Origin of the sequence: Paraburkholderia tagetis (assembly GCF_022213065.1) — a bacterium.
Taxonomy (GTDB): Bacteria; Pseudomonadota; Gammaproteobacteria; order Burkholderiales; family Burkholderiaceae; genus Paraburkholderia; species Paraburkholderia tagetis.
Genome location: NZ_JAKLJA010000001.1, coordinates 1 through 57,671 on the forward strand (window position 1 = coordinate 1; position 57,671 = coordinate 57,671).

Consider the following 57,671-nt stretch of genomic DNA (forward strand, 5'->3'; position numbering starts at 1 on the left):
TCGCTACTCCCGATAACTCCGAAGAATCATCAGGTCACGAAACCCGTCAAGCGCCCACACTTATCGGCTGTAAATTTTTAAAGATCGATTCGCGGAAGACACCGGCAAACTGCGCTACGGCCTAGCGTTTTCTGCGTTGCTGCGTCAGCAGCAGAGAAACGAAATTATGCAGACTCTTTCGCGTTTCGTCAACATCTTTTTTAACGTCACCGCTTAAAAACTGTCGACTCACGCAACCGCCGTTTCTCGCGGCGGCCTTCGCGTCAGGCAATGCATGAAGCGAAGGGGGCGAATCTTAGCGCGCCTGTCTCGCTTACGCAAGCGAGAAATGCCTACCGGCCAAAAACCTGTTTCCTCAAATCAAAGCCATCATGGCAGCCAGTTCTCGCGACGCTCGGCCCGGCAACACCGCTTCCGGCACGTTGCTTGCGGCAACCGACCATCGATCGTCCTATGAGGCGCTGCGACAACCGCAGCGATTCAACCGTGAGACAAGCGATTTCCCGGGTCGCGATTCATGCATCGGTTTCTTTGACCGCCGCGCTCTCGCTCATTGCGCCGTCTGCCGCTCATGCGGACGACAGCGCAAGCCCCTGTGCCGCACTCAAGCGCATTGTCGCGGCGGCGCCGCAGCACTTCGCGTCGCTGAGTCCCGAAGACGGTCGTGCCGTCGCTCAGCCCTATGGAGACGATGCTCAGTGCGCGACGACTCGATCCACCTACCAATGCACGTGGAGCACGCGTGACGCCCAGGCCGGCTCGAACACGGACGCCCTGGAAGGCGTAGGCGCCGATATCGCCTCCTGCTTGCCCAACGCCACCCACGACGGAAACTCGCCGGGCCGTCAGCATTTCTATCTGGGCGAGCGCGGCAGCCGCACCGAGATCACCGCGCAGACCGCCGGCGCGAACCGCGTGAAGCTGACCGTCTCCCGGCAATAAACGCTCACACAGGCAATCCCGCGCGCAAGCCAACGCATGAAGACCGCCGCGCGAGCGCTGTCGCGCATCCTCTCTCGATAATGTCCCCGATATCCGTCGCGGCCGGCGTCGTGCTCTCGGCGCGCTACGCGGTCGGTTCCGTGATGTTGTGGGTCGCCTATTTCATGGGCCTCGTGATCTTCTACGCGTCGATCAACTGGATGCCGCTGCTACTCAAGGACGCCGGCCTGCCGCCCGCACACGCGACACTGATCTCGGCGCTGTTCCCGCTCGGCGGCATTGGCGCGTTGCTGTGCGGCGTGCTGATGGATCGCTTCAACGCCAACCGCATCATTGCCGCATGCTACGCGCTGACTGCGCTTTCCGTATGGTTCATCGGCTAGGCCGTGGGCAATGTGGGCGCGCTCGTGCTGGCCGTGTTCGCGGCAGGAGTGCTCATGAACACTGCGCAATCGTCGTTGCCCGCGCTCGCCGCGGCTTTCTACCCGACGCAAGGCCGCGGCACCGGCGTCGCGTGGATGCTCGGGACAGGCCGCTTCGGCGGGATCGCCGGGTCGTTTCTCGTGGCCGAGCTTGCGCGCCCGCACTTCTCGTTCGCGGGGATCTTCGCGACGATTGCCGTAGCCGGCCTCGTGGCCTGCGTGGCATTGCTCGTGAAGCAGATCGCGCGGCCGCACGTCATGCATGCCGCGACGGGTGCCGAGAAGGAGTCGTTCGGCCACTGAACGAAGCACTAGCGCTGCCGCGTGACGGCGCGTCGAGGTGTTTCAGATACAAACGGGCCGCAAATCGCGGCCCGTCCACGTTTTGGCGGGGATTCAGACCGGCGATGCGCCGGCCATTCGTCCGACGACTGGTCCCGGGATGCGTGCGAGCAGTCCGCGCGCTCAGCCGCCGAGCGCGACGAGATTGAGCGTGTGTGAATGTCCGATCCACACAGCGGCATCGCGATGATCACGCAATGCATCGTCGGTATTGGGATGCACGAACACATCGAGTGCGCCGTGATTGAGCACGAGCCATGCAAACACCGCGGCAAATCGTTCGCTCGGGATCGCAAGCTGATACGACCACATCGGATGCGGCCCGACCGGACGCTCGTGGAAACGCCCGATCTGCACGGCGTGGCTCAATTGCTCGGCGATGGTTTCGCGCAAAGCCCACGCCGCATCGCGCGTGGCGGCATCGAAATAGATATGGGCATGCCAGCCGGAAATATCAGCGGGATTGGAATGACTCATGGTAGTGCGGCTGAAACGCGAAAAGACGGTTGAGGCTCGAATCGACATTGTGCCGCGAAATCCGCCTCGCGATGCGCTTGCCGCATCGCATGTGCCTGCCGGCGTCGCGCGTGGCGAGACGGGAAGCACGTCGGGATGCTTGGCGATCAGTGCCTTGAGAATCCGCACCTGCCCGGTCGTGTTCCAGGCCTTCTGGAGCTGGAACAACAACTGCACCTTCGCTTCCTTCGCCGCGCGCTCGGCGCCGCATCTTCCTGATGCGACGACGCCCGGCAGCAGTGGCTCAGTATCCTGACGCGCACTCTGGCCGGGCCTGGTATTTTCCAGCAGTTTTATCGCGCCTGGTTCGGTGCGAACCTCCAAGCGAACCGCGCTGATGATTGCATCTGCATCATTGCAGGAACAACCGGTAAGCGGGATTCTGCGTCTCTTCCCATTGCGGGTAGCCGAGCGTGGCAAGAAAGCGCCGGAACTCCGCGTCCTCGGCCGCCGGCACCTGGATGCCCACGAGAATCGAGCTGTAATCGGCGCCCTGGTTGCGGTAGTGGAACAGGCTGATGTTCCAGTTCGGCGCCATCGACGAAAGGAAGCGCATCAACGCGCCCGGACGCTCCGGGAACTCGAAGCGGAACAGGCGCTCGTCGTGCGCGAGCGGCGAGCGTCCGCCCACCATGTAGCGGATGTGCTGCTTCGAGAGTTCATCGCCGGTGAGATCGACGCACGGAAAACCGTGATCGACGAAAGTCTGCGCGATGGTCTGCGACTCGCCGCGGTTGCGGATCTGCACGCCCACGAAGATGTGTGCGCGCTCGGCATCGTCGATGCGGTAGTTGAACTCGGTCACGCTGCGTGTGCCCACGAGTTCGCAGAAGCGCTTGAAGCTGCCGCGCTCCTCGGGGATCGTCACCGCGAACACCGCCTCGCGCGCCTCACCCACCTCCGCGCGCTCGGCCACGAAGCGCATGCGATCGAAGTTCATGTTCGCGCCCGAAGTGACCGCCACCAGCGTCTTGCCTTCGATGCCCTCGCGCTCCGCGTACTGCTTCGCGCCCGCGACGGCCAGCGCGCCCGCCGGCTCCAGCACGCTGCGCGTGTCCTGGAAGACGTCCTTGATCGCGGCGCACAGCGCGTCGGTATCGACCGTGAGCACTTCATCCAGATACTGCTGGCACAAGCGGAAAGTTTCCTCGCCCACGAGCTTGACTGCGGTGCCGTCCGAGAACAGACCGACTTCGCTCAGCTCGACGCGCTTGCCCGCCTTCACCGACTGCGCCATCGCGCACGAGTCGTCGGTCTGCACGCCGATCACGCGGATTTCGGGACGCACCGCCTTCACATAGGCGGCCACGCCAGCGGCGAGCCCGCCGCCGCCGATCGGCACGAAGATCGCATGAATCGGGGCCTGATGCTTGCTGAGGACTTCCATCGCCACGGTGCCCTGACCGGCGATCACATGCGGATCGTCGAACGGATGCACGAAGGTCAGGCCACGTTCGTTCTGCAGGCGCACGGCGTGCGCGTAGGCGTCGCTGTAGGATTCGCCGGCCTGCACGACTTCGACGGTGGGGCCGCCGTGGGCGCGCACCGCATCGACCTTGACCTGGGGCGTGGTGATGGGCACGCAAATCACGGCCTTCACGCCGAGCCGGGCCGCGGAAAGCGCCACGCCCTGGGCGTGATTGCCGGCCGAGGCGGTGATCACGCCGCGCTCGAGCTGCTCAGGCGTCAGATGCGCCATCTTGTTGTAGGCGCCGCGCAGCTTGAAGGAGAACACGGGCTGGTTGTCCTCACGCTTGAGCAGGACCATGTTGCGCAGGCGCGCCGAGAGATTCGGGGCGCGCTCCAGCTCGGTCTCGCGGGCCACGTCGTAGACGCGGGCGGTGAGGATCAGCCGAAGGTAATCGGTTTGCTGCGAGTTGCCGGCTTTGCTTTTGAGCGTAGCGGCCTGGGTTGTGTCGGCTTCGACTACGGTGTGGCTCGATTCGACCTGCATGACGGCTCCTGTGCTGTCTCTTGATATCTCTTGCTAGCCAGGAGGCGGAAATAAAAAACCCGCCTCCAGGGGCGGGTTTTTGTCGCTTTTACCAAGACGTACACTAACCCACCATTCGATGAATGGTGCGAATAATCAGCGTAATCAGGCAGTGGCGGGAATTCATACGCACAAGCATGAGGGAGGTGGCGGTAATTGTCAATCTACCACGCGCTTTGCCAAAATGTTCTGATAACTACGAATTACATTTCACTCGATACATTTTGAAACTGGAAGCGATCAAGAATCTTCCAGGAGCGTAGCAACTGCATTTTGGCCGTCAACTAAACGTGCCTAGCCGTGAAACATTCCAAGAATTATCGCATACCTCATTGATTCAAAAGCAAATTTCTTCTGTGGCGGTTTTTCAGGTCGTGTTTCACGGTTTCGACCCTAGCGATGCTTCAGCTTGCCTCAACCGTATCCATCTCGGCCGCCCATTCGTCGATCACAGTCTTCATCCGTTCGGCCAGGCGCTGCTGATCTGCGGCGGCGATACCCTTCAGGTTCAATTCGGCACGACCATCGCCGAAAAGCTTCAGCTCGCCGAGCGCCACGCCATCCGGACGATTGAACTGCACACGCGACTGATAATGCGTGCGGCGCGGTCCAATACGTCGCGCCCCCGCCTCCGCCGACGCCGCCGCTTCGAGCTTACGCACGCTGGCTTTGCCTTCGATGACCTGCCCGAGCCAATGCTCGGCAACGCTCGCACCGGCACGGTCGAAGATCAGCTTAATGTTGTAGGCATGACCGAGGCCGACATCCTTGCGGTGCTGCGCCATGCGTTGCAGCAGATATGGCGGCAAGGACGTAAGCGAAATCACCTTGCTGATGTGCTTCGGGTCCTCGCTGACGGCAACGCCCAGCTCGACCTGATCGACATAAACGCCATCGTCCAGCAACTTCTTCCAGGCAAGTGCGTCATCAAAGACCGTCTGCTCTTCTCGCTCCTTGTTTGCGTGATACGCGCGCAGGTAGAGATTCTGGTTATCGAGACCGTCGCGCACATCGGCGTCGATATGCTTGTCGCCGCGCGAGCGCGCCGCACGGATACGGCGCTCGCCGTCAACGATCACATATTTGCCGGGAAAATCGGGCAGCCGCGTGACGAGAATCGGCGTGATCTGACCTTGCGTGGCAAAGCTCTCTGCGAGTTCGTCGATCGTCTCCGCGCTGTAGAACGCACGCGGATTGTATGGGTTCGAGACGACATCCTCGACCGGAATTCTCGTGACCGCGTGAACGGCGAGGGCCGCCGATTCCTGCGGTGCAACTTCTACCAGAGAGACCACCGACGCGTCGCGCTGTGCAATGCCCACGACGTCGCCGTCGGCCAGACGCTCACCCGCGGACGCGCGCTCAACGGCCATTCCCGCGCGAACCTTGCTGGTGAAGTTGAGCTTAGTTGCCATCGACGACCTCCTCTTCTTCCTGAACGAGCGCAATGATTTCGTTGTAAACCGCAGCGATTTCGTCCTTGGCAATCTTCGCCCCGCGCACGCCCTTTACGTCGAAAACCGTTCGGCCAAGCGCCGCTGCCTGGCGGTACAGCTCGCGTTGCTTGATGGTGGCTGCGAGCACATGGACATTGCTCTCGGCAAGAATCGCACTCATCTGCGTGTGCAGGAGCGTCTTCGAATTAGCCTTATTCAGCAAAATTGCGAATTTCCCGGCCGGATTGGCGACTCGCGTACGCTCGACCAACTCCATCATCCCTTCGCTACTCCAGATGTCGATTGGGGATGCGTCGGTCGGGATGATGGTCGCATCGGCAACAGCAAGCACACGCGCGGTAGTCAAGTCGTTGATGTTCGGCGGACAGTCGACGATAACGACGTCGTAATCGTTCGCGAGCGCGGCGATCTCCGGACCAATCATCTTGTCGAGCTTGTTGATGCTACCGACGCGAAATGGGAGGGGTGTTTCCGGGCCAGAGGCCGCGCACCAACTCATGCACGATTGCTGACCGTCGGCATCGGCGACATAAACCTTATAGCCTTCGGACTGAAACGCACCCGCCAGATTCATGCTGGTTGTGGTTTTGCCCACTCCGCCCTTTTGGTTCGCTACCGCTATGACCAGTCCCATTCAGTTCTCCATGCAATGTTCAACGCCGGCACACACTTCACGCACACTCTCCACGTGGAGATTCTCTAGCGAGTCAGTTGGCAGTCTAGCGGCAAGTTAAAGTAAATTCTAGCTTCAGCGTTGAAATCGTTGTCCGCTCACAACCAAACTAGCCATTCGGACAAGAAATTCGTTGAGCTGATGTCGTCTCAAAGCAGTGGACGCGAGAAATCTGGGATCAGGTGATCGCAGCAGCGATGTGCGATCTCCACGTGGAGATATCGGCGGACCGTTGCGACAACACACGTCGAATATTCGTCGCTTTAAATAGGTGTGGCGGCGCTTTTCAATTCAGTGTTTAGCGTCGACAGCGTTTCGGTTCGACTCGAAGGGCGATCGCACGGAGAGCGATGCAGTTGAGGCAGAGCATCCACATTCGTGATTACTTTGGTGTAGCGATCTCCACGTGGAGATCATGACAAGCGGCCTTCGGCCCATATCTGCTGCCAAATTGAAGCACGCGTCCGGGACATACTCTTGTGACCGCAGTTTATCTCCACGTGGAGAGTCAATTGCGCAAGAACCGCGAGCATCGTGTTGCGAATTGAATAGTTCAGTTCCAAGCGTCGAATTCTGCGTTGTGAATCTCCCCCTGTGCGAGACAGACCTCCAACGTCATTCATCGTGAGCAGCCCTCCAGATTGCGCGTATTGGCTCAATCTCCACGTGGAGATCCGTGAGGTCTTCACGAGGCAAGAAGCCTATCCCACGTCTATAAGCACTTGGGACCGCCCCTCGGGCAAACAGCAATTGCCACTGTTAAATGCCGTCTGATGTATGGGTGTTGCATAGGTGTTGCTCGCGGGGGCCAACAACGAATGTGCTAATGTTTGCTCTCACGACCTGTTCAGTCGTGGCATAGATCAAAATCGCCCAAGTGGCATGCAACGGACACCCGGGTCGGACACGCAGAGTTGTGTCACAGCGCTATGGCTACCAGTCAGGCAAAATCCGATCGCGCAATTCGCTCGAACGGCTACCTAATCTCCACGTGGAGACCGGGCAGCAGCGAAGAGATAGAGGAATCAGGCCCGCCCGATATTCACAGGCAGCGAGAAGAACACATCGACACGCGGCACCAAACATTCTGTTCGACGCCACATCAATGCATGGGGAGAATAGGGAAAGCGAAATTTACCTATATCTAATAGTGGGTAAATTTCGCTAAATTTCCGACTAGGCGGTGCTTAATCCGTTAGCAGAGGAGGCAGTTAATCAGAACGTGTCTTCAACGCAAGCTCAACGTCGCCCATGGCCTGGAGATCCGCGGCCGCCGGCGCCTGTTGTCCGCTCAGCAGGAATTCGAGCAGATCGGCGGCAGTCGGTTGACCCCAGGTATCGAGAACCACCCAGCGGAAGAAGTTCGTCGATGCCATCTTGCTCGGCACTTTGGTCATCGAAACCTTGAGCTTGTCCATGCCGACCGTTTCGTTGTAGCGCTGGATAAGCGCTGTCTGATCGTCGTGCTCGAGCTCGTTGAAGTAGGCCCGTGCCTCGGCAATCTTCGCCGCAATATAGCGGTCCTTCACCTGGTCCTGGCTCTCACGCGCCTTGGGCGAATCGGCGCTCGTGCCGCTCGCCGCATTAGCTCCCGGCAGTTGATAACCCTGCATCAGCGCCTTGCGGAAATAGGCAGCCACATTGGCAAGCGGCGCCGCATTTTTCTGTGCAACGCGTACAGCCGTGTAGGCCACGGCCGTACGGATTTTCTCCTCGCCGTATTGCTTCAAGAGACGCCGAGCCTCCGAGACCGGAACGCTGAATTTTGACATCTCGCCGATGAGCACAGTCTCATTCGCACGAAGCTCCTGGGACGGGTCCGTCTCTGGTTTGCGGGTCACGCGAAACTGCAGGGCGACGACCGAGCGGCCCACCTTGTGCTCGATAAGCTCGAAGTTGTGGTCCGAAATCTCGTTGACTTCCTTGATGCAGGGCACCAGCACGCGGCTCTTGAACTGCTTGTACAGCTTGTACGATTGCGCCGAGGTGTCCTGACCGAGAATGAGATCGCGCAGCGTCGCAAGCGGAAAGCGGGCCGTCATCCCGACTGCTTCGTAGCGCACGACGTTTTCCCAGAGCGCAAGTGAATGCGCCTTCCTGAATTGACGCGTGATCCGCATGTCGATCATCGCGTAAATCTCAGGGTTCAGAAGTTCGCCGCGAATCTGCTCGGAGAACGTATAACGCAGCACCGAGCGTTCCAGTTCGGCGCCTGCGAGGAGACCCGAAGCCTTCCAGATGCTGCGTTTGTCCTGCGTGAGATAGTCCCAGTTGACGACCGTGCTGATCAGCGAATTGATCGTCTCCTTGACGTACTCCGTGTTGTTGCTGTTCAGATCGACGTCCTGCGAGAGGGCGGAGATCGTGATCTCGAACGAGGAGCGACCGGATTCGAGGGAATCCTGGCGGATCGCGTTCTTGATCAACGAGCTGAACATCTTGCGCTGCTGAAGGCTGATCGATCCGGATTTCGGTGCGATGTGAATCGCGGGGACCGCCTTGCGGAAGAGATCAGGCGGCTGGCCTTGGAATACGAGTGCACCTTGCTTGTCGGCATCGCCAACATCGGCCTTTTTTCTTGCCATATGACCCACGTGAAAAGGGAACCTGGTCGGCTGGTAACTGTATACCAACCGACCAGGTGACTCAAGACTACGGCCAGGCCTGTGCGGCAGCACGACACTCTGTGTCAGAAAAGTTGACAGCCGGTGCATTGACCGCGGTACCGTGCGGCCAGACGAGCATGGAAAGCACGCGCCAGCTGGCTTCGAGGGGATCCCATATTCGGTAACCATTTGAGCCTGGCGCCCCGAATTCTCTCCCATAACACGTGACTTTGATGCCCCTGGTAAGTACTCACTTCTGATCAGGTTACTCACAGGTATCTGTTTATGGGAGCTTTGGCCAGGCAGGCGTTGTACGGAATTCAGGCAAGCAGCACATAGAAGATTTCCCATTGGTGGTGACCTACTGGCTATCCCATAAATAGATACCTTTAGTAACCTGGTTCCTGAGCCTCCGGGATCGATCGTCAGGAAGGGTTCACCATAAACGGGTACCCCGAATTCGCCCCATAGAGCGTTACCTGTTCATATCCATTCATAGGCTCAACCAGACTTCATGCGGCCCCGGTCTCAATTGGTAGCGGTTACCTTCTCGAAGACCTTTAACAAGCGCCCATACCCGGTTACCTCAAGATATCCCCATAACTGGATACCTTTGCCACGGCCTGAATCCCCTCCAGACTCGCCGGATACAGTTACCGCACCCAGAAATGGCTACCTTTGAGCGTTCCCATAAACCGTGACCTCAGCCGCTTTCGGCAATTATTCCCATACGGAGCGACCTTTCACCCATATCCACAGACCGGAATCCCCATGCGAGGCTACCGAACCCCCATATCCACAACCTCGAGTCCCCATAGTCGGTACCCAGCACCCCATAAATTGCAACCAAATCGCCCGCAAACCCATGCCAGGTAAGGCTTTGCGCCGCCTAAAGGTTTACTAAAGGTTCTAAAGCGTAAAAGTAAACACTGAAAACAGGTGTCCGACGATAGATACGTTTCCCAAAACCGGGACCCTATAGAGATGTAAGTGGTCACCAACTCGAGTTGTCCCAAACCCGGTGACCTTCAAGCCAAAGTGCCGAATTCAGCTCCCAAAACCGGAGACCTACTCGCAGATTCTTGAGAGATAACATTGAATATGTTGCTCAACTATATGATTTATAAGTGTTTACATTCCGTTGGTGCCTTGCTATGGGATGGACTACTTCCAAAAGGTAGCCGGCTATGGGGATCGACACAGAAACTCATCGCCCGGTTAGATGCCTGGTGTTCGGAAAAACAGAATCCGTCTGTTCTGCCACTTCTCATGACAGTCTCCCTTTCTCGCAAATCGCTGGGTAAAGGTCACCGGTTCCCATAGGGGGTTACCTGCACCAGGTCACCAAATATGGGAACGCTGCGCTTGGGGCAGTGGCACCGCTGTAGCAAGGTACCCGCAGCATTCCGCACAGGGAACCTCGCGCGCATGTTTCTCAGCTCCTGCACCTTGCTGCTCCGAGCCCCATCGCGCTTCTCTGAATTGCCAAACTGACTGGCGGGCGCGCCATGATTTTCCGGCACGTGCGTATCGATCCTCGACGGGCGTTGCCGTGCGCATCGTCCGTCGTTGCCAGGATGGCCATCGGGAGAGTCACGTCGGTCAGCGAAATCATGACCCGCCTGCATCAACCTTCACCGCAGCGCGCGTGCGGCTTGGAACCTGCTGCCCTGCCGCCTCAGGTACGAGATAAGCGCTGAACCTTCCGGGCTGGGGATGGACCCGCATCGGCACGTCGTGCCCACTGCGCCGCGTGCCAGGTTCCAGTGGCCGATATTGACCACTGGAACCTGGCAGACCATGACTTTCCGCCGGTTCGCGCCTATGTGGCGATCATCTTTGATGGCGTGCACCGAGTGCTCGGCTTCATCGGGTGTTCGGTGGCGATAGATTGATCCGCGAGATCGACGGCAGCCAAAACTGTTAGTTGCGCTGCTTCGACTTCGCCCGGCGACGCGTCGCTCGCACCATCATCGACGTATGGCTGCGTCGCGAAAACCGGCGCTAGACCTTCCACGATCTGTGTTCCGTTGGCAGTCACTGGATTTCCGGTGACGCCATGCTGTGCCTCCCGAACCCGTGATCGATTTAAGGCCGCTTGCACGAGCACTCGTGCGGGCAAATCATGATGGTCGATATCTGCGCTGCACGGCCCCGCAGCGCGCGGTGGGTGAAGTCGCGCGGACAACTCGCGTCTCGTCGTCGCGTGCTCGCTGTTCGATGTACGCCACGTGCATGGCGAGTACCTGCTCACTCTGCTCACCCGGCTACACTTCCAGCCGAAGCGATACGGCGCCGCGGCGAGTCCGCCGTGGCCGATATACTCGCGAGCCCGAGGAGGCAGGCACAGTCCCAGCAAATTTATCTGCATTCCTATGTATATCGGAGGCTGATGAGATCAATCGACGCAGCGCATTCGCACCCGTGGTGCTGCCCGATCTCGTGGCCTCGCTGTGCGAACTGCACACGACGACGCCATCAAGTTCGTACCGAGCATACTCGCAACACGAAGGTAACCGTTTGTGGGATTTCAGGTCACGTGCGCGACAACGTGCGTGTACCTGCCGCACGAAAAACGGAAACGGCACGCACGTGGCGAGCCGTTTCCGTGCGACAGGTACACAGGCTGCGGGCCAGGCGCAGCAAGGCTTCAGCGTGCGTAAAGGACGGAATTCAGGCGCACTAGCGGGTTGTCGTGCTCAGCCTGCATGAGTTCGTGACGGACCGGCCCGAGCGTCTTCCGGGTGGCTTGCCAACCACTGGGCGCTACCTGACCCGTTTCGCTGGAAAGCCGTTGCCATCTGACAGGTGTTGTGCGCTGGAGCGGTGGTCCGAGCGAAGGCGAGCGTGGCGACAACGGCGCCGGAGAAAAATAGTTAGGTTAACGAATAAAACCGCATCGGGCGTTACCCGCCCCCCAAGCGCGGCCGCGGCTAGCGGCAGGGGAACGTGCCCATCAGTGCCTTGTAAATAACCGCGCCGGTGGGTTCGAGAATGTATTGAAGGTGACCTTTCATCCAGACCATGATCGCGCCGAGCTGGTCCTTGCGTCCGAGATTCGGCGGGACGCAGTAGCGCGGCGGCTGCTTGTCGATCAGGGTCTGAACCAGCGCACCGTTCGTGTAGCCCGCGAGGTACATGACGCATGCGTCGAGATTCTCCGGCTTTTGGCAAGTGTTCAGGAAGACATCGGCCTGATCGATCGAGGGCGCCTTCTGCGTGGCTTGAGCGGCGGCATTTCCGGCACAAAGCGCGGCAACGAGTGCCAGCCCGGCAAGGAGAGGTTTTTTCATGTGGGGGTGGATGGAACGGTTCGTCAGAGGAACTCGGGGCCGGACATGCACATTGCAGTACACGCGCGCGCCGGCCGCAAGCTTAGCGGCGGGGCCGGTCTCATAAATTGCTTTGCATCAAGCTGGCGGTGAGCGCAGCGCCCTTAGTCCTGTAACTGATTTAAATCGGAAAACTCCATCGTTCTGATTTGCCGGGGCGCTTCGTAGAATCGGTCGAACTTTCCATCACGACCGTCGATACGAATCCATGAGCGAATCCATGAGCACACGCCGCGCATTTCTCAAACTTTCGCTTGGTGCGGCTGCTGCCGCGCTGCCCGCCCTGAGCACGTCCCGGGCTTTTGCGGCGAACGCCGCGCGTACCCTGCGCATCGGCAACCAGAAGGGCGCGCTGAGCCTGCTGAAGGGCCGTGGCACGCTCGAGCAGCGGCTCGCGCCGCTGGGCGTCAAGGTGACGTGGACGGAGTTCAATGCGGGCCCCGTGCAACTGGAGGCGCTCAACGTGGGCTCGATCGATTTCGGCGATGTGGGCGAGGCGCCGCCCATCTTCGCGCAGGCCGCGGGCGCGCCGCTCGCCTATGTGGCGGCCACGCTGCCGCGGCCTCAATCCGAGGCGGTGCTCGTGCCGCACAACTCGCCGCTGCGCGAGGTCGCGGACCTCAAAGGCAAGCGCGTCGCGTTCAACCGGGGCAGCAATGTCCACTATTTCCTCGTGCAACTGCTGCGCAAGCATGGGCTCGATTATCGCGACGTGCGGCCCGTCTTCCTCGCGCCGGCGGATGCGCGCGCGGCCTTCGAAAATGGCTCCATCGACGCGTGGGTCATCTGGGACCCGTTCTTCGCGGCGGCGCAGGCGAGCTTCGGCGCACGCGTGCTCGCCGATGCGAGCGGCGTGGTGGTCAATCGCGGCTTTTATTTTTCTTCGCGCAACTACGCGAGCGAGAACCCGGACGTGATCCGCGTGCTGATCGATGAGGTCGCGAAAACGGACGAATGGGGCAAGAACAATCGCGCGGCATATGCCGCCGAGCTTGCGAAGCTCTGGGGGCTGCCCGCGCCCGTGGTCGCGCGGGCGGTCGATCGCACGGAGTTCGGCACGGTGCCGATCACGAAGACCATCCTCGGCGAACAGCAGAAGATCGCCGACACCTTTCTCGATCTCGGCCTCGTGCCAAAGCGCGTGGATGTGCTGCAAGCGGCCGTGCCGGGGCTCGCCTGAACACCGCCGCCATTCGCCGTGGCGAGGCGCTTGTAGCCGCGCCTTGCCACGCGCGAATTTACGCGCTCACTCGCGTGCACATTCCCGCGCTCATTTCCGGGATTTCGCGAGCGTGACCGTCTCGAAGAGTTCGTAGTTCGGCGTGGGCGTCTGGTCGGCGCCCGGCGCGTGATAGTAGTTCATCGTGATGGTGGTCTTGTCGCCGTGCTCGCCCGGATCCACGTCGAACACGGCTATCCCATAACCGGTACCCGTATCGCGCTGTGCGGACCAGATGGCGTCTTCGAGCGCGTCGGCGCCTGCCCGTACCCAGGTGCCCGGCGTCGTGCCCGGCACGGGCCGGTTGGGTTTCGTGAACACCTTCGCCTGCGGATTGCCGTTGCCGGTGTCCACGCCGTAGACGTCGAGCGGCGCGCTCGTGCCGCCGCCGCCCAGGATCAGGTGGATCGTGCCGTGGCTCGTATCGAACGTGTTGCTGCCCGCTTGCGCGTTCGCCACGGGCTTTGGCTGCAACGTATCGACGGGCGTGCCCGTCGCGGCATCCACGCCCGCATGATGATTGCAGCCGCGCACCGGATAGCTGCGCTCGTAGTCGTGATCGTGGCCGCATACCACGAGGTCCACGCCGTAGCGGTCGAAGAGCGGCAGCCAGGCCTCGCGGATGCCCTTGTCCGACCCGTTGCCCGTCTTCGAGGAACTGAGCGCGTCCTGATGCATCTGTACGACGATCCAGTCGATGTCATCGTCGTGCGAGGCGTGGCGCAGCGTCTTTTCGAGCCAGCGCGTCTGCTCGCCGTTGCTGTAGCCCCGCACATAGAACGACGAGCCCGCAGCGATGGGCGCATTGCCCGTGCTGGCCGCAGGCACGAGCGGCGCGGGACCGGCCACGAACGCGGCGGCGTCCTGATACACGACATCGTCGGCGTCGAGCGAGACGAACAGCACGTTGCTCACGCGGAAGCTGTACCAGCGGCCCGGAAAGCGCGTGCCGTTCGCAGGCAGCGTGTAGCGCGCAAGATACGATTCGAGCCCCTGTGGGCCGTTGTAGAACTCGATTTCGTGGTTGCCGGGGCAGGGCATCCACGGCCGGTTCGACGACGAGCTTTGGTTATTGTTCGCGAAGTCGCGCCACACCTCGGTCTGATGCGCAGGGTTCAGGTTCGCGTAGCAGAGGTCGCCGTTGAGCAGGTGAAAGAGCGGCTGAAAGCGCTCGACAGCCTCCACGGCGAAACGGCTTTGCGGCGACGAAAGCACCCAGCCCGTGTTGGGCGTGGCGAGGTCGCCGTAGCTCGTGAAGCGAAACGGCTTGCGGCCGTGCGGCGCGGTGGTGAAGCTCGCGGAAAACGGGTTGCCGGCGTGGCTGTCGTTGTCGGCGGTCACTTCGTAGCGGTAGGTCGTACCGGCGTGCAGACCCTGCAGGCGCGCGTGATACGTGAACACGACGACGCCCGTGAGGCCGTCCGTGTAGGTGCGCTGGACTGCGTTTGCGACTTCGCGGCGGCCACGGTCCGTGGCGTACGTGACGCGCGGATGCGTAGCGGCCGCGAGCGAGGCCCACGAAACCACGACTTCGCTTGCCGGGTCCGTGCCCCAGGTGAGGTGGATCTGCTCGGGCGTGCCGTCGGGCGTGGCCGCGTTGGCATTCGTGACGCCCGCGAGCGTGGCCGCAGCGCCTGCGGCGCTTGCAAAACCGGATGCGCCGGCAAGCTTGAGAAAGCCGCGGCGCGAGACGCCGATGGCGGTATCGGTTGTGGTGGTGGATGCGTCGGGAGTGTTCTTCTTCGTCATGTCGAATCGCCTCGTGATTGCGGAGCCCGGACATGCATGGCTCGTCGCACGTTTTGCAAAATGGATGTGGTCGAAACGATGGCTTGCTTGCATGACCCCGCGATGACACCGCTTGTGAATATTCGAGCGGCGGGTGGCCGAAAAGGCTAACCAATCAGGAATGCGAATAAAAATTCAGGGCCGATACATGGGTCGCGACGAAAAAGCGCGATAAAAGATGCATACAGAATGCATTATATATTGGCGAAGAATTATCAATTGTTGTTATTGGAAGCGCTTGAGTAACCTCAACGGACGCAAATCGCCCGAGGCGCCGCGCGGGCCTTGCAGCAAGGGTCCGGCGGCGTAGAGCAACCCCAGACGCGCTGACGCCCATGCCCCGCTTCGCACTTCACGACTGGTTGACGAATTTCATCCCGCATCCCGGCGCGCCCGAGTGGCGCGAGCGGGTGCGCCGTGCCGGAGGCGCTTTACTCGGCATCGCGTTCACGGGAATCGCGACGCATTTGCTGTTCGGCCGCGCGGGTGACATTCCGATGCTCGTTGCGCCCATGGGGGCCTCGGCCGTTCTGTTGTTCGGCGCATCCGAAAGCCCGCTCGCGCAGCCGTGGTCCATCGTGGGAGGCAACCTCGTTTCCGCGCTGGTTGGCGTGGCCTGTGCGCAGTGGATCGCCGATCCGGTCCTCTCCGCCGCCGTGGCCGTGGCGCTTGCCATCAGCGCGATGTTCCTGTGCCGCTGCGTGCATCCGCCTTCAGGCGCCGTTGCGCTGACTGCCGTGCTCGGCGGCCCGGCCGTGCATGCGCTCGGCTTTCGCTTCGTGGCCGCGCCCATCTTGTTCCAGTCGTTTGCCTTGCTGAGCGCCGCGCTGGTCTTTCACGCGCTCACAGGACACCGGTATCCGCGCGCCGCCTGGCGCGTAACGGCGCCGGCGAGCGGTCAGGCGAGCGGTCAGGCAAGCACATCGAGTGCTCAGCTTGCACCCGCGCAACAGGCCGGCGCGGTTACCGACCCGCAGCGCCTGTCGTTCGATGAACTCACCTGCGAAGAATTCATGACGAGCGCAGATCATGCCGTACCGCTCACGATGGGCCGGCATGCCGCATGGGAGATGTTGCGCCGTCACGGTGTTCATGCGCTGCCGGTGGTGGACGACGCGCATCGGTTCGTGGGTACGGTAACGCATCACGAACTGGCGAACGGGCAGCCTGTGGGGTTGGTGCGCAGGTTATGGCGCGCGCTGCGGCGCAAGACCGTGCAGATGGAGGAGACGGTCGAAGCCGTCATGGCATCGGGCGTCCAGGCGGTGCACCGCGCTACGCCGCTGGCGCATCTCGCGGCCATCTTCGCCGATAATTCGTGCTACGAAATACCGGTTCTCGACGATGCGCGGCGCCTGATCGGCGTGGTGAAGCACACGGACATGATCCGCTGGCTTCACCAGCACGCTGGCGCCGCATACGCGGATGCAGCACGGCCGCTCGCCGACGCGAGCTGAGTGCGGCGCGGCCCGATTCGAATTCAGCCCGGCGCGAACTGCACGACCGCCATCGTCCCGTGCCCGTTCGCGCCGTTTCCGAGCCTCACCTCGGCGCGATGCGCGCGCGCGATCTCGCGCACGATCGCGAGTCCAAGGCCGCTGCCGGGTTGCGTCGAGGCCCGGAAAAAAGGCTCGAAAACCTTGTCGCGCAACTCATGTGCGATACCCGCGCCTTCATCGGCCACGCTCAACGTGACGAATCCCGCCGCCACCGCGAGCGTCACCATGACCGTGCCGCCCTCGGGCGAGTAGCGAATGGCGTTATCGACGAGATTGAACACCAGCACTGAGAGCAACGGCTCGTTGCCCATGACTTCGGCCTGCTGCGCAAGCGTGGTCACGATCTCCACACGCCTGCGCTGCGCGAGCAGCGCGAGCTGCTCGATCACGCTGGTCGCGACCGCGCGCATATCTACGTTCACGCCTTCGAATTGCGTATAGTCCGCCGCCTCGGCTTGCGCAAGTGTCAGCAACTGATTGGTGAGCCCCACGAGCGAGCGGTTGCTCTGGTGCATCGCCTTGAGCGTCTCGTGAAGCAGTACGGGATCCTGCTGGCGGCGCGCGTATTGCAGCTGCGTGCCGAGCAGCGTGAGCGGGGTGCGCAACTGATGCGCGGCGTCGGCCACGAAGCGCCGTTGCATCGCGGTCTGGCGCTCGATGATGTCGAGGCACTCGTTGAAGGCGCTCACGATGGGGCGCAATTCGCTCCTCAGCGGCTCGACGTCGATGCGCACCGACGACGTGCGTACCCGCTGCGGCAGCCCGCGCGCGAGCCGCGTGAGCGGGCGCAGTTCGAGCGTGAGCGCGACGCACACGAGCACGACAGCCACCGTGACGATGGCCGCGAAGTAGAACATCTGAGGCCGCCAGAGCGCGGCGACCATGGCGTCGCGCTCGTGCAGCGTGCGGCCCACGGAGACGATCACGCGGCGCGTCGCGCCCGCATCGTACATTTCGCGGATCAGCGAGACCGCGCGAATGGGCGCGCCGTTCACGCGGGCGTCGTACCACTGCGGCGAGATTTCGGGAATGTGCTGCGGGAAGTCGGAGGTGCCCGCGATGATGGGGCCACCGATTTCCTGCACGCGAAAGAACACCTGGTCGCGATGCGGCGTGCGCAGGATTTCGATGGCGCTGGGCGAGATCGATGCGATCAGATCGTTGCCTTCCCAGCCGATGTCGCCGGCCATCACGCGCGCCGCCGAGAGCAGCGCCTCGTCTTGCAGCAGGTTCGCCGTGCGCCACGCGTTGCCCCGCGTGATCAGCCCGGCCGCTGCGATGAACACCGTCATCGGCAGCACGAGCCAGAGCAGCAGGCGCACGCGCAGGCTGTTTATCGGCCGGCGTTTCGGCTTCGTTGGCGCTGCTGTTGACGTTGGCGTTGTGATCGCCGGCCCGGCCGTCGCGCTATTCTTCGGCTTCGGCATCTTCGAGCAGGTAGCCCAGCCCTCGCAGCGTGATGATGGTTGCCGTGCTCTTTTCGAGCTTCTTGCGCAGCCGCGAGACGTAAATCTCGATGGCGTCTTCGCTGGTGGGCGCGTCGGCATCGCTCACGGATTCCGCGAGCACCGCCTTGGACACGGTTTTTTTCGCGCGCAGGATCAGCGTCTCCAGCACGGTGTGCTCGCGCGGCGTGAGCGTGAGCGGCTCCTCGTCCACGTAAAAGCGCAGGGTGTCCATGTCGTAGAGCAGATTGCCGCAACGCACGCGGTTCGTGCGCGAGGGCGCCTGGCGGCGCGCGAGCACCTTCACACGCGCCACGAGCTCGCGCGCGTCGAAGGGCTTGACGATGTAGTCGTCCGCGCCGGCACCCAGGCACACGACCTTTTCGTCGATGGCGCCCGTGGCCGTGAGAATCAGCACGGGCGTGGCGTCGCCGCGCGAGCGCATGCGGCGCAAGAGCGCCTTGCCCGACATGCGCGGCAGGTTGAGGTCCAGCAGCACGACGTCGTAGGGCGAGGCGCGCAGCGCGTCTTCGGCTGCCTCGCCGTCGCCTACGTGGTCGAGCATGAAACCGTCATCGGTCAACGTGCGGATGAGCCAATGCGCGAGTTGTTCGTTGTCTTCGACGAGCAGCAGTCTCATGCCCTTTTCCAGTCCAGTCGGCCGGCCTTGCACGATGCGGTATCAGGCGGCCTTGTACTGTTCGCGTGCGATGCGCGTGCGGTACAGGAACAGGGTCGCCACCAGGCCGCACGCGGCGGCAATGCTCAGCCATGCGCCCGGCGCGGCCTTGTCGCCGGTGAAATGAATGAGCCACGTGGAGATCGCCGGCGTGAAGCCGCCCACCAGCGTCGCGAGGCTATAGGCCATCGAGAAACCGGTGGTGCGCACGTGCACCGGCATCAGCTCGGTCAGCGCGACGACCATCGCACCGTTGTACCACGCATAGAGCGTCGAAAGCCACAGTTCCACGATCAGGAGCGTCGTGAACGAGGGCGCGCCCACGAGCCAGCGCATGGCCGGATACGCGCTGAGCACGGCGAGCGCGGTGCAGGCGACCAGCACGGGGGCGCGGCCGATGCGGTCCGACACGGCGCCGGAGATCGGCAGCCAGATGAAGTTCGAGATGCCCACGCACACCGTCACGAGCAGCGCGTCGAGCGACGTGAGGTGCAGCTCGACCTTGCCGAAGGTGGGCGTGTAGGCGGTGATCAGGTAGAACGAGGTCGTCGTCATGATCACGAGGCCCATGCCGGCGAGCACGATGCCCCAGTTGCTCGCGATGGCGCGCGTGATTTCGCCGAGGCTCGGATGATGGCGGCGCGCGGTGAACTCATCGGTTTCGCGCAGCGTGCGGCGGATATAGAACAGGAACGGCACGATCATGCAGCCGATCACGAACGGCACACGCCAGCCCCAGTCCTTCATTTCGGGCGCGGGCAGGACGCTGTGCAGCACCACGCCGAGCGCTGCGGCGAACACCACGGCCACCTGCTGGCTGCCCGACTGCCATGAGCAGTAGAAGCCGCGGTTGCCCTTGGTGGAGATTTCCGCGAGATAGACGGACACGCCGCCCAGTTCCGCGCCGGCCGAGAAGCCTTGCAAGAGACGCCCGATCAGAATGATGACCGGGGCGGCCAGGCCGATGGTGGCGTAGCCTGGCACGAAGGCCACGCACATCGTGCCCACGGCCATCAGCCAGAGCGAGAGAATCAAGCCCTTGCGGCGGCCATGACGGTCCATGTACGCGCCGAGCACGATGGCGCCGAGCGGGCGCATCAGGAAGCCCGCGCCGAACACGGAGAGCGCGAGCATCAGCGAGGCGAATTCGTCGCCGGCGGGAAAGAACGTGCTGGCGATGGCGGCGGCGTAATAGCCGTACACCATGAAGTCGTACATTTCCAGAAAGTTGCCGCTGACCGCGCGAAACACGGTGCGGGCTTTCGATTCCCCCGGCGCGGCGTTGATGGCTGTAGACATGTTGGACATCCTTGCATGTTGGACGAGCGTGTTCCTGCGGTCGTATGGGCCGCCGTGTCGCCCGCCGTGTGGCGTGATTCGGTGTTGAAAACGCGGTTGAAAACGCGGTTGATAAAAACGCGACTGTTAGCGATCGGGGCTGCTCAACTACCTGCTCAACTACTGCGAGCCCTTCACGAATTCATTTGTGTAGGTCTTCGAAAGATCGACATGCCGGGCCGTCAATCCCGAGCCTGCCGTCATCAATACCTTCAGCACGGTTTGCGGCGCGCCATCGGGCATCAGGCCGTCCTTCGAGAACGCGCTCCGCGCCGAAGCGAGCGCACGCACATAGCCCGCGCGGTCGTTGCCGATCACCTCGGGCGGCAGCACGGCGGCGATCTGTTGCGCCGAATGCGTGCCGATGAAGCGCAGCGCGCGCGTGAGTGCCTGCACCATCCGCCCGGTCTCCTGCCGGTGCGCGAGCATCCAGCTGCGTCGCAGATAGAGGCACGCACCCGCATAGGGGCCGCCCAGCCAGCGCTGCGTGTCCTCGACGGTGCGCATGTCGACCACCACGTGGGCGGCGCCGCTCGTCAAGAGACGCGTGGCCGTGGGTTCCTCGACCATGCCCGCGTCGATGGTGCCTTGCTCGAAGGCCTCGACAAAGCGCGTGTCGGAGGCGAGCGGCACGACCGTGTAGTCGCCGGACGCCACACCCGCACGGGCGAGCAGAAAGCGCGTGAGGACCCACGTGGAGGCGCCGAATCCCGTCACGCCAAGGCGTTTGCCCCGCGCTGCTTTCATCGTCGCCGTGTTCGTGGTCACCGCTTTCGTTGCGGCGTCGCTTGCCAGTTCGCGGCCGCCTTCCGTATGCGCCGATGCGAGTTCGGCCAGGCCTGCCGCGCGTTGCAGCACCACCACCGAAAGCACGTCCTGGCCGCGGCTTTGCAGGTCGAGCGTGTGGTCGTAGAAGCCCACCGCGCCTTCGATCGCGCCGGCGATCAGCTCCGTGGAGGTGTCGATGCCCGCGGGCCCCGAGACCACCTGCACGTCGAGGCCTTCGTCCTTGAAGTAGCCCAGTTGCGAGGCGAGCACGGCAGGCAGATAGACGATCTTCGACATGCCCCCCATCATCAGCCGGATCGGCTCGGCGCGCGCCACCGGGGCAGCGCCAAGCGCGATGCACAGCAACAGAGCGCGGCCGAGATGCTGGGCGCCGGAAAGCATGACTGCGTGACTCCTCGTGACCGGCGCCTTGCCGGAATGGGTGGAAGTATAAGAAAGCGTGGCCTTCTGATTGCTTTCCGTCCGAAAGAGATTTTCTCGGTATTTACCCCGCATTTACCCGGGGCGCGCCCAGACGCATACCTGGATGCGGTCGTCCGGGAGCGCACGATGGGCCGCCGTAGGGCGCTACAGGGCACCGTAGGCCGCTATAGGGCGCGATGCCCGGCTCCCCTTACAATAGGGCCAGCCCTCATCCGCATCCACCACGAGACCATGACACGAGACCCCCGCCTCACCCTCAACGCGCGTCAGCAGGAGTTGCTCGAATGGGTGCAGCGCGATGGTTTCGTGACCGTCGACGATTTCGCCGCGCACTTCGGCGTTACGCCGCAGACCATCCGCCGCGACGTCAACTGGCTCGCCGACATGAATCTCCTGCGCCGCTACCATGGCGGCGCGAGCCTGCCCACTAGCGCGGAGAACGTCTCCTATAGCGCGCGGCAGCAGATGTTCCATGAGGAGAAGCGTCGTATCGGCGCGCTCGCGGCCTCGCATATTCCCGATCAGGCCTCGCTCTTCATCAACCTCGGCACCACGACCGAGGAGGTCGCTCGCGCGCTCAACCGCCATCGCGGCCTGCGCGTAATCACGAACAATCTGAACGTGGCGAGCATGATGAGCGGCTACCCGGAGTGCGAGGTGCTCATTACGGGCGGCATCGTGCGGCCTTGGGACAAGGGCATCGTGGGCGAGTTGACCATCGACTTCATTCGCCAGTTCAAGGTGGATTACGCGATCGTCGGGACCTCGGCAATCGAGACCGACGGCACGCTGCGCGACTTCGACACGCGCGAGGTACGCGTGGCCGAAGCAATCATCGAGCACGCGCGCACCGTTTATCTGGTGACCGATCATTCGAAATTCGGCCGGCCCGCGCTCGTGCGCCAGGGGCACCTGAGCCAGATTCACGCGCTCTTCACCGACAAGCCGCTGCCCGCCGAAATGAACGAGACCGTGGCGCAGGCGGGAACGGCCGTGTACGTCGCGGATTAGGCCGGGCCCGGTCTTTCGTGCATGTTGCGGCCGGCACTGCCGGCCTGCGGTTGTTGCCCGCCGAGGCGGAGGCGTTGGATTCCCGGATCGATGGCCCGCGCCGCTTTGGCCCTTCGATGCGCCTGACGCGCCGAAACGAACACAATTCGAACATCATTCGAAAATTTTCGCGCTCGCTTTCGTTTCATTCTCTCGCGCGATCGGGCGCTTGCCCTGCCTGAAGACTCGCGCTAATTTGGGGAAAATCCCCATTTATTCAGCTATTTTCGAACATTGGCGGTGCCTTTCTCCGCGCGCCCATCGCGCTGCCAAAACGAACTTTACTTTTTCGAATTTGTTCGTTAGATTTCGTATTCGAACATTTCGAGTTCACTTGTGGGCTCGTTTTGGGACCACTATCAGGACTATCAGGAAACGCAGGTGATTCAACAGAATCGCTACGATCTGCTCGTCGTGGGCGGCGGGATCAACGGCGCGGGCATCGCGCGCGACGCGGCCGGGCGCGGGCTCTCCGTGCTCCTTTGCGAACAGGACGACCTCGCCTCGCATACGTCGTCGGCCAGCACGAAGCTGATTCACGGTGGGTTGCGCTATCTCGAGTACCGCGAGTTCGGCCTCGTGCGCAAGGCGTTGCAGGAGCGCGAGACGCTGTTGCGCTCGGCGCCGCACATCATGTGGCCGCTGCGCTTCGTGATGCCGCACATGCCCAACCTGCGCCCCGCGTGGCTCATCCGCATCGGCCTCTTTCTCTACGATCACCTCGCGAAGCGCGAACTGCTGCCCGGTTCGCGCGGCATAAACATGCGCCGCCATGCGGCGGGCGCGCCGCTCGTCGACACCATCCGGCGCGGTTTCGTCTACTCGGACGGCTGGGTGGACGACGCGCGCCTCGTCGTGCTCAATGCGCTCGACGCGCAAGAGCGTGGCGCGCGGATCCTCACGCGCACGAAGCTCGTTCGCGCGCAGCGCACGAACGGCGCATGGCTCGCCACGCTGCGCCGCCCCGACGGCAGCACCTTCGAAGTGCGTGCGCGTGCGCTCGCCAATGCGGCGGGCCCGTGGGTGGGCGAGGTGCTGCACGGTGCGCTCGGGCGCGGCGCGCAGCATAGCGTGCGTCTCGTGAAGGGCAGCCACATCGTGACGAAGCGCTTGTTCGATCACGATCATGCGTACATCTTCCAGAACCCGGACAAGCGCATTATCTTCGCGATCCCCTACGAGCACGACTTCACGCTGATCGGCACGACCGACGTGGAGTACCGCAACGACCCCGCGAAGGTGTCGATCGACGGCGACGAAACGCGCTATCTGTGCGAGTCGATCAATCGCTATTTCAAACGCAAGATTTCGCCCGCCGACGTGCACTGGACTTACTCGGGCGTGCGGCCGCTGCTCGAAGAAGAGGGCGCGAAAAATGCATCGGCGGTCACGCGCGACTATCGTCTGGAAATGGACGACGTCGAAGGCGCGCCGCTGCTCTCCGTGTTCGGCGGCAAGATCACCACGTTTCGCAAGCTCGCGGAAGAAGCCGGCGACATGCTGTGCCGCGTGCTGGGCAGCGACGCGCCCAGCTGGACCGCAGGTGAGACGCTGCCGGGCGGCGACATCGCGAAGGCACGTTTCGCGCCCTTCGCGGAGGCCTTCGCGAAACGCTACGCGTGGCTGCCCGCACCGCTTGCGCTGCGCTACGCGCGCGCTTACGGCACGCGCGCCGAGCGCCTGATCGGCAAGGCCGCGTCGCTCGAAGCACTGGGTCCGCAGATTGCACCTGGCATCTACGAGGCCGAATTGCGCTATCTGCGCAACACCGAGTGGGCGACCTGCGCCGAAGATGTGCTGTGGCGCCGCTCGAAGCTCGGCTTGCACGTGGCGCCGGGCACGCTGGACGCAGTCACGGCCGCGCTCGAATCGTGGTTTGCCGCGAGCCGTGCGCGGGCTGTGGTCCAGCAATAAGTGCCTCAATAAGTGCCGCTTGAGGGCTGCATTGAGTATCACAGACGGTCAGCACCACCCACGCGCCTTGCCTTGCGGCGCGAATCAATCACAACTACCCACGAATGGAGATGAGAGACATGCAGGACCAACAGTACATTCTTGCGCTCGACCAGGGCACGACGAGCTCGCGTGCGATGCTGTTCGACCGACAGGGCCAAATCGTCTCGATTGCCCAGAAGGAATTCGAACAGATCTATCCGCGTCCGGGCTGGGTCGAGCACGATCCGCAGGAAATCTGGTCGACGCAGGCGGGCGTGGCCGCCGAAGCGGTCACACGCGTGGGCCTGAACGGGACCAACATCGACGCCATCGGCATCACGAACCAGCGCGAAACCACCATCGTCTGGGACCGCGAGACCGGTCATCCCCTCTATAACGCCATCGTCTGGCAGGACCGCCGCACCGCCGACTTCTGCGACCAGCTCAAGGCGCAGGGTCTCGAAGCCATGGTGCGGGCAAAGACCGGTCTGCCGATCGACGCGTACTTCTCCGCTACCAAGATTCGCTGGATTCTCGACAACGTGCCGGGCGCACGCGAAAAGGCGCGGCAAGGCAAGCTCGCATTCGGCACCGTCGATAGCTGGCTCGTCTGGAATTTCACGAAGCACGAACTGCACGTGACCGACGTCACGAACGCCTCGCGCACGATGCTCTTCAACATCCACACCCGCAAATGGGACGACGAGCTGCTCGACGCGCTCGACATTCCGCGCAGCATGCTGCCCGAGGTCCGTTCGTCATCCGAAGTATATGGGCCGACCAAAACCACGGTGTTCGCTTCGAAGATTCCGCTCGCGGGCATTGCGGGCGACCAGCAGGCGGCGCTGTTCGGCCAGATGTGCACGGCCTCGGGCATGGTGAAGAACACCTATGGCACGGGCTGCTTCCTGATGATGAATACAGGCACGAAGCCCATCGAGTCGAAGAACAATCTCGTGACGACCATCGCCTGGCAGATCGGCGACGAGGTGAACTACGCGCTCGAAGGCAGCATCTTCATCGCGGGCGCGGTGGTGCAATGGCTGCGCGACGGCATGGGCGTCATCAAGAGCGCGGCGGAAGTCGAAGGGCTCGCCGCGAGCGTGCCGCACACGGACGGCGTGTATCTCGTGCCCGCGTTCGCGGGTCTGGGTGCGCCGCACTGGAACGCGCACGCGCGCGGCTCGCTTTTCGGCGTGACGCGCGGCACGACCTCGGCGCACGTCGCGCGCGCGGCGCTCGATTCGATCGCCTATCAATCGCTGGACGTGCTCGCCGCCATGGAAGCGGATTCGGGTATTAGCGTGGGTGAGTTGCGCGTGGACGGCGGCGCGAGCGCGAACAACCTGCTCATGCAGTTCCAGGCGGATTTGCTCGGCGTGGCTGCGGTGCGTCCGCAGATTACGGAAACCACGGCGCTGGGCGCCGCCTATCTCGCGGGCCTCGCAACCGGCTACTGGAAGAGCGTGAACGAACTGCAAAGCCAGTGGCACGTGGACCGGCGCTTCTCGCCCGCCATGCCGGCCTCGCAGGTCGATAGCTGCCGCGCGGGCTGGCAGCGCGCAGTGCGTGCCGCCAAGGCGTGGGCCGACGACTCGCGATAAACCAGAAAGAGACAACTCGAATGTCACCTTATATTGCTGAATTCATCGGCACGGCCCTGCTCGTCCTGCTCGGCAACGGCGCGGTCGCGAACGTGCTGCTCGCGAAGACCAAAGGCAAGGGCGCCGACCTCATCGTCATCGTGATGGGCTGGGCGATGGCCGTGTTCGTGGCCGTGTATGTAACCGCGTCGTACAGCGGCGCGCATCTGAACCCGGTCGTGACGATCAGCCTCGCGCTCGCGGGCAAGTTCGCATGGGCGAAGGTGGGCGGCTATATCGCCGCGCAGATGCTCGGCGGCATGGCGGGCGCGTTCCTCGTGTGGCTCGCCTATCGCCAGCACTTCGCGAACGAAGCGGACCCCGACCTCAAGCTCGCCGTGTTTTGCACCGCGCCCGCGATTCGCAGCGTGCGGCACAACGTGATTACCGAAGCCATCTGCACTTTCGTGCTGATTCTCGGCGTGCTGTATCTGGCTTCGCCGCAGGTGGGGCTCGGCGCGCTCGATGCGTTGCCGGTCGGCTTGCTCGTGCTCGGCATCGGCATTTCGCTGGGCGGTCCCACGGGCTACGCGATGAGTCCAGCGCGCGATCTCTCGCCACGTATCATGCATGCGCTGCTGCCGATCCCGGGCAAGCGGGATAGCGACTGGCGCTATGCGTGGATTCCCGTGCTCGGGCCGCTGGCGGGCGGTGTGGCCGCGTCGTCGCTGTATCTGTATCTGCACGCGGCCCATTGATCGTTAGCGCATCACTTCGGAATCACGAACAGCATGGCCGCGAACGCTGCGTAGAGCCAGCCCACGTGCGTGAGCTGGCGGCTCTGTACTTGCGGCGCGCGGAACGCCCACTGCAGGAACAGGATGGCGAGCATCGTCGTGATTGCGGCGACGATCGACGGCGCACCAAGATGCCAAGGCGTGAAGAACAGGCCGAACGCGGTGGGAATGGTCGCCTGGATCATCATCGCGCCGCTGATGTTCGCGAGCGCGAGCCGCTCCTTGCCCTGACGCACCCAGATGATCGCGTTCATGATTTCCGGCAACTCGGTGGCGATCGGGCTGAAGAGCAGCGCCGTCAATTGCGGGCTCAGGCCGAGCCACGGACCCACCGCGCCAATCTGCTGCACGAACAGGTGCGAAGCGAAAAAGATCACCACGAGCGCGCCGATGGTCTGGAGCAGGACCCAGAACAGCGACGGATCCGTATCGCGCGGACGCAGCTTGAGCGGCTCGAGCCCCACGTCTTCGACGACATCGCTATCGTCGCTCAGTTCCTTCCAGCAGTAGACCGCGTAGGCCGCGAGAAACGCGATGCCGAGAATGGGCTTGAAGCTGAACACCACGAGTCCGAGGCCGATCTTCACGACGAAGATGGCGAGGAACCAGAGCTGGTCGCGGCGCAAGCGGCGTGTGTCGGCGTCCACGGTGCCGGCACGCGCGCGGCCTGCGCGCGCCGCCGTCGCCAGCAGCGCCACGCCCACCACGGCATACGCGACGGTGCTGAGCGCGAGCGGCCCGCCAATGGCCGCGCCAATGCCGATTTCCTTGTGCGCCGCATCGGTGCCGAATGCGACGGCCACGAGCGTGACCACGCTCTCGGGCAGCGCCGTGCCAAACGCGGCGAGGATCGTGCCGGTGGCCGTCTGCGTGACCTTGAGCTTCTGGCCGAGCCATTCGACGGCGTTGACGAAGGTCTCGCAGGAAAGATAGATGATGCCGGCAGCGGCAATGAGCAGGGCGAATGTCCAGATCATGACGTGCACTCCGTGGCGTGCATGTGCAGGTGCGCGTGGATGCAGGCAAAGCGGGATAGGGTGTACGGCATTGGGGTACGGCATTCCTCGGGCTGGACGGACGGACCAATGACGCGATCCCCCCGCCCAGCCCGGGTGTGAGGGATGACGTCATAGGTCTCGTCAGGCCGAAGAACGGCTGCCGGCGCCATGGCACAACGTGCCAATTATGTTGACGGCGGCGCGACACGCATTGCGCGTGACGCAGACTACTCCCCTAAGACCCGCGCATTATAGCCGATGAATGTGGCCGCGCGGGAGGAGAGGGTCAACGGTAAACCGGGAAGTCCTTCGTGAGCGCGACGACCTGCGCGCGCACGCGCTCGATTGTTGCTGCGTCTTCCGGATTGTCGAGCACGTCGGCAATCAGGTTGCCCACCTGCTCGGCTTCCTTCACGCCGAAGCCGCGCGTGGTCATCGCCGGCGAACCCAGACGGATACCGCTCGTCACGAACGGCTTTTCCGGGTCGTTCGGGATTGCGTTCTTGTTCACCGTGATATGCGCGGCACCCAGCACGGCCTCGGCGGCCTTGCCCGTGATCTTCTTCGCGCGCAGGTCCACCAGCATCACGTGGCTTTCCGTGTGGCCCGAGACGATGCGCAGGCCGCGCTTGACCAGCGTTTCGGCCAGCACGCGCGCGTTCTCGACCACCTGTTGCTGGTATTCCTTGAACTCCGGCGAGAGTGCTTCCTTGAACGCCACGGCCTTGCCCGCGATCACGTGCATGAGCGGGCCGCCCTGGATGCCCGGGAAGATCGCCGAATTGATCTGCTTCTCGAATTCGGCCTTCATCAGGATCACGCCACCGCGCGGGCCGCGCAGGCTCTTGTGCGTGGTCGTGGTGACGAAGTCGGCGAACGGCACCGGGTTCGGGTAGACGCCCGCGGCAATCAGGCCGGCGTAGTGCGCCATGTCGACCATGAAATACGCGCCCACGCTCCTGGCGATCTTCGCAAGACGCGCGAAGTCGATGCGCAGCGCGAACGCCGAGGCGCCCGCCACGATCAGCTTGGGCTTGTGCTCCTGCGCGAGCTTCTCGGCCGCTTCGTAGTCGATGTCTTCGGCTTCGTTCAGGCCGTAGCTCACGACGTTGAACCACTTGCCCGACATGTTCACGGGCGAGCCGTGCGTGAGGTGGCCGCCGTGCGCGAGGCTCATGCCCATGATGGTGTCGCCCGGCTTGAGCATGGCGAAGAACACGCCCTGATTGGCCTGCGAACCCGAGTTCGGCTGGACGTTGGCGGCTTCGGCGCCAAACAGTTCCTTCACGCGGTCGATCGCGAGCTGCTCGACCACATCCACGTGCTCGCAGCCGCCGTAGTAACGCTTGCCGGGATAGCCTTCGGCGTACTTGTTGGTGAGCTGCGAACCCTGCGCGGCCATGACCGCCGGCGACGTATAGTTTTCCGACGCGATGAGCTCAATGTGCTCTTCCTGGCGGCGGTTCTCGAGTTCGATCGCCTTGAAGAGTTCGGGATCGACATTCTCGACAGTGGATACGGCTCGTTTGAACATGGCTATTCCAGTTTCAGGTTGAAAATACATCACAGCATTGCGGCGATATTGCGGCGGCAGTGTGTTGCCATTTGAAATCACTCGATGCGATGTTGCTAGAACGAATGCGACAAACATCCGGGATTTTGCGCGCCCAGGGTTGCCGCATTCGAGCTCAGACGCCCTGCCAGCCCGCTTCGTGACTGCGAGACCGGGTGAGACGATAGGCGCTGGGCGATTCGTTGAATTCCTTGCGGAACTCGCGCCCGAGATGCGAGGCGTCGGAGAATCCACACGACATCGCAATGTCGGAGACCGTTTTGTCCGAGCCCGTGAGCATCCAGGCCGCCATGCGGACCCGCATCTGGCGGCCATAGACATTCGGCGATTTGCCGGTCTGCGCGGAGAAAAGCCTTTCGAGCTGACGCACCGACATGTCCAGGCGTCGTGCGAGTTCGGCCAGCGGCAGCGGCTGGCCAATGTGCTGCTCCATGACCAGGACGGCCCGCCGTACCTTGGGATGCGAAGTGGGGTCGAGTCCGGACGGATACGGCTGAGGCGCGCTGCCTCGCTGCGCATCGTCGACGATCAGGATTCGCTGCGCCTTCTGCACGATGCTCGCATCGAAATGCCGCAACAGGATGGCCGCCGCCACGTCGATCGACGCGCGTCCGCCGGAGCAGGTGATACGCCGCCGGTCGATCACGAACAGGCGGTCGGCGATCAGGCTGGCTTCGGGAATGGCCGGGTAGCGCTCGACGAAGTCCCAATAGTGGAACCAGCTCACGCAGATCCGGTAGCCCTCCATGACGCCGGCGCGCGCCAGCGCGAACGCGCCCGTGCAGATTCCAACGAGGGTGGCGGAAGTCGACGCCGCTTTGCGGATGAAGCGCAGCGTCGCCTCGCTGGCGGAAGGCCCCGAATGGAGCAGCCCGCCCACGACCAGCACGTAGTCGAACGCGCCGGCTTCGTCGAACGTCACCCACGGCGCGACCTGAATGCCACAGCTTGCGCGGATGGGCACGAGCGATTCCGCGACGATGGTCCATGAGCAGCGCACGGGGCGGCTCTGGTCTCCATCGTCGCTGGCGAGGCGCAGCAGGTCGACGAAACCGGAGAAAGCCGTCAACGTGAAATTGGGGAGCAGGACGATCCCGAAGCGCAGTGGCTGGGAAGGTCCTGCGTGAAGAGGAGCACTCACGGAAGACATTGGGATTACGAGGCCGCCATGCCGCTAGTCGCCCGCGCGCGCGTCGGGCGTGCGAAGTAGTACAAAAGACCGGGCACGAGCAGGCTGGGAATCCAGCTGATGTCCGCGCCAATGAGCTTTGCGAAGTAGCTGTGATAGAAGGACACGTCCATGAATGGGATCGTGCTCGCGATGCCCGCGCAATAGATGGCGATCGTCGTAAAGTTGAAGGTTCCGTACTGGCCGCCCGCGTCGTACATGTCGTCGACGTTATAGTGCCCGCGGCGCACGAGGTAGTAATCGACGAGATTGATGGAGCTCCAGGGCACCAGCACGTAAATTTGTGCGTTGAGAATGTCGGCGAAATAGTCCGCGAAGTGGTATTGGGTGGCTACCGCAATCCAGGTGGAGAGCGCGAACAGAATCATCAGGATGACGAATTTAATCGAGCGGCGGATATGCGTCATCTTGCGAAATCCACTGAAGATCGTCACCGACGACATATACGCGCTGTAAAGACTCAACACATTGAACACCAATACGCCGAGCACGATTGCGATGAGGGCAGGGCGAGCCCAGGCGCCAAACAAGGCCGCAATCGCGGTGCCGGGGTCGTTGATCACGGAGGTCGTCACCGTGGCGAGCACCGCGCCCAGCGCCATCACGGCGAGTGACCCGATCAAACCGCCGAGATAGGTGTACCAGAAGGTGTCGCGCGTGCGCACGGATTCCGGGAGATAGCGCGAATAGTCGGCGACGTAGGGGCCGAACCCGAGCGTCCACGATGCCGCCTGAGCGACGACGAGATTGAATGCGCCCACGGAGAAACCGTGCTTTGCCGCTTGCAGCGGAATGTGCACGCTGGGTGTGCCGATCAGGATCGCAGCGGTTGCCGCAAAGACCAGAATCGACAGCACCGTCATCACGGCACCGAAGCGGTGGATCAACTCATAGCCCACGTAGCTGATAACGAACGTCAGCGCGCCAAAGAGAATGATGGCGGCATTGTCCGACATTGGACAGATCGACTTGATCGACTCGCGCATCACGACGCCGTCCGCCGCGACGAACAGCACATAGGCGAGCGTCACGATGACGAGCGGCAGCGCCGCGCCAAAAACGCCAAATTGCGCGCGGCTCTGGATCATTTGCGGAATGCCGAGATGGGGGCCTTGCGCGGAGTGGGCCGCCATGAAAATCGTGCCGATCACGTTGCCGATGACCAGCGCGACGAGTGTCCACGCGAGGCTCATGCCGGCAGCGATGCCGAGCGTGCCGACCACGAGCGCGGTGACCTGCATGTTCGCGCTGAACCAGATCGTGAACAGGCGTTTGGGCGTGCCGTAGCGCTCACTATGCGGGATGAATTCTATGCTGCGATTTTCGACGTCCATGGCGGGTTCCGTTGGGGTTGGTCGGCGCTGATGCGCAGGCGACGGGGTAATGCGATCAGTCAGAGAGCGGAGAAGCCGTTGTCGACGAAGAGATGCGTGCCGTTGACAAAGCTGGATTCGTCGGAGGCGAGGAACAGTGCGGCCGCTGCAACCTCTGAAGCTTCGCAAAGCCGTCCTTGTTGTTGGGCGATGGCGGCTTCGGTCACGTCCACGCCCATGGCCTGCAACTGGCTGATCTCGCGCACGCCGTGAGGCGTGCGAATGAAACCTGGCGCGATCGCATTGCAGCGGATGCCGCGATCGCGGTATTCGATGGCAATCGCGCGGGCGAACATATGGCAGGCGCCTTTCGTAGTGTCATAGAGCACTTCGCCCGGCGTGGCGCAGACCGCGGATATCGACGAGGTGCAGATAATGTTTCCCGCGCCTTTTTCGAGCATCTGCGGCAGGACCGCCTGAGTCATCAGGTACATGCTCTTTACGTTGACGGCCATGAGCCAATCCCATTCGTCTTCTTCGATCTCAAGGAAGGGTTTGACGATCAACGTGCCGGCGTGATTGAACAGCACGTCGGCGGGGCCGAATGTTTTTTGCGCGGCGGCGACGGCCCGCGCAACATCCGACTTGCATGCGACGTCCGCTCCAAAGCCGACCGCCTTCAGACCTTCGTCGCGCAGCCTCGAAGCCAGTGTTTCGGCGGCGTGGCCATCGCGGTCGACGATTGCCACGCGCGCGCCCTGCTTCGCGAAAAGTTCCGATGCCGCGGCGCCGCAGCCTCCCGCACCGCCGCTGATGATTGCAACCTTGCCAGCAAGCCGGCCGTCGATTCGAGAAGACATGGTTCGTTATCCTGTGTTGCGTGGCGCCCAATGGCGCCCACGGATCACAGGTTAGGGACGAGGTTTTTTGGTCGCTATCGGATTTCGGCAATTGCGGGTTTTCCCCGTGGTCTCGACCGTATTTTGGCGAGAGGGTGTTTTCGCTAGAATTGATGGTTGATCCCGCAGTCTCGCGCGCATGATGGCCTCCCAGCTTCCCGACATCGAACCGGATATGAACGCCTCTCCAGCCGTTCGCGGGGTGACGTATTGTGCGTTTACGGATGTGGATGCGCAGGCGCGCATTTTTAAGGACTGGCATCTCGACTACACGCAGATCTCGCGCGGCGTTTTCCACGGGTCCTCGTCGATTGTTTCGCTCGGCGGCGTGCGTGTGCTCGTCGAAGGTCTCGACAAGGTCATTCTGCAGCGAGGGTCCGTACCCGCCGATCGAATCGCTGTTGCGGTGCCGCTAGAATTGAACGGTCATGCGCGGATGTGTGGCGAAGAGAGTGGGCGTGACAGCCTGCACGTATTTTCCAGCGGCCGGGATTTCGAATTCGTCTCCCCCGACCAGCATCTTCTCGCCAATGTCGAAATCGACGTTCGTCAGCTTCAGAGCGATGCACTCCGATCGTTTGCGCTTTCGCTGTGCGAAGCCAACCTGACACCTGTCATGCCGATGAATGCGGTGACGGCCGAGCGCTTGCGGAACGTGCTGCGTCATATCCTGTCGATCTCGACGCACGAGCTGGCGTGCACGCCGGTTGAACAGTTGCAGGGCGCGATTCTGTCCGTGGTTTCAGAGGCCGTTGAGGTCGAACCCGCCGGCATGCGGCGTACCGGACCGGGGCACCCGAGTCATTACGCTTTGGTCGCGGCCATACAAAGCCGTCTTGAAGATGCACAAACGTGCCCGTTGTCGATCGCGGAGCTGTGCGGGCAGCTTGGTGTCAGTCGCAGGACGATCCAGTATGCGTTTCAGCACGTGCTCGATCTCAATCCCGTTGCCTACCTTCGGGCAGTCAGGCTCAACCATGTGCGCCGCGCACTGCGCGTTGGGGACTCGGTGACAGTGGCGGCGACCAGATGGGGTTTTCTGCATCTCGGCAGCTTTGCACAAGACTACCGCAGCATGTTTGGCGAGCTTCCATCCGTCACGGCGCGCAAATACCGGCAAGTTTGAAGAAGCCCGGACGAAACTCAGGCGAAACTCAATGGGATTTCAAGGCCCTCGGGTATCGCATAGTCCGTCATATGGCGGCGGGAGAGCTCCCAATGCGCCTTCACGATTTCGCCGGCGCGCTCGGCGTCGCGGCGCTCGATCGCGTCGATGATTTCGTCGTGCTGGCTCGCGGCTTGATGCATCTCGTGCTGCATGCTTTCGGAAGCCGGATAACGGTAGAAGGTCTTGCCGAGGCGCGCGTGATCGATCAGCAGACGCCGCAGACTGGGCATCAAATAATCGTTCTGGGCCATCCTCCCGATCTCGAGATGGAACTGGTCGTTGTAGAGCACCCGATTCTCGACATCGTGTTCCTCGATGGCGAGACGGAAGCGCTTCTGGATCTCTCTGAGCCTGGCAACGTCCGCGGCGGAGGCATTGGTTGCGGCGAGCTGCGTCGTGGCGACGTAGATGAGCGGAGCCGCCAAAAAAAAGCTTCGCAGCGAGTGGTAGTTCATCGACGAAACCCGGGCCGCGCGATTGGCTTCCAGCTCGATGTAGCCTTCGGCGGCCATCTGGCGCATCAACTCCCGCACCGGTGGCCGGGACAAGCCAAATTCTTCGCTCAGCGCGAGTTCGTCCACCACCGCGCCCGGCTGCAACTCCATACTGACGATGCGGCGACGAAGTGTTTCGGCCAGCACGGCCTTGCGGTCAACGGGGGCGGCGGCGTCTGCGTCGGATTCGGCGGGGCTCTGTTTCATGGGATTTCTCTGTCTATCTTTTGTGTACTATAAGGCGTAGGAGCCAGATACGCCATAGCGCCCGATTCAGCAGGTTTGCTCTCTTTGCTTTACTGTGGGTTTGGAAATTTTTGGTTCCTTGGGGGCGGTGGATCTTCGGGGCTTTTGCTTTTTCGCGTTTTCTTGTTTGTCACGTTTCCTTGTGATCGTGTCGGTCTATTAGCGTTGCCCCTGTGCGGGGCGGCACCTACTTTTCTTTGCAGCCGCAAAGAAAAGTAGGCAAAAGAAAGCGGCTCAAACCGCTAGTGTGACGCAGTGGACCACTTGCCGTTAATCGAAGTGGTTCCGGGGCATCCGTCACCCCGCACCTTGAAACTGAGTGACAAAGGACTCATTCATCCCGCTGCTCGCTACGCGCGCAGCGGTCGGGTATGTAAGGGAAACCAAGGGTTCTGCCTGGGCACTCGAATGCGCATGCACTGCGTCGATGCACAGGCATCCTGATTGTTTTGGATTATGCCCTACGGCGCGCGTAGCGCCGCCGGAGGTATGAGCCCTTAGTCACTCTGTTGTACGGCGCGTGGTGGCAGACGCTCCGGAACCGCTCCGATTACAGGCAAGGGGTGGACCGCGTAACACTAGCGGTTTGAGCGGCTTTCTTTTGCCTACTTTTCTTTGCCGCTGCAAAGAAAAGTAGGTGCCGCCCCGCACAGGGGCAACGCTAATAGACCGACACGAAAACAAGGAAACGCGAAAAACCAGGAACCGCGAAAAAAGAAAACCGCGTCGCAAGCCGCCATAAATAGCGATTGCCGTCCGAGGCGGCACCCTGTCTGGATGGCCTCGGCCGGCAACTTTCGCACGCTTGCGCGTCACAGCGCTTCACAGCGCTCCACTACGCACCATCACGCTTCCCACTTCGGCACATCAATCCAGATCGTCTTGATCTCAGTGTATTGATCGTGCGCCCAGACGGACTTGTCACGGCCCCCAAACCCCGACTCCTTAAAGCCACCGAACGGCGTCGTAACATCACCTTCACCAAAGCAGTTCACAGTCACCACCCCAGCGCGTATTTCACGCGAAAAACGAATGGCATGGTTCAGGTTGCTCGTATAGACCGAAGCAGCCAGCCCATAAACCGAATCATTCGCCAGTTCGATCGCCTCGCCAATTTCCCTGAACGTCGTCACGGATAACACCGGACCGAAGATCTCTTCCTGAAACAGCCGGCTGTTCTGGCCAACGCCGTCCACCACCGTCGGTTCGACGAAAATGTCATGCTCGGTATCGCCACCGAATACGACGCGTAATTGCTCCGCTTCGGCTTGCTCGAGATACGAGCGAACCTTTTCGAAGTGCGCCTTGCTGACCATCGCGCCGATACGATGCTCCGGATCGAGCGGATTGCCCAGCTTCCACTCACGCATATGCACGCCGATGCGCTGCAGGAGTTCGTCCTTGATATCGGCATGTACGATCAGCCGGGACGATGCCGAGCAGTTCTCGCCCATGTTCCAGAAGGCTCCGTTGACGACGTGCTGCGCGACCGTGTCCAGATCGTCGGCGTCCTGCAACACGACGGCCGGGTTCTTGCCACCGCACTCGAGCACGATGCGCTTCAAGTTGGATTCGGCGGCGTATTTGAGGAACTGCCGGCCGGTCTGCGTGGAGCCCGTGAAGCTGACCATGTCGACGTCAGGATGCCGGCCCAATGGCTCGCCAACTTCCTTGCCGCCGCCGGGCAGGACATTGAAGACGCCCGCCGGCACGCCGGCTTCGTGTGCCAGTTCGGCCACGCGCAGGGCCGTCAAGGTGGTTTCCTTGGCCGGTTTCACGACGATGGAGCAGCCGGCAGCCAGCGACGGGCCGATTTTCCACGCGAGCATCAGCAGCGGAAAATTCCAGGGCAGCACAAGGCCGACGACGCCAATCGGCTCGCGCACGACGAGAGACAGCGCGCTCGCGCCCACCGGCGCCGTATGATCGTAGATCTTGTCGATCAGTTCGGCATGCCAACGAATCGTATGGATCGTTTCCGGAACGTCGGTGTTCTGGCATTCGCGAATGGGCTTGCCGCTGTCCAGGCTTTCCATCGTCGCCAGCTCGTGCGCGTGCTGTTCAAGCAAGCCGGCGAAATTCAGCAGGATCGCTTTTCGACGCGACGGCGCCAGATTGCGCCAGCGTCCATCGTTGAATGCGGTCTTCGCCTTTGCGACCGCGATATCGACATCGGCGGCATTGCAGGCGGCGATTTGCGCCAGGACTTCGTCGGTAGCGGGGTTGACCGCATTGAAGGTTTTTCCGGAGCTCGATGGCTGGAATGCGCCGTCAATGAACGCCTGCGTCGGAAAACGCAGGCTGGCGGCCATCGCTGCATACTCCGACGCAGTGAGCAGATGGGACATCAGGCCTTCCCTCCCACCACGGACGCAACTTCGCGCTTGAGTTCGGTCACGACAGCTTGCAGACGCTGCTTCTCCTGCTGGTCGAGTTGCTGGAGCGGCGCACGCACGCCGCCGCTTTGCAGGCCCACAAGCTCGCAGCCGTACTTGATGGACTGAACGAACTTGCCTTCCTCGAGGAAGTCCATGAGCGGCAGCATGGCGGACATGATGCGGCGGCCCTTGTCGAAGTCCTTCTCGACCGCGCAGGCCTCGTACAGCGCAATATGCTCGGCCGGCAGGAAGTTCGAGCCGGCGCACACCCAGCTACGCGCGCCCCATGCGAAGAATTCCAGCGCCTGATCGTCCCAGCCGCAAGACACGCTGAGCTGCGCAAACTCGCGCGCCAGCATGTGCAGTTGCCCGGTCTGGCCCGAGCTTTCCTTGATGGCGACGAAGTTCTTCGACGCTTCGCAGACCGTGCGGAAGTACTCGCGGCCCATCGAAACGCTCATGCGCCCCGGGTAGTTGTAAAGCATGATGGGCAAGTCGGCGGCACGGTCGATCTGCAGCGCGTGCGCGGCGTTTTCCTGTTCCGTGGGCAGCGCGTAGGGGGGCGAGCCGACGAGGATCGCGTCGGCCTTGATGGCCTTCGCGGCCTTGGCGTATTCGACCGAATCCTCGGTGCGCACCGCGCCCGTGCCGATGATCAATGCCGTGCGTGAACCGATCACATCCTTGGCCCAGTTGCCCAGATCGAAACGTTCCTGAGCGGTCTGCGCGTAGTATTCGCCCGTCGATCCGCCGATGATGATGCCATGGACCTTGGCCGCGACCAGCGATTCGAGCACTTCGGCAAAGGCCTTCCGGTCGATCTGGCCGTCGTTGTTCAGGGGCGTGATGGCGGGGGTGTAAATGCCTTCGAATTTCATGATGTTCGTCCGCAAAAGGGGAAGCAGGAGTGGTTACGAAAGGCGTGCGGCGGCACGCCCGGGTTTGCGTTCAGTGGTTGCGTTTAATCGGTTGCGTTCAGTGGTTAAGCGAAGCGGCTTCTTGCAGGCTGAGCGAGCGCGTCTCGGGCGCCAAAGCGAGTGAAGCTGCGAGGCCGATGAACGAGACCACTGCGGCTGCATACATGGTGTTGCCGATGCCGACCGATTGCAGCGCGATCGGGACCAGCCACGTGCCGATGGCCGCGCCGATTCGCGAAAGCGAAGCACCCATGCCCACCGCGAATGCACGAATGTCAGTCGGAAAGATTTCGTTCGGATACACCAGTTGCAGCACCTGGGCGCCGCCGATGAGAACGGCGTAGGCGCCAAACAGAACCAGAATCAGAATCGCCGAGCCGTTCGAGCATGCGCCCAGCGCCAGCAGCGCGAGGCCCGACCACAGGAAGCTGTGGATCACCATGGCGCGGCGGCCAAGTACGTTGATGATGCGCGTGGCGATGAGGCAGCCGACCACGAAGAGCAGCGTGATGGCGACCGAGCCGAGCGATTCCCACTTTCCGGTCAGGTGCAGCGCTTCGAGCACACGCGGGGCGAACGAGTACACCGCGAACACGGGAATCACCGAGCAGCTCCAGAACACCGAGACGAACAACATGCGCTTGCCGTAGCCCGAATGCAGGAGCGCCAGCAGCGAGATCTTCTTTTCGGTTCGCTCTTCCGGCAGATTCTTCAGTGAGAATGACGGGCCATACACTTTCTTGATGACGGCTTGCGCCTCGGCGGTGCGGCCCTTGCTGAGCAGCCAGCGGGGCGACTCGGGCGTGCCGATGCGCACGAGGAACAGCGCCACGCCGATCGCAGCCGGGCTCGCCAGCACCCAGCGCCATGCATCGGGTGCGTTGCTGCTCAGGATGAGATTGCCAACGATATAGGCCAGTGCGGCGCCGAGGAACCAGATGATCGTCAGCAGTGCGAGCCGCGGGCCACGGTATTTGCGCGGCATGAATTCGACCAGCAGCGAACCGGCCACGGGATATTCGATGCCCACGCCCACGCCAATCAGGAAACGCAGAATGAACAGAGCCTCACCCGACTGAACCCAGAGTTGCGCGATGGAGCAGACGAAGAAGATGATCGGCCCGAAAAAATAGGGCTTCTGGCGCCCAAGGAGACCGGACACCCAGCCGCCGACGAAGCCGCCGAAGAAGATGCCGATCAGCGCCGAGGCGGCCACCATGCCTTCCCAAAAGCTGTTGAGGCCGAGCGCGCCGGAAAACTGCACCATCGCTACGCCAATGATGCTCAGCACGTAGCCGTCCATGAGCCAGCCGCCGCTCGAACGGATTGTGAGGAGTTGATGGAATCCATTGAGCGGAACGTCCTCTATGGATACGTGGGTGTTGGGCATGGTGTGTCTCCGTCCATGAGATTTGGGGCGCAAAAGGTCCTGGCGCGAGCCATGGGGGTTGCGTCCTGGGCTTGTCGTATCGGCTTGGACCCGGACGGTCAGCCGCTTTTCTGCGGTTTGTCCAGGTGAGCGGCGCCGCTTGAATGCGCAGCGCCCGGCGCGTGTTCAGCTTTCGAGTCCTGCCTTGCGTTGCCCCCACCAGAGGGTCGCGTTCACGCCAATCGAGAGGAACGGCTCGGGCGGCGTCTTGTTCGGACCCGAGGTCTCGAGCAGAAAATCGATCAGTTCGTTCGGCTTGCCCGCAAGCCAGTCGGCGAGCAGCGTGCCCGTCACGGTCCCGCGCGTGATGCCAAGACCGTTGCAGCACAGCGCGCCATAGACATTGGGCGCGAGTTGCCCGAAGAACCCTTTATGGTTCTGGGAGAGCGCGAGCGAACCGCTCCACGTGTATTCGAATTCGACATTCGGCAGCATCGGAAAGCGTCGTTCGAACGACAACCGGTGCCGGTCCGCGAAGCGGGACAAGTACGGTTCTTTCGGGCGGCCATCCGGGTTGAAGGTGAAGCTGTTGCGCACCAGGATGCGGTTATCGTGCGTGCGGCGCAGCGTGCTGCCGAACGGGTCCGCCGGGATGACGCCCCAGAACGGCTTGCCGCCAAGCTGGGCCTGTTCGGCGGCGCTTAGCGGTCGCGTGAGGCTCGCATAGAGGAAGACCGGCAGCATGGTGTGCCGAAGAAAGCCAAAGCGCATGCCGAAGGCGTTGTTTGCCAGCACCAGCTTGTCTGCCGTGATGCGGCCGTTGCGATGCGCCAGCACGATCTTCTCGCCGTATTCCACGTCCGTAATGGGCGTGTGCTCGTACAGCGTGACATTGGGCGGCAGGCAGTCGGCCAGTCCCTTGACGAGCGCGGAGGGCTGCACGAGCACGGTGCCGGGCGTGAACAGCGCCTTGCGATAGAACGACGTCCCGATGTGATCCGGAAGTTCGCTGCCTTCGATGACTTGATACGGCTGGCCCAGTTTGTCGAGGCCACGGCGATAGGCGTCGAGCACGGCCACGCCGCGCTCTTCGACGGCCGCCTGGTATTTTCCGGAGGCGGTCATCTGGCAGTCGATGCCGTGCTTCGCCACGAGATCGCGCAAGACCGTCTGCCCGAGCAGGTTGAGTGTCAGCGTGGTCCGGGCCGTTGCGATATCGCCGATGTAGTCGTCGGCGCCGATATCGTGCGGCAGGTCGATGGCAAAGCCCGCATTGCGTCCCGACGTGCCGAAGCCGACCTCTTGTGCCTCGACGAGAACGACCTCGTCGTCCGGGAAATTCAGTGCGAGCTGCCGTGCCGCCGCGAGGCCAGTGAAGCCGGCGCCGACCACCGCCCAGCGCGTCTTCGATTCTCCCGTATGGGCCGGCGCGGGATTGCGGCGCTGGCTGGTGTGGTACCAGCCGCACATCCTGTCGTCTGCGGGAAGCGAAGTTACCTTTTGCATTCCGAATTCCAATTTCGCTCGTGAATCTCGTCCGGGCGAACCGCTCGACCTCGCCTTGAGCGCTTGCCGTCAGAAGTTCTTCCTGAAAGAAGTTTATGTGTATACAAACTGTAGACACAGTATAGGCGTCCATTAGACTGCGAAAAAATAAGGGTTTACACGTGATGGATTGGTGCAATGCAGCACGCGATGACAGCGCCGCTTTCACAGGACCGCCAGATTCGCTGTGCTACCCTTGCGCTGCCTTTTGCCCGCGTAGCCGCATCCAGTCGCAACGCACAATAAGCGCGCGTGGGCAGGCTGATTTGTGTTTCGACATCCCGTATCGACATCCATAACAAGGAAGAGAACCAGATGAGAAAGCACGAGAAATTGCGCGCGGGTTCGCACCGTCATTTGCGTGCTGCGGCGTGTGCGCTTGCCATCGGCATGCTGTTTGCCGGCGGCGTCCAGCCGGCCCACGCCGCGCCCACCGAGATCCAGTTCTGGCACGCGATGGAATCGGAGCTTGGCGAGCGCGTCAACCAGATCGCCCAGCAGTTCAACGCCTCGCAAAGCGAATACAAGATCGTGCCGGTGTTCAAGGGCACCTACGACCAGACGCTCGCCGCGGGCATCGCCGCGTATCGCAGCGGCGACGCTCCCGCGATCCTGCAAGTCTATGAAGTGGGCACCGCAACGATGATGCAGGCGAAGAAGGCCATCGTGCCGGTGTACGAGGTGATGAAGAACGCGGGCGTGCCGTTCGACGAAAAGGCTTTCGTGCCGACCGTCGCCAGCTATTACAGCGACGCGAAGACGGGCCATCTTGTCTCGATGCCGTTCAATAGCTCCACGCCGCTGCTCTACTACAACCGCGATGCATTCAAGAAGGCGGGCCTCGATCCCGACACGCCGCCGAAGACCTGGCCCGAAGTCGCCGCCGACGCGGCCAGGCTCAAGGCCGCTGGCATGAACTGCGGCTTCACCACGGGCTGGCAGGGCTGGATCCAGATCGAGAACTACAGCGCGTGGCACGGCGCACCCATCGCCACGCACAACAACGGCTTCGACGGCACCGACGCCGTGCTGGAAATCAACAAGCCGTTGCAGGTCGCGCATATCGCCTTCCTGCAGAAAATGGCGAAGGACGGCAGCTTCACCTATGTGGGCCGCAAGGACGAGGCCACGGCGAAGTTCTATAGCGGCGACTGCGGCATCATGATGGGCTCGTCGGGTGCGCTCGCGAACGTGCAGCAGTATGCGAAGTTCAAGTACGGCACGGGCATGATGCCCTACGACCCGAGCGTGAAGGGTGCGCCGCAGAACGCCATCATCGGTGGGGCGAGTCTGTGGGTGCTGGCGGGCAAGAACCGCGAGGTGTACAAGGGCGTCGCGAAGTTCCTCGCGTATCTCGGTACGCCGGCAGTGGCGGCGAAGTGGCACGAGGACACGGGCTATCTGCCGGTCACCACGGCGGCCTACGATCTCGCGCGCAAGCAGGGTTTCTACGATTCGCATCCGGGGGCCGATACGGCCACCAAGCAGATGCTCAACAAGCCGCCGCTGCCCTGGACCAAGGGCCTGCGTCTGGGCAACATGCCGCAGATCCGCACGGTGGTGGACGAAGAACTCGAGCAGGTGTGGACGGGCAGCAAGACGCCGCAACAGGCGCTCGATTCGGCCAACTCGCGCGGCAACGAGTTGCTGAGACGCTTCGAGAAGCAGGGCGGCTAAAACCTGCCGGTTTCTACCGCGCCATGAAAAACGGCGCGATGCCTTCCGTGACTTTCCGGGGCATCGCGCCGTTGCGGCTTCTGCGAGGCGTTATCTAGAACCAGGCATCCTGCATATCGAGCGTCGTGCGATCGAGCGAGGCGAGCAGATCGAACTGCGGCCCGGTCTTCGGCAACTCCCACGCGAAGAAGTACTCGGCGGCGGCGAGCTTGCCGCGATAGAAGCTGGCCTCGTCTCCGCTTTCGTCGCTTCCGCCGCTGGCACGGGCCAAGGCCGCGCGCGCCATGAGCGCCTGTTCGAGCCAGATCCACGCCACCACCACGTGTCCGAACGCTTCCAGGTACACCGAAGCATTGGCGAGCGTCACGCTGGGGTCGCCCGCCGACCAGAGCGTTTGCGTCACATCGACGAGCCGTTGCAACGCGGCTTCGAGCGCACGCGCATGCACGGCGTCCTGCTTCTCGCCCTTCTCACCCTTCGCGCCCTTCTCGCCGCCCGAAAGCGCGCGCTCGAGCGTCACCTGCACGCGCCGCACGAACAGCTTGAGCGCTGCGCCGTCCTTGATCGTGACCTTGCGACCCAGCAGGTCGAGGCCCTGAATGCCGTGCGTGCCTTCGTGAATCGGATTGAGGCGGTTGTCGCGGTAGAACTGCTCGACGTTGTACTCGCGCGTGTAGCCATAGCCGCCATGCACCTGGATTGCCAGATCGTTGGCGGCGAGGCACCACTGCGAAGGCCAGCTTTTCGCAATCGGCGTGAGCAGGTCGAGCAGCAGCGTGAGCGGCTCGCGCGCGGCGTCGTCTTCGGCGGCGCGGGCTTCGTCCACGAGCTTCGCGCACCAGAGGTTGAGCGCGAGCGCGCCTTCCACATAGCTCTTTTGCGCGAGCAGCATGCGGCGCACGTCGGCGTGCTCGATCAGCCTGATCTGCGGCGATGCCGGGTCCTTGCCCGCCGCGCCCACGCTGCGCCCCTGCGGACGATTGCGCGCATAGTCGAGCGCATGCAGATAGCCGGTGTAGCCGAGCATGGTCGCCCCGAGGCCCACGCCGATGCGGGCCTCATTCATCATATGGAACATGCAGGCGAGCCCTTTGTGCGGCTCGCCCACGAGATAGCCGATGGCGCCCGCGCGGCCGCCCGGCGCGTGTTTCGTGCCCTCGCCGAAATTGAGCAGGCAGTTGGTCGTGCCGCGATAGCCCATCTTGTGATTGAGGCCCGCGAGCACGACGTCGTTGTGCTCGCCGTGCGAGCCGTCCTCGTTCACGAGGTACTTCGGCACGATGAAGAGCGAGATGCCCTTGACGCCGGGAATGAGCTTGCCGTCCGGGCCCGGAATTTTCGCGAGCACGAGATGGACGATGTTCTCGGAGAGTTCGTGCTCGCCGCCCGAGATCCACATTTTGTTGCCGCGCAGACGATATTGCGCGCCGAGCGGGGAATCGCACTCGAAGTCGGCGCGCGTGGCCACATCCGAGAGCGAGGAGCCCGCCTGCGGCTCGGAGAGGCACATCGTACCGAAGTAGCGGCCTTCGAGCGCCGGCTTCACGAAGGTCTCGATCTGCTTCGCGCTGCCGTGCGCGAGCAGCAGATTCGCGTTGCCGATGGTGAGGAACGGATAGGCGCTCGTGCCCACGTTCGCAGCCTTGAACCACGCGAAGCCCGCCTTCTCGACCACGAGCGGCAATTGCATGCCGCCGTATTCGTAGTCCTGGCCCGCCGCCATCAGGCCCGCTTCGCAGAACGCCTTCAGCGCGGTCTTCACCTCGGGGATGACGGTGACGGTTTCGCCGTCGAAGTGCGGCTCGTGCTGGTCGTTCTTCTTGTTGTGCGGCGCGAACAGGTCGGTGGCGATCTTCTCGCAGGTGTCGAGCGCCGCGTCGAAGGTCTCGCGCGAATGGTCGGCGTAGCGCGCAATGCGCGTGAGGCGCTCGACATCGAGCCACTCGTAGAGCAGGAAATTCAGGTCACGGCGGGAGAAGATCAGCGACATGGCAAACGGCCTCGCCAATAAGAAAAGTCTTAGCTTAACCAAAAATAGAACGATCGTGCTATTGGTAGTTCCTCCAGCTTCGCGGCGGCTCGATGGCGCAATGGCGCAATCGCTGGATGACGCAGGTCAAGCGGCAATAATTATTCACGAATCTTCAATTAGAGACAGGTTTTGGGGCAATGGATTGGCCTAAGCTCGACGCCGCTCCTTCCTATTGGGGAGCATTCCTTCAACACACGCTCAAACTTATGGAGGTTGCTCATGCAACTCATTCAACGTGAAGATCTGTCGAATCTGCAAGGGGTCACGGCTGGCGCTGGCGCCAACAAGACGTCGGCGTCGTCGGTTACGCTGACGATCACCAAGGAAAACGGCCTGAACCTCGTGATCACGCCGCAACCCGCAGCAGCATCGGCCAGCTAAGTCTTAGCTGAGGTCTCCGACCTTGAAAAGCCGGCAAACACTGTTTGCCGGCTTTTTTGCGTCCATACGCCAAATTACAGGCCAATCCGGCAATATTCGATCTCATCCTCCCGAATAGCGAGAACATCATGGACCGGCTCGATGCGATGTCCGTGCTCGTCGCCGTGGTTGAGGCGGGCAGTCTTTCGGCGGCGGCGCGGCGTCTGAACATGCCGCTCGCCACGGTGAGCCGCAAGGTCAACGAGCTCGAGACGCATCTGAAGACGCGGCTGCTCAAGCGCACCACGCGCCAACTCGCGCTGACCGAGGCGGGCGCGTCCTATGTGGCTGCCTGCCGGCGCATCCTGGAGGAAGTGGGCGAGGCCGAGCGCGCGGCAACCGGCGAATACACCACGGCGCGAGGCACGCTTTCGCTCACGGCGCCCGTGGTGTTCGGACGGCTGCATGTGCTGCCCGTCGTCAATGCATTCCTTGCGCAGTATCCCGAGATCGACGTGCGTCTCGTGCTGGCGGACCGCGTGGTCAATCTGATGGAGGAGCACGTGGATGCCGCCGTTCGCATCGGTGCGTTGCCCGATAGCGAACTGGTGGCGGTGGGTGTGGGCGCGATTCGCCGCGTGGTGTGCGCGAGCCCCGCGTACCTGGCAGCGCATGGCGTGCCTGCTGCGCCGCGCGATCTGGCCGGCCACCGCTGCGTGACGTTCGAAGGCGTCGAGGGGCGCACGTGGACCTTCCGCGCAGGCAAGAGCGACGTGGTGCAGCCGGTCCATTCGCGGCTCGCGGTGAATACCGCCGATGCCGCGATCGACGCCGCGCTGCAAGGCGTGGGACTCACGCGCGTGCTGTCGTATCAGGTCGCGCAGGCGGTGCGCGAGAAGCGGCTTGCCGTGGTGCTCGATGGGTTCGAGCCGCCGCCGTGGCCCGTCAGCCTCGTGCACGGCGGGCAGGCGCCGTTGCCGCTCAAGCTGCGCGCGTTCATGGACTTCGCGATACCGTTGCTGCGCGGACGGGTTGAAGCGGCGCGGATACCGGCGGCGGCCTGACGCTGCATGCGGCGCCTGGCTGGGCCCGCTTCCAGCGCGCGCGATTCAATCGAAGGCCGTGAAGCGCGGCGCGCATTGCGGCTGCCACGCGCCGTGCTCCTGAGCGAACGCACCGCGCGCGACATTGTGCGGATGATGGGGCGCCTCGGCGAGCCCCAGCACCGGCGAGACACAGGCGTCGCTGCCTTCGAATAGCACGATCCATTCGTCACGCGTGCGCGTGGCCACGGCCTGCGCGATGCGCCCGGCGATCAACGGCCAATGCGCCTTGTCGCGCTGCGGCAGCTCCAGCAGATCTTCCGCGCCGATGCCCTTCATGAACGCCGCGTAAAACGGCGGCTCAATGCAGCCCACGGCGATCCAGCCGCCGTCCGCGCAACGATACGTGCGATAGAACGGCGCGCCGCCGTCGAGCAGATTCGTGCCGCGCGCGTCGCTCCAGTGGCCCGCCGCGCGAAAGCCGTACATCATGCTCATCAGCATGGCTGCGCCGTCGGTCATCGCGGCGTCCACCACGCAGCCAACGCCTGTCGTGCGCGCACGCAGCAGCGCCGCGATCACGCCGAACGCGAGCACCATGCCGCCGCCGCCGAAGTCGCCCACCAGATTGAGCGGCACCACGGGGTCGCCGCCCGCCGCGCCCACGGTGTGCAGCGCGCCCGAGATCGCGATGTAGTTGATGTCGTGGCCCGCCGTGTGCGCGAGCGGCCCGGTCTGGCCCCAGCCGGTCATGCGGCCATAGACGAGCGCGGGCCGTCGCGCGCGGCACGCGGCCGGACCGAGGCCCAGGCGCTCCATCACGCCGGGGCGAAAGCCTTCGATGAGCGCATCGGCATCGGCGATCAAATCGAGTGCGCGCGCAACATCTTCAGCGCGTTTCAAATCGAGCGCCACGTGCTCGCGTGCGCGCGAGAGCGGATCGTGCGCGGGTGGCGGCGCCTCGCCCGCGCGGCCGATGCGGATCACGCGCGCACCCATTTGCGCGAGCAGCATGCCGCAGAACGGCGCGGGCCCGAGGCCCGCAAATTCCACGACCGTTACGCCTTGCAGCGGTTGAACCATGTCTTGCGTCTCCCAGATATGTTCTTGCCGCGTTCTCGCGCCGTCACAGTGTGCGCGCGATGATTTCCTTCATGATCTCGTCGGTGCCGCCGTAAATGCGCATCACGCGCGCATCCACCCAGGCGGTGCCTACTACGTACTCCGACATATAGCCGTAGCCGCCGTGCAGCTGCAGGAACTCGTCGAGCAACTGGTTCTGCAATTCGGTGGCGTTGAGCTTGGCCATGGCCGCGTCCGAAGGCGAAAGCTCGCGGCGCAGGTGCCGCGCGATGCAGTCGTCCACATAGATGCGCACCATCTCGGCCTTCGCGCGCGCGTGCGCGAGCTTGAAGCGCGCGTTCTGGAAATCGAAGATTGCCTGGCCGAACACCTTGCGACCGCGCGTGTACTGGATCGTGCGCTCGAGCATCCCTTCGATCGACGCGGCGGCGCGCACGGCGATTACGAGCCGCTCTTGCGCGAGCTCGCGCATGAGATACGAGAAGCCCGCGTTTTCGTCGCCGAGCCGTTGTGTTACCGAAACGCGCACGTCCTCGAAAAAAAGCTCTGAAGTGTCTTGCGCGCGCAGGCCGATTTTTTCGAGCTTGCGGCCCTTGCTGAAACCGGGTGTGCCTTCTTCCACCACGAACAGCGAGACGCCTTTCGAGCCGAGTTCCGGAGCGGTCTTGCAGACCACGATCACGAGGCTCGCGTTCTGGCCGTTTGTGATGAAGGTCTTTTGGCCGTTGATGACATAGTCGTTGCCCTCGCGCCGCGCCATCGTGCGCACCGACTTCAGGTCGCTGCCGGTGCCGGGCTCCGTCATCGCGATTGCGCCGATATGCTCGCCGCGCGCGAGCTTGGGCAACCACTCGCGCTTTTGCTTCTCGGTGCCGTAGGCGTGGATATAGGGCGCGACGATGTCCGAGTGCAGCGGGAAGCCAATGCCGCTCGCGTTCACACGCGCAAGCTCTTCGATCAGGATCGCAGCATGGCCGAAGTCGCCGCCGCCACCGCCGTATTCCTCGGGAATCGTGCAGCACAGCAGGCCTTCGGCTCCGGCGCGCAGCCAGACTGATTTCGGGACGATGCCTTCGCGTTCCCATTGCTGGTGAAATGGCGCGATCTCGCGCTCGATGAAGCGGCGGGCTTGCTCGCGGAAAAGCTCGTGATCTTCGCGGAATATAGTGCGCATGGGGTTTGTTTACGGTTTTTGTTAGGTAGTTAGGGGTTCTGATGTGTTTTTGGGGTGCTTGGTGTTTTGTTTGCGTTTCCTTTCGCGTTTCCTTGTTTTCGTGTCGGTCTATTAGTGTTGCCCCTGTGCGGGGCGGCACCTACTTTTCTTTGCAGCGGCAAAGAAAAGTAGGCAAAAGAAAGCCGCTCAAACCGCCAGTGTGACGCCGTCCACCTCTTGCCGTTAATCGGAGCGGTTCCGGAGCGTCTGTCACCATGCGCCGTACAACAGAGTGACCAAGGGCTCATCCCTCCGGCGGCGCTACGCGCCCCGTGGGGCATAACCCAAAACCAGTGGGGTGCATGTGCATTCGCTTACCCATGGAGTACTCACGGTTTCCCTCGCATACCCGACCGCTGCGCGCGTAGCGAGCAGCGGGATGAATGAGTCCTTTGTCACTCAGTTTGAAGGTGCGAGGTGACGGATGCCCCGGAACCACTTCGATCACAGGCAAGAGGTGGACGGCGTCACACTAGCGGTTTGAGCCGCTTTCTTTTGCCTACTTTTCTTTGCGGCTGCAAAGAAAAGTAGGTGCCGCCCCGCACAGGGGCAACGCTAATAGACCGACACGAATACAAGGAAACGCGATCTACCGCCAAGGGCCACAAAAAAAATTCAATACACCCCATCCAAATAACGCTCCTTCAAAAGCCGCCGCAGCAACTTACCGTTATCATGCCGCGGCAGCGCATCCTCAAAATCCACCGAACGCGGCACCTTGATATGCGAGAGCCGCTCGCGACAAAACGCCAGCAACGCATCAGCAAGTTCGGGACTTGCAGCATCGCGCTCGCGCAACTGCACGATAGCCTTCACAGCTTCACCAAACTCAGCATGCGGCACGCCAATCACCGCGACATCAGCCACAGCCGGATGCTCCGCAAGCACGTTCTCGATCTCCTGCGGATAGACATTCACGCCACCGCTGATGATGAGATCGGCGCGCCGGTCGCTCAAATACAGATAGCCTTCGGCATCCACATGACCGATGTCGCCATAGGTCGCCCAGCCGTGCCGGTTGAAGGCGCTTTGGGTCTTCGCCGGATCGTTGTGATACTCGAACGAGGGGCCGCCCTCGAAGAATATGCGGCCAACTTCGCCCACGGGCAGATCGCAATCTTCGTCGTCGACGATATGCAGCGCGCCAAACTTCGCCTGCCCCACCGAGCCGCGATGCCCGAGCCATTCTTCGGGCCCGATTGCAGTCAGCCCCACACCTTCCGAGCCCGCGTAATACTCGTAGATCACCGGGCCGAACCAGTCGATCATCTGCTCCTTGACAAGCGGCGGGCACGGCGCCGCAGCGTGGATCGCCACCTTCAGGCTGCTCACGTCATAGCGCCTGCGCACCGCTTCGGGCAGGTTGAGCATGCGGATGAACATCGTCGGCACCCACTGGCTGTGCGTGACCCGATGGCGCTCGATGGCGTCGAGCGCGGCCTCGGGATCGAACTTGCGCAGCACGATAGTGCTGCAACCCACGCGCAGCGCGCGTATGAGGTAGCGCAGCGGCGCGGCGTGATAGAGCGGCGCGGTGCTCAAATAGACGGAGTCCTGATCAAATCCGAAGCTCTTGCGCCACGAGGCCATTTCGGTGTCGTCGATCGCGCGCCGCTCCCATGGCACGAGCGGCTTGAGGATGCCCTTGGGCAGGCCCGTCGTGCCCGATGAGTAGAGAAAATCGCGGCCCTGGGCGCAGGCGGGCAGGGGCGAGTGGGTATCGACGCGAGCGAGCGCATCGTCGAACGACGAGAAGCCGGGCGGCGGGACGCAATCCCTGGTGTCGGCCGTTGCCGCCATGAAGCATGCGATGCCTTGCGTGGCGCCCTCGGCCACGAGCGACTGTGCGAGTTCGCCCATCGCCTGCGAGACGATCAGCACGCGCGCGCCGCAGTCCTTGAGGACATGGGCGATCTCGCGCGTCTTCAACTGGATGCTGATGGGAGTGTAATAGAGCCCCGCGCGTTCGGCGCCAACGGCGAGCACGGCAAGCGCGGGGTGATTCTGGAACAGCAGCGCGATGCCGTCGCCGGGTTGCAGGCCAAGGCCAATCAGCCAGTGCGCGGCGCGCTCCGCGCGTTCGTTCAGTGCTGCGTAAGTGAGGACCTCATTGGTGCCGGCAAAGCGCAGGGCTGCTTTGCCGGGTGCTGCGAGTGCTAGTTCGCGGACACGCTCCACGGTCTCGTCTCCATATCGTGTGCGGCGCCAGTCACACTGCCGAGCGCTGCCTCCACGCGCCTGACCAGCGACATCAGCCGAGGGGCGATGTCGTCGGTCAACTGGTTGCCGCTGATGTTGAATACCGCAATGGAACAACTGAAAACCCAGTACTCGTCGTCGATGGGCGAAGCGAGCGGAATCGCCACCGAGTGAATTTCGCGCTGCATGTCGCCGTGCGAGACGGTGCAGCCGTAGTCGCGCAACTCCTGCTGCGCCTGTGCGAGGCGCTGCGCGAGCAGTTCGCCCTTGACGGGGTCGCGCGTGAGCGTCTCCTGTAGATAGTGCTCGCGCTCTGACGCAGGCAGGGTCCACAGATACGCGCGGCCCGAAGCCGTGCGCGAGAGCGAAAGCCGCGTGCCGATCTCCGAGCGGTACACGGCGCTTCCCATGCCCTGAATCACCTCGGTATAGGCGAGGTTCAGGCGGTAACCCACCGCGAGCGTCACCTGGCCCTGACAGTAGTCGGCCAGCTCCTGCATCATCGGCCGCGCGAGCTGGCGGATCGTCATGCGGCCGAGCGCGGGCGCGGCGAGGCTCAGCATCTCCGTGCCGAGCACGTACTTCGAAATGCGCTCCGAGTAGCGCAACAGGCCGAACTCGCACAGCGTGTTGATGAGCCGCAGCGCTGTGGGCTTGGGCAGCCCGGTGCGCTCAACCAGCTCGCGTGCGGAGAGCTCCGAGGCCCCCATCGAAAAACATTGCAGGATCCGGACGCCGCGCGCGAGCGCGCTCACGAGCGTCGAATCCGACGGCGATTCGGCGGCATCGTCGGTGCGTGGGGTGGCCATGTCGGTCATTTCGGGTTCCTTCTTCGAGGGTGAGGGCGCAGCAGGCCGGATTGGGGCGAGCGCGGCCCGCCAGGCGGCAAACCCGGCATTCTAGCTTTCACCTGTGGGCTGGAACAATTTTTCAAGACGACTGGCTCATTTTTTGCAACAGCGACGATTTGCTGCACCTCGGAAGGCGCCTGGAGGTGCTGCTGCGTCCGAAATTCGGTCTCTCAGGCTCGAATCATGGCCCCAGTGTTGCGGATTGCACCCAATAAATCAACAAAAATGATCTTAGTGGATCGAAAAATGTTAACAACTATTGAATTTTCGAGACGGCATGGTGTATTTTGATTCGTGAGATTCATTTTTATCCATGGTGTGCGGGTTTTTGGCTTCGCTGAAGTCGCGCCGCCACCGGTTTTCCCTACACCAACCATCGAGCGAACCATGATCCAGAGCGCGGTAATCGTCGACGCAGTGCGCAGTCCCATGGGCCGGACCAAGGCGGGTGGCGCCTTCGTCGACCTGCATCCGGCCGACCTGCTTTCGCAGGTGCTCCGGCAACTCGTCGAGCGCAACGACCTCGACCCCGGCACCGTGGACGACGTCATCATCGGCTGCGTGAGTCAGGTGGGCGAGCAGGCGTCCACGCCGGGCCGCGTCGCCTGGCTGGCGGCGGGCTTTCCGCAACACGTGCCGTCCACCACGGTCGAGCGCAAGTGCGGCTCGAGCCAGCAGGCCGTGCATTTCGCGGCGCAGGCCATCATGGCGGGCGTCAACGAGATCGTCATCGCGGGCGGCGTGGAGTCGATGAGCCGCGTGCCGATGGGCTCGTCGCGCATCGGCCGCGACCCGTATGGCGCGCGCTTTCATGCGCGTTATGCGCAGGGGCTCGTGGGCCAGGGCGTGAGCGCCGATCTGGTCGCGCAGAAGTGGGCGCTCACGCGCGAGCAACTGGACGCGTATGCCGCCGAGTCGCACCGCCGCGCCGACGCGGCGCGCGCAGCAGGTCAGTTCGCACGCGAGATCGTGCCGATCGAAGTTCCAGGCGAAATGCAGGGCGAAATGCGGGGCGAAAGTGGCACGCGCCGCGTCGACACCGACGAAACTATCCGCGCGGGCACCACGGTCGAGCGCCTCGCGGGCCTCGCGCCTTCGTTCGAGGACGCCGCGCTGGCCGAGCGCTTTCCGGGCCTCCGCTTCAACGTGACAGCGGGCAACGCCTCGCAGATCTCGGACGGCGCGGCGGCGCTGCTCGTGATGAGCGAGCAGAGGGCCGCGCAACTGCGCCTCAAGCCGCGCGCGCGCATCGTCTCGTTCGACGTGTGCGGCGACGATCCGCTGATGATGCTCACCGCGCCCATTCCCGCCACCGAGCGCCTGCTGAAGAAGGTCGGCCTCTCGATCGGCGATATTTCGCATTTCGAAGTAAATGAGGCGTTCGCCTCGGTGCCGCTCGCGTGGCAAAAGGCGCTGGGCGCGGACGCCTCGCGCCTGAACCCCGCGGGCGGTGCGATTGCGCTGGGGCACCCGCTGGGCGCCTCCGGTGCGCGCCTCATGACGACGATGCTCAACGCACTCGAACGCAGCGGCGGCCGCTATGGCTTGCAGACGATGTGCGAGGCGGGCGGCATGGCCAACGCGACGCTCATCGAGCGCCTGTGAACAGACCCTGACAACAAGACAGCTTTGCATGGGACCGGAGCAACTCCGGTCGACTGGAGAAACGACATGGAACTGAAGGGAGCGGTAGCAGTGGTGACGGGCGGCGCATCGGGCCTGGGCCTCGCGAGCGCGAAGCAACTGTTGGAGAAGGGCGCGCAGGTCGTGATCGCCGATCTCGCTGGCTCGCGCGGCGAGGCAGTGGCCGACGAATTGGGCCCGGCGGCGAGCTTCGTGGCCGCCGACGTCACCAGCGAAGCGGACATGACGGCCGTGTTCGACGCGGCCACGCAGCGCGGCGCGTTGCGCGCGCTCGTGCACTGCGCGGGCCGTGGCGGCGCGGTGCGCGTGATCGAGAAAGACGGCTCACCGGGCTCGCTTCAGGCCTATGAAGACGTGGTGCGAGTGAACCTTATCGGCACCTTCAACGCGCTGCGGCTCGCGGCGGCGGCCATGGCGCGCAACGAGCCCAACGCGGGCGGCGAGCGCGGCGCGTGTGTGCTGACCGCATCGGTGGCCGCCTACGAAGGGCAGATCGGCCAGGTGCCGTATGCGTCGTCGAAAGCGGGCGTGGTGGGCATGACGCTCGTGGCCGCGCGCGATCTCGCGAGCAAGGGCATCCGCGTGTGCACCATCGCGCCGGGCTTGTTCGACACACCGCTGCTCGCGCGCCTGCCCGAAGAGATTCGCGCTTCGCTCGGCAAGATGGTGCCGTTCCCGCCGCGCCTGGGCGAATCCGACGAGTTTGCCTCGCTCGCGCTGCACATTCTCGAGAACCCCATGCTCAACGGCGAAACGATTCGCCTCGACGGCGCGATTCGCATGCAGCCGCGCTAAGCGGTGCGTCCGGACGCTCACAAAAAGGAGAGCATATGAGCGATGAATTCCTGTACGAAGGCGGTGGTTGGTTGGGCGCTTCTCAGCCGCCATGAATGCGCACACCTTCATCTTCCGTACACCACACTATTAGTTTATCTAATGATACCGCTCGCCTGATTTGATTTTTTGAATGTGTCACTACACTCGTCTTCAGCGATACGCCAGTCTAGATGGCTATCCAGCGTTTCACTCTTCCAATCTGGAGACATCCCGTGAGAGACAACCATGCTCATATGAGCAACTACTTACGCCGGCTTTTAGCCGGTCTTGCGCTCTGCCTGTTTTCAGCGGCCCCGGCCGTCGCGCAATCCACATCTCCCGGGGAGTTGCCTCATGTTGCGGTACTGGCAACCGGCGGCACGATCGCAGGTACCGCTGGGAGTGAGACGCAAACAACGGGCTACAAGCCAGGTGTACTGACGGCTGATGCGCTTCTCAAATCGGTACCCTCACTGGGCAAGATTGCACAGGTATCCGGTGAACAGATTTCGAATGTCGGAAGCGAGAACATCACGAACGATATCCTCCTGAAACTGGCCAGGCGCGTGAATCAACTTCTGGCTCAACCGGATATCGCAGGTGTCGTGGTGACCCACGGCACCGATACTCTCGAGGAAACCGCGTATTTCCTTGATCTTGTCGTCAAGAGCGACAAACCCGTGGTAGTGACCGGTTCGATGCGACCGTCGACGGCCATCAGCGCCGATGGCCCGAGCAACCTCCTGCAGGCCGTCACGGTTGCCGCCTCGCCGCAGGCGCGTGGCCGCGGCGTGATGATCGTGCTGAACGACCGGATCGGCTCGGCACGCTTCACCACGAAGACCAATGGCACCACGCTGGATACGTTCAAGGGAAACGACGAAGGCTACCTGGGCACCCTGGTGGACGAGGTGCCTCACTTCGAGACGTCCGTGTTGAAGCAACACACCACATCGACGCCATTTGACGTGTCGAAGCTCGATTCATTGCCGGAAGTCGATATTGTCTACGGCTACCAGAACGACGGCGGATTCATGTATGACGCCGCAGTTGCGCACGGCGCAAAGGGCATTGTCGTCGCGGGCGTTGGAGCGGGCAGCGAATCGCTTCTTACCCTTCCCTCGATCAAGAAAGCGATTTCCAGGAGGGTGATTGTGGTGCGCTCCTCTCGTACTGGGGGCGGATTCATACCGGAAGATCCAGCCTACGTGGGTCTTCTCGGTGACGATTTGAACCCCCAGAAGGCCCGCATTCTCCTGATGCTCGCGCTTACGGTAACCAAAGATCCGTCGACTATTCAGGCAATGCTTCACGAGTTTTGAATCGGTTCCGCCGGCTGAGGGCCGGTGGAGCAACGATTCGTTCGGGCGCGACGGTGCTGTGAAATCGCCGTCGCGTCGCGTGCCGCTCCGAAAGACCGGAACTGCCAATCCTCGGGAATTTCTTGCGAAGTTCGACGAGCATTCCTGCGCGGGAACCGTTGCAGTTCTTGCATCGATCTGATTGGCGTACTTTGCGTTGCTCTACTTCAGCCATCGCGTGACATACTATTAGAGTTGCTGATACTGCCATTGGATATGCTGTTTTCTTGAATCTGACTCCCTACACTGGTTTCTGAAGGCGCACGCAGGCGCCTCGCCGATAACCAGGGTTCAGGAGACGAAAGTGAGCACTCAGATATTGATGGAGGATGTTCCGCTGCGCGGTTTCCACTTGCGCGTGGCGTTCAGCGGTACAGGTGGACAGTTCAGCGACGGCTTCGTGCTGGGCATTATCGGAATCGCCGTGAGCATGGCTGCCGGGGCCCTTCACCTGAACGCGGTCTGGATGGGGGCGCTCGGTGCGGCGTCACTTGCCGGCCTCTTTTTCGGAAGCATGTTTGCCGGTCCCGTGGCGGACCGCTATGGCCGACGCACCATCTTCGCCTTCGACATGCTGCTCTTTGCGGCGATATCCGCGGCGCAATATTTCGTGACTTCGCCAACCCAACTGCTGGTGTTGCGCGTACTGCTGGGGCTCATTCTCGGCGCCGACTATGTCGTGAGCAAATCGCTTGTCACGGAGTTTGCTCCTCGCCGCTATCGTGGCCGTTTGCTGAGTGTTCTCGCAGCGGCATGGGCAGCGGGTTACGTGTGTGCGTACCTCGCAGGCTTCGCCATTCGCGATATCGGCCCCGACGCATGGCGGATCATGCTGGCCGCCAGTGGGCTGCCGGCACTGCTGATCCTGCCGTTTCGCCTTGGCGTACCCGAGTCGCCGATGTGGCTGATGAAACGCGGCCGGAAGAACGAGGCACTGGCGATCATCCGCGCAAAGTTCGGACCCCAGATCATTCTGCCCGCACCGACGGCCACACCCCAGCGACATCGTGGTGCGTGGTCGGAACTGTTCTCGGCTCGCTGGAGAAAGAACACCCTGGTCGGCTGCGTGTTCTACACGTGCCAGGTCATCCCGTACTTTGCGCTCGGGACGTTTTCGCCGAGGGTACTGCAAGCCTTGCAGGTCAAGGATGGCTTTGTCGGTGGCCTCGTTTATAACGTGCTGCTGTTCGCCGGAGCAATTTTTGGACTGCTGATTGCCGACAGGCTCTCGCGTCGCGCATTTCTCGTTGGCAGCTTCTATCTTGCTGCGATCGGGCTTGCGGTGCTCGCCTACGCCGGATTCGGGCCGCTCGGCACGATACTCGCATTCGGCATCTTCGCCTGCATTCTCTCGGCCGCGGCGAACCTCGAGTTCGTCTATCCGCCGGAGCTTTTCCCGACTCATCTGCGTGCATCGGGCGTAGGGCTGGCCGTGGCCTCCAGCCGGTTCGGTTCCGCAATCAGCACGTTTCTTCTGCCCGTGGCCGTGCAACAGGTTGGTATTCACGCCGCGCTCGGTGTGTGCGTGGCCGTGTTGGTGTTCGGTGGCGTGTTCTGCCATTTGTTCGCACCGGAAACCGGCAAAGAGAGTCTTTCGGATATGAGTTCCGGTCACGGCAGCAACGAGTCGGCGGTGGATGGTGGCCAGAACGCGAGTCTGCACACATCGGCTCATCGCAACGGAAATCCCGGCGTATAACTGTCCGATGCGCGTTGGCGCAGGCCTGGAACATCTGCTGACCGAAACTATGGGGGAGCCGATCGTGTCGTCCAACAAGCCAATCGATATGTACGCGGTACAGGTCTTCGTCGCAGTCGCGGAGGAGGGCAGCATGTCGGGGGCCGCCGCACGCATGGGCATTTCCCAATCGGGTGTCTCGCAGATCATCCGCCAACTGGAGGACGAACTGGGGGTCGTGCTGGTCAATCGCACGACCCGTCCCCTCGCGTTGACGCCGTTCGGCATTGCGTTGAGGAATCGCGGCGCGGTACTCAGCGAGGAAATCGCCAATCTGAAGGCTCAGGTTGTCGAAGCGGGGCGAGGAATCAAGCCTGATCTGCGCATCGGACTGGTTGACTCGTTCGCGGCCACATGCGGCTCGGTTTTTACGAAGCGGCTGCTGGGAAAGGTCTCGCAACTGTCCATCCGCACGGGATTGAGTCCGCAGCAAGGCGAGGCGCTGCTACGACGCGATCTGGATCTCATCGTCACGAGCGACGCCCTGATTGACGCCAACGACGTTGTCCGGTTCCGGCTCTTCTCCGAGAAGTACCTCGTCATCACGCCACGGGATTTTCGCAAACCGATCCGAACCGTTGAGGACATCCGTGCCTTGGCCAATGCCTTGCCCATCGTGCGCTTTAACCGCAAATCACAGGTCGGCATGCAGATCGAGCGTTATCTGCGACGGATCGAAGCGCGTGCCCCGACCCGGCTAGAGCTTGACACCGCCGATGCGCTCACTTCGATGGTTG

General features: G+C 62.6%; 45 protein-coding genes, 1 pseudogene and 1 riboswitch (1 of these 47 running past the window's edge). Of the genes and pseudogenes, 20 read left to right on the top strand and 26 right to left on the bottom strand.

Going from position 1 to position 57,671, the window contains the following annotated elements; all coding sequences use genetic code 11:
- Window positions 1–486 precede the first annotated feature (486 nt).
- Window positions 487–942, top strand: coding sequence for a hypothetical protein (locus L5014_RS00005; protein WP_238461542.1), 456 nt, complete (start codon window positions 487–489; stop codon window positions 940–942).
- Window positions 924–1,667, top strand: a pseudogene (locus L5014_RS00010) (MFS transporter); the annotation flags it as partial. The gene L5014_RS00005 and the pseudogene L5014_RS00010, both read left to right, overlap by 19 nt.
- 162 nt (window positions 1,668–1,829) lie before the next feature.
- On the opposite strand, the gene L5014_RS00015 reads toward L5014_RS00010, so the two are convergent.
- On the bottom strand, window positions 1,830–2,183 hold the full coding sequence (locus tag L5014_RS00015; protein ID WP_238461543.1) for a DOPA 4,5-dioxygenase family protein: 354 nt from the start codon (window positions 2,181–2,183) through the stop codon (window positions 1,830–1,832).
- On the opposite strand from L5014_RS00015, the gene L5014_RS00020 reads away from it, so the two are divergent.
- The gene (locus L5014_RS00020; RefSeq protein WP_238461544.1) at window positions 2,182–2,478 is read left to right on the top strand and encodes a hypothetical protein; all 297 of its coding nucleotides are present in this window, start codon (window positions 2,182–2,184) and stop codon (window positions 2,476–2,478) included. The genes L5014_RS00015 and L5014_RS00020 overlap by 2 nt on opposite strands.
- Before the next feature lie 96 nt (window positions 2,479–2,574).
- Here L5014_RS00020 and ilvA read toward each other — a convergent pair whose 3' ends face one another.
- The 4 genes from ilvA to L5014_RS00040 form a co-directional block, all read right to left on the bottom strand.
- Window positions 2,575–4,176, bottom strand: a complete 1,602-nt coding sequence (gene ilvA / locus L5014_RS00025; protein ID WP_238461545.1) for a threonine ammonia-lyase, biosynthetic — start codon at window positions 4,174–4,176, stop codon at window positions 2,575–2,577.
- Between the two features lie 443 nt (window positions 4,177–4,619).
- Complete coding sequence (locus L5014_RS00030) at window positions 4,620–5,630, bottom strand: ParB/RepB/Spo0J family partition protein (RefSeq protein WP_238461546.1); 1,011 nt, start codon at window positions 5,628–5,630, stop codon at window positions 4,620–4,622.
- Window positions 5,620–6,306, bottom strand: coding sequence for a ParA family partition ATPase (parA, locus tag L5014_RS00035; RefSeq protein ID WP_238461547.1), 687 nt, complete (start codon window positions 6,304–6,306; stop codon window positions 5,620–5,622). Before parA ends, L5014_RS00030 begins: the two co-directional genes overlap by 11 nt.
- A gap of 1,250 nt (window positions 6,307–7,556) precedes the next feature.
- A complete protein-coding gene (locus L5014_RS00040) occupies window positions 7,557–8,930 on the bottom strand; it encodes a replication initiation protein (protein ID WP_238462097.1) in 1,374 nt (457 codons plus the stop codon).
- 1,787 nt (window positions 8,931–10,717) lie between these two features.
- Between L5014_RS00040 and L5014_RS38520 the strand changes: the two genes are divergently transcribed.
- Window positions 10,718–10,846 (top strand): hypothetical protein, encoded by a 129-nt coding sequence (locus tag L5014_RS38520; RefSeq protein ID WP_274389173.1) that lies wholly within the window; start codon window positions 10,718–10,720, stop codon window positions 10,844–10,846.
- Between the two features lie 1,038 nt (window positions 10,847–11,884).
- Here the strand turns inward: L5014_RS38520 and L5014_RS00045 are convergent.
- Window positions 11,885–12,244 carry a Rap1a/Tai family immunity protein gene (locus tag L5014_RS00045; RefSeq protein ID WP_238461548.1) on the bottom strand — a complete coding sequence of 120 codons (360 nt, stop codon included), beginning with the start codon at window positions 12,242–12,244 and terminating at the stop codon, window positions 11,885–11,887.
- 259 nt (window positions 12,245–12,503) lie between these two features.
- Here L5014_RS00045 and L5014_RS00050 point away from each other — a divergent pair, with 259 nt between their 5' ends.
- Entirely contained in the window at window positions 12,504–13,463 is a 960-nt protein-coding gene (locus L5014_RS00050) for a sulfonate ABC transporter substrate-binding protein (RefSeq protein WP_238461549.1), read from the top strand.
- A gap of 90 nt (window positions 13,464–13,553) precedes the next feature.
- On the opposite strand, the gene L5014_RS00055 is transcribed toward L5014_RS00050, so the two are convergent.
- Window positions 13,554–15,251: a purple acid phosphatase family protein gene (locus tag L5014_RS00055; RefSeq protein ID WP_238461550.1), complete on the bottom strand. Its 1,698-nt coding sequence runs from the start codon at window positions 15,249–15,251 to the stop codon at window positions 13,554–13,556.
- A gap of 374 nt (window positions 15,252–15,625) precedes the next feature.
- Here L5014_RS00055 and L5014_RS00060 point away from each other — a divergent pair, with 374 nt between their 5' ends.
- Window positions 15,626–16,747 carry an HPP family protein gene (locus L5014_RS00060; RefSeq protein WP_238461551.1) on the top strand — a complete coding sequence of 374 codons (1,122 nt, stop codon included), beginning with the start codon at window positions 15,626–15,628 and terminating at the stop codon, window positions 16,745–16,747.
- Between the two features lie 23 nt (window positions 16,748–16,770).
- Here the strand turns inward: L5014_RS00060 and L5014_RS00065 are convergent, their stop codons facing one another.
- The 4 genes from L5014_RS00065 to L5014_RS00080 all read right to left on the bottom strand — a co-directional run bounded on the left by L5014_RS00065 (window position 16,771) and on the right by L5014_RS00080 (window position 21,421).
- The gene (locus tag L5014_RS00065) at window positions 16,771–18,126 is read right to left on the bottom strand and encodes a sensor histidine kinase (protein WP_420799997.1); all 1,356 of its coding nucleotides are present in this window, start codon (window positions 18,124–18,126) and stop codon (window positions 16,771–16,773) included.
- Window positions 18,127–18,196: 70 nt separating this feature from the next.
- Window positions 18,197–18,874, bottom strand: a complete 678-nt coding sequence (locus L5014_RS00070; protein WP_238461553.1) for a response regulator transcription factor — start codon at window positions 18,872–18,874, stop codon at window positions 18,197–18,199.
- A 42-nt stretch (window positions 18,875–18,916) separates the two neighbouring features.
- Window positions 18,917–20,212, bottom strand: a complete 1,296-nt coding sequence (tcuC, locus tag L5014_RS00075; protein WP_238461554.1) for an MFS transporter — start codon at window positions 20,210–20,212, stop codon at window positions 18,917–18,919.
- Window positions 20,213–20,371: 159 nt separating this feature from the next.
- Window positions 20,372–21,421, bottom strand: a complete 1,050-nt coding sequence (locus tag L5014_RS00080; RefSeq protein ID WP_238461555.1) for an ABC transporter substrate-binding protein — start codon at window positions 21,419–21,421, stop codon at window positions 20,372–20,374.
- A gap of 273 nt (window positions 21,422–21,694) precedes the next feature.
- Between L5014_RS00080 and L5014_RS00085 the strand changes: the two genes are divergently transcribed.
- From L5014_RS00085 to L5014_RS00100, 4 genes are all read left to right on the top strand, one after another.
- Window positions 21,695–22,474 carry a DeoR/GlpR family DNA-binding transcription regulator gene (locus tag L5014_RS00085; protein ID WP_238461557.1) on the top strand — a complete coding sequence of 260 codons (780 nt, stop codon included), beginning with the start codon at window positions 21,695–21,697 and terminating at the stop codon, window positions 22,472–22,474.
- A gap of 420 nt (window positions 22,475–22,894) precedes the next feature.
- Window positions 22,895–24,427, top strand: coding sequence for a glycerol-3-phosphate dehydrogenase (glpD, locus tag L5014_RS00090; protein ID WP_238462098.1), 1,533 nt, complete (start codon window positions 22,895–22,897; stop codon window positions 24,425–24,427).
- 119 nt (window positions 24,428–24,546) lie between these two features.
- Entirely contained in the window at window positions 24,547–26,052 is a 1,506-nt protein-coding gene (glpK, locus tag L5014_RS00095; protein ID WP_238461558.1) for a glycerol kinase GlpK, read from the top strand.
- Between the two features lie 20 nt (window positions 26,053–26,072).
- A complete protein-coding gene (locus L5014_RS00100; RefSeq protein WP_238461559.1) occupies window positions 26,073–26,789 on the top strand; it encodes an MIP/aquaporin family protein in 717 nt (238 codons plus the stop codon).
- 11 nt (window positions 26,790–26,800) lie between these two features.
- On the opposite strand, the gene L5014_RS00105 is transcribed toward L5014_RS00100, so the two are convergent.
- The 5 genes from L5014_RS00105 to L5014_RS00125 form a co-directional block, all read right to left on the bottom strand.
- The gene (locus L5014_RS00105; RefSeq protein WP_238461560.1) at window positions 26,801–27,805 is read right to left on the bottom strand and encodes a sodium:calcium antiporter; all 1,005 of its coding nucleotides are present in this window, start codon (window positions 27,803–27,805) and stop codon (window positions 26,801–26,803) included.
- 79 nt (window positions 27,806–27,884) lie between these two features.
- A riboswitch (yybP-ykoY riboswitch) is annotated at window positions 27,885–28,081 on the bottom strand.
- A gap of 31 nt (window positions 28,082–28,112) precedes the next feature.
- Complete coding sequence (glyA, locus tag L5014_RS00110; protein ID WP_238461561.1) at window positions 28,113–29,360, bottom strand: serine hydroxymethyltransferase; 1,248 nt, start codon at window positions 29,358–29,360, stop codon at window positions 28,113–28,115.
- Between the two features lie 154 nt (window positions 29,361–29,514).
- Window positions 29,515–30,549 (bottom strand): GlxA family transcriptional regulator, encoded by a 1,035-nt coding sequence (locus L5014_RS00115; RefSeq protein WP_420799989.1) that lies wholly within the window; start codon window positions 30,547–30,549, stop codon window positions 29,515–29,517.
- A 5-nt stretch (window positions 30,550–30,554) separates the two neighbouring features.
- Entirely contained in the window at window positions 30,555–31,922 is a 1,368-nt protein-coding gene (locus L5014_RS00120; protein ID WP_238461563.1) for a purine-cytosine permease family protein, read from the bottom strand.
- Between the two features lie 59 nt (window positions 31,923–31,981).
- Window positions 31,982–32,761 carry an SDR family NAD(P)-dependent oxidoreductase gene (locus tag L5014_RS00125; RefSeq protein ID WP_238461564.1) on the bottom strand — a complete coding sequence of 260 codons (780 nt, stop codon included), beginning with the start codon at window positions 32,759–32,761 and terminating at the stop codon, window positions 31,982–31,984.
- A gap of 178 nt (window positions 32,762–32,939) precedes the next feature.
- Between L5014_RS00125 and L5014_RS00130 the strand changes: the two genes are divergently transcribed.
- Complete coding sequence (locus tag L5014_RS00130; protein ID WP_338019250.1) at window positions 32,940–33,926, top strand: helix-turn-helix domain-containing protein; 987 nt, start codon at window positions 32,940–32,942, stop codon at window positions 33,924–33,926.
- A 17-nt stretch (window positions 33,927–33,943) separates the two neighbouring features.
- Here the strand turns inward: L5014_RS00130 and L5014_RS00135 are convergent, their stop codons facing one another.
- From L5014_RS00135 to L5014_RS00155, 5 genes are all read right to left on the bottom strand, one after another.
- The gene (locus tag L5014_RS00135; protein WP_238461565.1) at window positions 33,944–34,669 is read right to left on the bottom strand and encodes a GntR family transcriptional regulator; all 726 of its coding nucleotides are present in this window, start codon (window positions 34,667–34,669) and stop codon (window positions 33,944–33,946) included.
- Between the two features lie 884 nt (window positions 34,670–35,553).
- A complete protein-coding gene (locus L5014_RS00140) occupies window positions 35,554–37,056 on the bottom strand; it encodes an aldehyde dehydrogenase (RefSeq protein ID WP_238461566.1) in 1,503 nt (500 codons plus the stop codon).
- Window positions 37,056–37,964 carry a dihydrodipicolinate synthase family protein gene (locus tag L5014_RS00145; protein WP_238461567.1) on the bottom strand — a complete coding sequence of 303 codons (909 nt, stop codon included), beginning with the start codon at window positions 37,962–37,964 and terminating at the stop codon, window positions 37,056–37,058. Before L5014_RS00145 ends, L5014_RS00140 begins: the two co-directional genes overlap by 1 nt.
- Window positions 37,965–38,061: 97 nt before the next feature.
- Entirely contained in the window at window positions 38,062–39,393 is a 1,332-nt protein-coding gene (locus L5014_RS00150) for an MFS transporter (RefSeq protein ID WP_238461568.1), read from the bottom strand.
- A gap of 165 nt (window positions 39,394–39,558) precedes the next feature.
- The gene (locus tag L5014_RS00155) at window positions 39,559–40,878 is read right to left on the bottom strand and encodes an NAD(P)/FAD-dependent oxidoreductase (protein WP_238461569.1); all 1,320 of its coding nucleotides are present in this window, start codon (window positions 40,876–40,878) and stop codon (window positions 39,559–39,561) included.
- Window positions 40,879–41,232: 354 nt separating this feature from the next.
- On the opposite strand from L5014_RS00155, the gene ugpB reads away from it, so the two are divergent.
- Entirely contained in the window at window positions 41,233–42,594 is a 1,362-nt protein-coding gene (gene ugpB, locus L5014_RS00160; protein ID WP_274389174.1) for a sn-glycerol-3-phosphate ABC transporter substrate-binding protein UgpB, read from the top strand.
- A gap of 94 nt (window positions 42,595–42,688) precedes the next feature.
- Here the strand turns inward: ugpB and L5014_RS00165 are convergent, their stop codons facing one another.
- On the bottom strand, window positions 42,689–44,584 hold the full coding sequence (locus tag L5014_RS00165; RefSeq protein WP_238461570.1) for an acyl-CoA dehydrogenase: 1,896 nt from the start codon (window positions 44,582–44,584) through the stop codon (window positions 42,689–42,691).
- Between L5014_RS00165 and L5014_RS00170 the strand changes: the two genes are divergently transcribed.
- From L5014_RS00170 to L5014_RS00180, 3 genes are all read left to right on the top strand, one after another.
- On the top strand, window positions 44,583–44,777 hold the full coding sequence (locus tag L5014_RS00170; protein ID WP_238461571.1) for a hypothetical protein: 195 nt from the start codon (window positions 44,583–44,585) through the stop codon (window positions 44,775–44,777). The two genes, L5014_RS00165 and L5014_RS00170, sit on opposite strands and share 2 nt — an antisense overlap.
- Before the next feature lie 68 nt (window positions 44,778–44,845).
- Window positions 44,846–45,007: a hypothetical protein gene (locus L5014_RS00175; protein WP_238461572.1), complete on the top strand. Its 162-nt coding sequence runs from the start codon at window positions 44,846–44,848 to the stop codon at window positions 45,005–45,007.
- A gap of 128 nt (window positions 45,008–45,135) precedes the next feature.
- On the top strand, window positions 45,136–46,050 hold the full coding sequence (locus L5014_RS00180; protein ID WP_238461573.1) for a LysR family transcriptional regulator: 915 nt from the start codon (window positions 45,136–45,138) through the stop codon (window positions 46,048–46,050).
- Between the two features lie 45 nt (window positions 46,051–46,095).
- Here the strand turns inward: L5014_RS00180 and L5014_RS00185 are convergent, their stop codons facing one another.
- The 4 genes from L5014_RS00185 to L5014_RS00200 form a co-directional block, all read right to left on the bottom strand.
- Window positions 46,096–47,112 (bottom strand): CaiB/BaiF CoA transferase family protein, encoded by a 1,017-nt coding sequence (locus tag L5014_RS00185; protein ID WP_238461574.1) that lies wholly within the window; start codon window positions 47,110–47,112, stop codon window positions 46,096–46,098.
- Window positions 47,113–47,155: 43 nt separating this feature from the next.
- A complete protein-coding gene (locus L5014_RS00190) occupies window positions 47,156–48,286 on the bottom strand; it encodes an acyl-CoA dehydrogenase family protein (RefSeq protein WP_238461575.1) in 1,131 nt (376 codons plus the stop codon).
- A gap of 654 nt (window positions 48,287–48,940) precedes the next feature.
- The gene (locus L5014_RS00195) at window positions 48,941–50,503 is read right to left on the bottom strand and encodes an AMP-binding protein (RefSeq protein WP_238461576.1); all 1,563 of its coding nucleotides are present in this window, start codon (window positions 50,501–50,503) and stop codon (window positions 48,941–48,943) included.
- Window positions 50,482–51,342, bottom strand: a complete 861-nt coding sequence (locus L5014_RS00200; RefSeq protein WP_238461577.1) for an IclR family transcriptional regulator — start codon at window positions 51,340–51,342, stop codon at window positions 50,482–50,484. Before L5014_RS00200 ends, L5014_RS00195 begins: the two co-directional genes overlap by 22 nt.
- Before the next feature lie 423 nt (window positions 51,343–51,765).
- Here L5014_RS00200 and L5014_RS00205 point away from each other — a divergent pair, with 423 nt between their 5' ends.
- The 5 genes from L5014_RS00205 to L5014_RS00225 form a co-directional block, all read left to right on the top strand.
- Window positions 51,766–52,980 carry a thiolase family protein gene (locus L5014_RS00205; protein ID WP_238462101.1) on the top strand — a complete coding sequence of 405 codons (1,215 nt, stop codon included), beginning with the start codon at window positions 51,766–51,768 and terminating at the stop codon, window positions 52,978–52,980.
- A gap of 66 nt (window positions 52,981–53,046) precedes the next feature.
- Window positions 53,047–53,814, top strand: a complete 768-nt coding sequence (locus tag L5014_RS00210) for an SDR family NAD(P)-dependent oxidoreductase (protein ID WP_238461578.1) — start codon at window positions 53,047–53,049, stop codon at window positions 53,812–53,814.
- A 254-nt stretch (window positions 53,815–54,068) separates the two neighbouring features.
- Window positions 54,069–55,157, top strand: a complete 1,089-nt coding sequence (locus L5014_RS00215; protein WP_238461579.1) for an asparaginase — start codon at window positions 54,069–54,071, stop codon at window positions 55,155–55,157.
- A 343-nt stretch (window positions 55,158–55,500) separates the two neighbouring features.
- Window positions 55,501–56,895: an MFS transporter gene (locus tag L5014_RS00220; RefSeq protein ID WP_238461580.1), complete on the top strand. Its 1,395-nt coding sequence runs from the start codon at window positions 55,501–55,503 to the stop codon at window positions 56,893–56,895.
- A gap of 64 nt (window positions 56,896–56,959) precedes the next feature.
- Window positions 56,960–57,671: the 5' portion of a LysR family transcriptional regulator gene (locus L5014_RS00225; RefSeq protein ID WP_238461581.1), read on the top strand. 290 nt of this gene lie beyond the right edge of the window; the window shows 712 of its 1,002 coding nt (coding positions 1–712); its start codon is at window positions 56,960–56,962; its stop codon lies off the right edge, out of view.

Excerpts from the sequence above, each read along its gene's own strand:
- L5014_RS00130 (WP_338019250.1), top strand. The coding sequence starts at position 32,940 with ATGATGGCCTCCCAGCTTCCCGACATCGAACCGGATATGAACGCCTCT.
- L5014_RS00085 (WP_238461557.1), top strand. The coding sequence starts at position 21,695 with ATGACACGAGACCCCCGCCTCACCCTCAACGCGCGTCAGCAGGAGTTG.
- L5014_RS00140 (WP_238461566.1), bottom strand. The coding sequence starts at position 37,056 with ATGTCCCATCTGCTCACTGCGTCGGAGTATGCAGCGATGGCCGCCAGC.
- L5014_RS00180 (WP_238461573.1), top strand. The coding sequence starts at position 45,136 with ATGGACCGGCTCGATGCGATGTCCGTGCTCGTCGCCGTGGTTGAGGCG.
- L5014_RS00100 (WP_238461559.1), top strand. The coding sequence starts at position 26,073 with ATGTCACCTTATATTGCTGAATTCATCGGCACGGCCCTGCTCGTCCTG.
- L5014_RS00145 (WP_238461567.1), bottom strand. The coding sequence starts at position 37,964 with ATGAAATTCGAAGGCATTTACACCCCCGCCATCACGCCCCTGAACAAC.
- L5014_RS00150 (WP_238461568.1), bottom strand. The coding sequence starts at position 39,393 with ATGCCCAACACCCACGTATCCATAGAGGACGTTCCGCTCAATGGATTC.
- L5014_RS00200 (WP_238461577.1), bottom strand. The coding sequence starts at position 51,342 with ATGACCGACATGGCCACCCCACGCACCGACGATGCCGCCGAATCGCCG.
- L5014_RS00115 (WP_420799989.1), bottom strand. The coding sequence starts at position 30,549 with ATGTCTTCCGTGAGTGCTCCTCTTCACGCAGGACCTTCCCAGCCACTG.
- L5014_RS00125 (WP_238461564.1), bottom strand. The coding sequence starts at position 32,761 with ATGTCTTCTCGAATCGACGGCCGGCTTGCTGGCAAGGTTGCAATCATC.
- L5014_RS00165 (WP_238461570.1), bottom strand. The coding sequence starts at position 44,584 with ATGTCGCTGATCTTCTCCCGCCGTGACCTGAATTTCCTGCTCTACGAG.
- L5014_RS00070 (WP_238461553.1), bottom strand. The coding sequence starts at position 18,874 with ATGAGACTGCTGCTCGTCGAAGACAACGAACAACTCGCGCATTGGCTC.
- tcuC (WP_238461554.1), bottom strand. The coding sequence starts at position 20,212 with ATGTCTACAGCCATCAACGCCGCGCCGGGGGAATCGAAAGCCCGCACC.
- glyA (WP_238461561.1), bottom strand. The coding sequence starts at position 29,360 with ATGTTCAAACGAGCCGTATCCACTGTCGAGAATGTCGATCCCGAACTC.
- L5014_RS00040 (WP_238462097.1), bottom strand. The coding sequence starts at position 8,930 with ATGGCAAGAAAAAAGGCCGATGTTGGCGATGCCGACAAGCAAGGTGCA.
- L5014_RS00015 (WP_238461543.1), bottom strand. The coding sequence starts at position 2,183 with ATGAGTCATTCCAATCCCGCTGATATTTCCGGCTGGCATGCCCATATC.
- L5014_RS00155 (WP_238461569.1), bottom strand. The coding sequence starts at position 40,878 with ATGCAAAAGGTAACTTCGCTTCCCGCAGACGACAGGATGTGCGGCTGG.
- L5014_RS00030 (WP_238461546.1), bottom strand. The coding sequence starts at position 5,630 with ATGGCAACTAAGCTCAACTTCACCAGCAAGGTTCGCGCGGGAATGGCC.
- L5014_RS00055 (WP_238461550.1), bottom strand. The coding sequence starts at position 15,251 with ATGACGAAGAAGAACACTCCCGACGCATCCACCACCACAACCGATACC.
- ilvA (WP_238461545.1), bottom strand. The coding sequence starts at position 4,176 with ATGCAGGTCGAATCGAGCCACACCGTAGTCGAAGCCGACACAACCCAG.
- L5014_RS00020 (WP_238461544.1), top strand. The coding sequence starts at position 2,182 with ATGGTAGTGCGGCTGAAACGCGAAAAGACGGTTGAGGCTCGAATCGAC.
- parA (WP_238461547.1), bottom strand. The coding sequence starts at position 6,306 with ATGGGACTGGTCATAGCGGTAGCGAACCAAAAGGGCGGAGTGGGCAAA.
- L5014_RS00170 (WP_238461571.1), top strand. The coding sequence starts at position 44,583 with ATGGCAAACGGCCTCGCCAATAAGAAAAGTCTTAGCTTAACCAAAAAT.
- L5014_RS00175 (WP_238461572.1), top strand. The coding sequence starts at position 44,846 with ATGCAACTCATTCAACGTGAAGATCTGTCGAATCTGCAAGGGGTCACG.
- L5014_RS00185 (WP_238461574.1), bottom strand. The coding sequence starts at position 47,112 with ATGGTTCAACCGCTGCAAGGCGTAACGGTCGTGGAATTTGCGGGCCTC.
- glpK (WP_238461558.1), top strand. The coding sequence starts at position 24,547 with ATGCAGGACCAACAGTACATTCTTGCGCTCGACCAGGGCACGACGAGC.
- L5014_RS00080 (WP_238461555.1), bottom strand. The coding sequence starts at position 21,421 with ATGCTTTCCGGCGCCCAGCATCTCGGCCGCGCTCTGTTGCTGTGCATC.
- L5014_RS00045 (WP_238461548.1), bottom strand. The coding sequence starts at position 12,244 with ATGAAAAAACCTCTCCTTGCCGGGCTGGCACTCGTTGCCGCGCTTTGT.
- L5014_RS00120 (WP_238461563.1), bottom strand. The coding sequence starts at position 31,922 with ATGGACGTCGAAAATCGCAGCATAGAATTCATCCCGCATAGTGAGCGC.
- L5014_RS00060 (WP_238461551.1), top strand. The coding sequence starts at position 15,626 with ATGCCCCGCTTCGCACTTCACGACTGGTTGACGAATTTCATCCCGCAT.
- L5014_RS00050 (WP_238461549.1), top strand. The coding sequence starts at position 12,504 with ATGAGCACACGCCGCGCATTTCTCAAACTTTCGCTTGGTGCGGCTGCT.
- L5014_RS00105 (WP_238461560.1), bottom strand. The coding sequence starts at position 27,805 with ATGATCTGGACATTCGCCCTGCTCATTGCCGCTGCCGGCATCATCTAT.
- L5014_RS00210 (WP_238461578.1), top strand. The coding sequence starts at position 53,047 with ATGGAACTGAAGGGAGCGGTAGCAGTGGTGACGGGCGGCGCATCGGGC.
- L5014_RS00135 (WP_238461565.1), bottom strand. The coding sequence starts at position 34,669 with ATGAAACAGAGCCCCGCCGAATCCGACGCAGACGCCGCCGCCCCCGTT.
- L5014_RS00190 (WP_238461575.1), bottom strand. The coding sequence starts at position 48,286 with ATGCGCACTATATTCCGCGAAGATCACGAGCTTTTCCGCGAGCAAGCC.
- ugpB (WP_274389174.1), top strand. The coding sequence starts at position 41,233 with ATGAGAAAGCACGAGAAATTGCGCGCGGGTTCGCACCGTCATTTGCGT.